Annotated in this window: 47 protein-coding genes (1 of these 47 running past the window's edge); 30 read left to right on the top strand and 17 right to left on the bottom strand. The window is 36.8% G+C overall.

Going from position 1 to position 57,671, the window contains the following annotated elements:
- Positions 1-92 precede the first annotated feature (92 nt).
- The 3 genes from KHA96_RS08795 to KHA96_RS08805 all read left to right on the top strand — a co-directional run bounded on the left by KHA96_RS08795 (position 93) and on the right by KHA96_RS08805 (position 5,035).
- Positions 93-2,714, top strand: coding sequence for a sensor histidine kinase (locus KHA96_RS08795; RefSeq protein ID WP_249315416.1), 2,622 nt, complete (start codon positions 93-95; stop codon positions 2,712-2,714).
- 1 nt (position 2,715) lies between these two features.
- A complete protein-coding gene (locus KHA96_RS08800; RefSeq protein ID WP_213128940.1) occupies positions 2,716-3,435 on the top strand; it encodes a response regulator transcription factor in 720 nt (239 codons plus the stop codon).
- Positions 3,436-3,799: 364 nt separating this feature from the next.
- Entirely contained in the window at positions 3,800-5,035 is a 1,236-nt protein-coding gene (locus KHA96_RS08805; RefSeq protein ID WP_213128941.1) for an MFS transporter, read from the top strand.
- A gap of 155 nt (positions 5,036-5,190) precedes the next feature.
- Here the strand turns inward: KHA96_RS08805 and KHA96_RS08810 are convergent, their stop codons facing one another.
- Together KHA96_RS08810 and KHA96_RS08815 are read right to left on the bottom strand one after the other, a co-directional pair.
- A complete protein-coding gene (locus tag KHA96_RS08810; protein WP_213128942.1) occupies positions 5,191-5,634 on the bottom strand; it encodes a GNAT family N-acetyltransferase in 444 nt (147 codons plus the stop codon).
- A 76-nt stretch (positions 5,635-5,710) separates the two neighbouring features.
- The gene (locus KHA96_RS08815) at positions 5,711-6,328 is read right to left on the bottom strand and encodes a hypothetical protein (protein WP_213128943.1); all 618 of its coding nucleotides are present in this window, start codon (positions 6,326-6,328) and stop codon (positions 5,711-5,713) included.
- Between the two features lie 565 nt (positions 6,329-6,893).
- On the opposite strand from KHA96_RS08815, the gene KHA96_RS08820 reads away from it, so the two are divergent.
- From KHA96_RS08820 to KHA96_RS08860, 9 genes are all read left to right on the top strand, one after another.
- Positions 6,894-7,682, top strand: coding sequence for a hypothetical protein (locus tag KHA96_RS08820; protein WP_213128944.1), 789 nt, complete (start codon positions 6,894-6,896; stop codon positions 7,680-7,682).
- 5 nt (positions 7,683-7,687) lie between these two features.
- A complete protein-coding gene (locus KHA96_RS08825) occupies positions 7,688-8,149 on the top strand; it encodes a hypothetical protein (RefSeq protein ID WP_213128945.1) in 462 nt (153 codons plus the stop codon).
- 120 nt (positions 8,150-8,269) lie between these two features.
- Positions 8,270-8,731, top strand: a complete 462-nt coding sequence (locus KHA96_RS08830; protein WP_213128946.1) for a hypothetical protein — start codon at positions 8,270-8,272, stop codon at positions 8,729-8,731.
- Between the two features lie 168 nt (positions 8,732-8,899).
- Complete coding sequence (locus tag KHA96_RS08835) at positions 8,900-12,088, top strand: DEAD/DEAH box helicase (protein ID WP_213128947.1); 3,189 nt, start codon at positions 8,900-8,902, stop codon at positions 12,086-12,088.
- 463 nt (positions 12,089-12,551) lie between these two features.
- On the top strand, positions 12,552-13,220 hold the full coding sequence (locus KHA96_RS08840) for a DNA-binding response regulator (protein WP_213128948.1): 669 nt from the start codon (positions 12,552-12,554) through the stop codon (positions 13,218-13,220).
- Positions 13,221-13,499: 279 nt separating this feature from the next.
- The gene (locus tag KHA96_RS08845; RefSeq protein ID WP_213128949.1) at positions 13,500-13,997 is read left to right on the top strand and encodes an LURP-one-related/scramblase family protein; all 498 of its coding nucleotides are present in this window, start codon (positions 13,500-13,502) and stop codon (positions 13,995-13,997) included.
- Positions 13,998-14,203: 206 nt separating this feature from the next.
- On the top strand, positions 14,204-15,280 hold the full coding sequence (locus KHA96_RS08850) for a helix-turn-helix transcriptional regulator (RefSeq protein ID WP_213128950.1): 1,077 nt from the start codon (positions 14,204-14,206) through the stop codon (positions 15,278-15,280).
- A gap of 174 nt (positions 15,281-15,454) precedes the next feature.
- The gene (locus tag KHA96_RS08855) at positions 15,455-16,795 is read left to right on the top strand and encodes a cyclic 2,3-diphosphoglycerate synthase (protein WP_213128951.1); all 1,341 of its coding nucleotides are present in this window, start codon (positions 15,455-15,457) and stop codon (positions 16,793-16,795) included.
- 341 nt (positions 16,796-17,136) lie between these two features.
- Entirely contained in the window at positions 17,137-17,430 is a 294-nt protein-coding gene (locus KHA96_RS08860) for an RNA polymerase alpha subunit C-terminal domain-containing protein (protein ID WP_213128952.1), read from the top strand.
- A 660-nt stretch (positions 17,431-18,090) separates the two neighbouring features.
- Here KHA96_RS08860 and KHA96_RS08865 read toward each other — a convergent pair.
- The 4 genes from KHA96_RS08865 to KHA96_RS08880 form a co-directional block, all read right to left on the bottom strand.
- Positions 18,091-19,650: a carboxylesterase/lipase family protein gene (locus KHA96_RS08865; protein WP_213128953.1), complete on the bottom strand. Its 1,560-nt coding sequence runs from the start codon at positions 19,648-19,650 to the stop codon at positions 18,091-18,093.
- A 654-nt stretch (positions 19,651-20,304) separates the two neighbouring features.
- Complete coding sequence (locus tag KHA96_RS08870; RefSeq protein WP_213128954.1) at positions 20,305-20,787, bottom strand: hypothetical protein; 483 nt, start codon at positions 20,785-20,787, stop codon at positions 20,305-20,307.
- Positions 20,754-21,092 (bottom strand): hypothetical protein, encoded by a 339-nt coding sequence (locus tag KHA96_RS08875; RefSeq protein WP_213128955.1) that lies wholly within the window; start codon positions 21,090-21,092, stop codon positions 20,754-20,756. The genes KHA96_RS08870 and KHA96_RS08875 overlap by 34 nt, the downstream gene beginning before the upstream one ends.
- Before the next feature lie 574 nt (positions 21,093-21,666).
- On the bottom strand, positions 21,667-22,182 hold the full coding sequence (locus KHA96_RS08880) for a type 1 glutamine amidotransferase domain-containing protein (protein WP_213128956.1): 516 nt from the start codon (positions 22,180-22,182) through the stop codon (positions 21,667-21,669).
- A gap of 371 nt (positions 22,183-22,553) precedes the next feature.
- Between KHA96_RS08880 and KHA96_RS08885 the strand changes: the two genes are divergently transcribed.
- Positions 22,554-23,231: a cell wall hydrolase gene (locus tag KHA96_RS08885; RefSeq protein WP_213128957.1), complete on the top strand. Its 678-nt coding sequence runs from the start codon at positions 22,554-22,556 to the stop codon at positions 23,229-23,231.
- 383 nt (positions 23,232-23,614) lie between these two features.
- Here the strand turns inward: KHA96_RS08885 and KHA96_RS08890 are convergent, their stop codons facing one another.
- Positions 23,615-24,499, bottom strand: coding sequence for a fructose bisphosphate aldolase (locus KHA96_RS08890; protein WP_213129885.1), 885 nt, complete (start codon positions 24,497-24,499; stop codon positions 23,615-23,617).
- Between the two features lie 487 nt (positions 24,500-24,986).
- Between KHA96_RS08890 and KHA96_RS08895 the strand changes: the two genes are divergently transcribed.
- From KHA96_RS08895 to KHA96_RS08905, 3 genes are all read left to right on the top strand, one after another.
- On the top strand, positions 24,987-26,171 hold the full coding sequence (locus KHA96_RS08895; protein WP_213128958.1) for a DUF4317 domain-containing protein: 1,185 nt from the start codon (positions 24,987-24,989) through the stop codon (positions 26,169-26,171).
- A gap of 128 nt (positions 26,172-26,299) precedes the next feature.
- Positions 26,300-27,955 carry an alkaline phosphatase gene (locus KHA96_RS08900; protein ID WP_213128959.1) on the top strand — a complete coding sequence of 552 codons (1,656 nt, stop codon included), beginning with the start codon at positions 26,300-26,302 and terminating at the stop codon, positions 27,953-27,955.
- A gap of 292 nt (positions 27,956-28,247) precedes the next feature.
- The gene (locus KHA96_RS08905; protein ID WP_213128960.1) at positions 28,248-30,629 is read left to right on the top strand and encodes a polyprenyl synthetase family protein; all 2,382 of its coding nucleotides are present in this window, start codon (positions 28,248-28,250) and stop codon (positions 30,627-30,629) included.
- A gap of 85 nt (positions 30,630-30,714) precedes the next feature.
- Here the strand turns inward: KHA96_RS08905 and KHA96_RS08910 are convergent, their stop codons facing one another.
- Entirely contained in the window at positions 30,715-32,139 is a 1,425-nt protein-coding gene (locus KHA96_RS08910; protein ID WP_213128961.1) for a VWA domain-containing protein, read from the bottom strand.
- 396 nt (positions 32,140-32,535) lie between these two features.
- Between KHA96_RS08910 and KHA96_RS08915 the strand changes: the two genes are divergently transcribed.
- The 4 genes from KHA96_RS08915 to KHA96_RS08930 all read left to right on the top strand — a co-directional run bounded on the left by KHA96_RS08915 (position 32,536) and on the right by KHA96_RS08930 (position 36,908).
- Complete coding sequence (locus tag KHA96_RS08915; RefSeq protein WP_213128962.1) at positions 32,536-33,414, top strand: hypothetical protein; 879 nt, start codon at positions 32,536-32,538, stop codon at positions 33,412-33,414.
- Between the two features lie 394 nt (positions 33,415-33,808).
- Positions 33,809-34,582, top strand: a complete 774-nt coding sequence (locus KHA96_RS08920; protein ID WP_213128963.1) for a YheC/YheD family protein — start codon at positions 33,809-33,811, stop codon at positions 34,580-34,582.
- A gap of 376 nt (positions 34,583-34,958) precedes the next feature.
- On the top strand, positions 34,959-36,221 hold the full coding sequence (locus tag KHA96_RS08925; RefSeq protein ID WP_213128964.1) for a DUF5068 domain-containing protein: 1,263 nt from the start codon (positions 34,959-34,961) through the stop codon (positions 36,219-36,221).
- 198 nt (positions 36,222-36,419) lie between these two features.
- Positions 36,420-36,908 carry a GNAT family N-acetyltransferase gene (locus KHA96_RS08930; protein WP_213128965.1) on the top strand — a complete coding sequence of 163 codons (489 nt, stop codon included), beginning with the start codon at positions 36,420-36,422 and terminating at the stop codon, positions 36,906-36,908.
- 253 nt (positions 36,909-37,161) lie between these two features.
- Here KHA96_RS08930 and KHA96_RS08935 read toward each other — a convergent pair whose 3' ends face one another.
- The gene (locus KHA96_RS08935) at positions 37,162-38,601 is read right to left on the bottom strand and encodes a L,D-transpeptidase family protein (RefSeq protein ID WP_481748226.1); all 1,440 of its coding nucleotides are present in this window, start codon (positions 38,599-38,601) and stop codon (positions 37,162-37,164) included.
- A 299-nt stretch (positions 38,602-38,900) separates the two neighbouring features.
- Between KHA96_RS08935 and KHA96_RS08940 the strand changes: the two genes are divergently transcribed.
- The 4 genes from KHA96_RS08940 to KHA96_RS08955 all read left to right on the top strand — a co-directional run bounded on the left by KHA96_RS08940 (position 38,901) and on the right by KHA96_RS08955 (position 42,583).
- Complete coding sequence (locus KHA96_RS08940; RefSeq protein ID WP_213129886.1) at positions 38,901-39,911, top strand: ATP-binding cassette domain-containing protein; 1,011 nt, start codon at positions 38,901-38,903, stop codon at positions 39,909-39,911.
- Positions 39,908-40,723, top strand: coding sequence for an ABC transporter permease (locus KHA96_RS08945; RefSeq protein WP_213128967.1), 816 nt, complete (start codon positions 39,908-39,910; stop codon positions 40,721-40,723). The genes KHA96_RS08940 and KHA96_RS08945 overlap by 4 nt, the downstream gene beginning before the upstream one ends.
- Positions 40,724-40,832: 109 nt before the next feature.
- Entirely contained in the window at positions 40,833-41,513 is a 681-nt protein-coding gene (locus KHA96_RS08950; RefSeq protein WP_213128968.1) for a response regulator transcription factor, read from the top strand.
- Positions 41,510-42,583 carry a sensor histidine kinase gene (locus KHA96_RS08955; RefSeq protein ID WP_213128969.1) on the top strand — a complete coding sequence of 358 codons (1,074 nt, stop codon included), beginning with the start codon at positions 41,510-41,512 and terminating at the stop codon, positions 42,581-42,583. Before KHA96_RS08950 ends, KHA96_RS08955 begins: the two co-directional genes overlap by 4 nt.
- A 62-nt stretch (positions 42,584-42,645) precedes the next feature.
- Here KHA96_RS08955 and KHA96_RS08960 read toward each other — a convergent pair whose 3' ends face one another.
- The 3 genes from KHA96_RS08960 to KHA96_RS08970 all read right to left on the bottom strand — a co-directional run bounded on the left by KHA96_RS08960 (position 42,646) and on the right by KHA96_RS08970 (position 46,471).
- On the bottom strand, positions 42,646-43,695 hold the full coding sequence (locus tag KHA96_RS08960) for a hypothetical protein (RefSeq protein ID WP_213128970.1): 1,050 nt from the start codon (positions 43,693-43,695) through the stop codon (positions 42,646-42,648).
- 170 nt (positions 43,696-43,865) lie between these two features.
- Complete coding sequence (locus tag KHA96_RS08965; protein ID WP_213128971.1) at positions 43,866-44,420, bottom strand: DJ-1/PfpI family protein; 555 nt, start codon at positions 44,418-44,420, stop codon at positions 43,866-43,868.
- A gap of 1,172 nt (positions 44,421-45,592) precedes the next feature.
- The gene (locus KHA96_RS08970; protein ID WP_213128972.1) at positions 45,593-46,471 is read right to left on the bottom strand and encodes an alpha/beta fold hydrolase; all 879 of its coding nucleotides are present in this window, start codon (positions 46,469-46,471) and stop codon (positions 45,593-45,595) included.
- A 476-nt stretch (positions 46,472-46,947) separates the two neighbouring features.
- Here KHA96_RS08970 and KHA96_RS08975 point away from each other — a divergent pair, with 476 nt between their 5' ends.
- From KHA96_RS08975 to KHA96_RS08985, 3 genes are all read left to right on the top strand, one after another.
- Entirely contained in the window at positions 46,948-47,220 is a 273-nt protein-coding gene (locus KHA96_RS08975) for an alpha/beta fold hydrolase (RefSeq protein ID WP_213128973.1), read from the top strand.
- A gap of 20 nt (positions 47,221-47,240) precedes the next feature.
- Entirely contained in the window at positions 47,241-47,345 is a 105-nt protein-coding gene (locus KHA96_RS23500; RefSeq protein ID WP_481748227.1) for a hypothetical protein, read from the top strand.
- A 72-nt stretch (positions 47,346-47,417) separates the two neighbouring features.
- On the top strand, positions 47,418-47,627 hold the full coding sequence (locus KHA96_RS08985) for a hypothetical protein (RefSeq protein WP_213128974.1): 210 nt from the start codon (positions 47,418-47,420) through the stop codon (positions 47,625-47,627).
- Positions 47,628-47,674: 47 nt separating this feature from the next.
- Here KHA96_RS08985 and nspC read toward each other — a convergent pair whose 3' ends face one another.
- Both nspC and KHA96_RS08995 read right to left on the bottom strand, forming a co-directional pair.
- Positions 47,675-48,802, bottom strand: a complete 1,128-nt coding sequence (gene nspC, locus KHA96_RS08990; protein WP_213128975.1) for a carboxynorspermidine decarboxylase — start codon at positions 48,800-48,802, stop codon at positions 47,675-47,677.
- Between the two features lies 1 nt (position 48,803).
- Complete coding sequence (locus KHA96_RS08995; RefSeq protein ID WP_213128976.1) at positions 48,804-50,042, bottom strand: saccharopine dehydrogenase family protein; 1,239 nt, start codon at positions 50,040-50,042, stop codon at positions 48,804-48,806.
- A 745-nt stretch (positions 50,043-50,787) separates the two neighbouring features.
- On the opposite strand from KHA96_RS08995, the gene KHA96_RS09000 reads away from it, so the two are divergent.
- From KHA96_RS09000 to KHA96_RS09010, 3 genes are all read left to right on the top strand, one after another.
- Complete coding sequence (locus KHA96_RS09000; protein WP_213128977.1) at positions 50,788-53,076, top strand: ABC transporter ATP-binding protein; 2,289 nt, start codon at positions 50,788-50,790, stop codon at positions 53,074-53,076.
- The gene (locus tag KHA96_RS09005; RefSeq protein ID WP_213128978.1) at positions 53,077-53,634 is read left to right on the top strand and encodes a DUF1854 domain-containing protein; all 558 of its coding nucleotides are present in this window, start codon (positions 53,077-53,079) and stop codon (positions 53,632-53,634) included.
- 199 nt (positions 53,635-53,833) lie between these two features.
- Positions 53,834-56,041: an ABC transporter ATP-binding protein gene (locus KHA96_RS09010; RefSeq protein ID WP_213128979.1), complete on the top strand. Its 2,208-nt coding sequence runs from the start codon at positions 53,834-53,836 to the stop codon at positions 56,039-56,041.
- 319 nt (positions 56,042-56,360) lie between these two features.
- Here KHA96_RS09010 and KHA96_RS09015 read toward each other — a convergent pair whose 3' ends face one another.
- From KHA96_RS09015 to KHA96_RS09025, 3 genes are all read right to left on the bottom strand, one after another.
- On the bottom strand, positions 56,361-56,732 hold the full coding sequence (locus tag KHA96_RS09015) for a hypothetical protein (protein ID WP_213128980.1): 372 nt from the start codon (positions 56,730-56,732) through the stop codon (positions 56,361-56,363).
- A 24-nt stretch (positions 56,733-56,756) separates the two neighbouring features.
- Positions 56,757-57,272: an acyl-CoA thioesterase gene (locus KHA96_RS09020; protein WP_213128981.1), complete on the bottom strand. Its 516-nt coding sequence runs from the start codon at positions 57,270-57,272 to the stop codon at positions 56,757-56,759.
- Positions 57,273-57,449: 177 nt separating this feature from the next.
- Positions 57,450-57,671 carry the final stretch of a LysR family transcriptional regulator gene (locus tag KHA96_RS09025; RefSeq protein ID WP_213129888.1) on the bottom strand. Its footprint extends 654 nt past the window's final position, so 222 of the gene's 876 nt are visible here — the last part of the coding sequence; its start codon lies off the right edge, out of view; the stop codon is at positions 57,450-57,452.

Raw genomic sequence — 57,671 nt, forward strand, 5'->3', positions numbered from 1 at the left:
TGGCTAGCACTTGCGTTGTATGTAGATTAATATCTCGTTCAATATGAGTCGGTGAATGCCGAGAGTCTATTATGAAAGAAAGGAGGCGCGAAATGAAAAACCTGAGGAGACCACGGACATTTAAAGGAGAACTTATCTTATCCTTTCTAACGATTACCCTTGTTTCTATTGTTATTTTAGGCGCATTCCAAATCTTCCAATTGTCCTCGCTCGTAAAAGAAAATAAAGAGAAACAATTTCAAACGACGGTCTTTTTAGATGATTATATTGTTAACTATGTTCAAGATTATCGAAAAGCTGTTGAAATGCTAGCCTTCAACATTGAACCTTTTTTTGAAGACCAAGATTTAGCTTCCATTGAAAAAAGATTAGAGCAAATTAAAAAGAAATATCCTGGTTTTGTTAATTTATATGTTGGGAATGAAGCAGGAGAATCGATTGTTTTTTATCCGGAACTTTATACGGATGGGGCCGAACGAGTAAATCATGATTTTAGTGATCGTCCTTATTATCAGGAGCTTAAACGAACAAAACAACCTGTGCTATCCTCCGTATTTCATGGACGAGTCGGTACTAATATCATGCTTGTAACAGCGGTTGTCCCTATTATGAGTGAGGATGATAACATGATCGGATATGTATTAGGGGCTTTTGACTTAAATACATTAGCAGATCATATCACATCTCGAATCAATGATAAAAAAAGTTTTGTCATCGTGCTAGATCAAGAAGATAACGTTGTTGTTCATCCTAATGTTGATACACGCACACAACTTGTAAATCTTAAAGACGCACCTTTTGTCAAAAATCTGCCTCATGAACAGCTACAGGATAGCGGCGATTATATTGCGATCGAAAATGGGGAAGAACAATATTTTACGTTCGTTAAAAATGATAGATTAGGCTGGAAAGTATGGATTGGTACTCCGACAAAGTATATATATGATACGTATAAAGAAGCCATTTCTATGGGAATCCTTTTTGTCCTCATGGCAACTGTTTTTATGATAGTAGTAAGTTTCTTTTTTGCGAACCGTTTTGAAACAGCGCTCCAAAATGTGCTGCGCTATATTAAACAATATAAAGACTACACGCGCGGTTTAAATAATAAACCGCAATTTCAGCGGCCTACAAAGGGAACGAGAGAAATCGTAGAACTATATGATCATTTTGGTAATTTAATTGAAGAGGTAGAACAAAACCGTCACGGGCTCATAAAGCTAAATAAAGACTTAGAAAACCGTGTGAAAGAACGAACAGCGACATTAGAAAATAAAAATTTAGAATTAAAGGCGGTAAATAAGTTAATTACATCCGTTTCGGCAGAAAGGGATTTAACGCAATTTATCCAGCATTGTTTAAATCAAATTACGCCATTTGTAGAATATTCTATTTGTGTTGTTTTTCAAAACATCGTAGTCACACCTGATGAAATTACAGCCATTACAGACGTTCAACAATATTTAAACCGTAAGGCTGCTGGGAAACAGCATATTGAACCAATCCAAATAGGTAAGAACTTACAAGGATTTTTAGTTGTTGATTTAATTAATAATCAAAAAATTAATGCAAGTGAACAAGAGTTTTTAGAAACATTTGCGAGCTCGTTAGCTATTATGTTGGAAAATAAATATCTATTTGAAATGATTCGGAATAAGCATGCCGAACTTGAGGCCATTTTGCAAAGTATGTCAGAAGGATTAATGCTGCTTAATAACAAGGATGAAATTGAATACGTAAATGACTTTTTCCAACAAATAGTATTTTCAGATACGGACTATAAATTATTTGAATTGAAAGATATGTATAAACGATTTATGGAGCTCTTTCAAATAAGTAAAGATGAATTGCAAACTTTTATTCAACAGGACGAAGCGGAAATAAAACTCGAACATGTAGAAGGTAATGATAAAATAAAATCCTATATGCTGCATAGTTTTTCCGTCTTTCTTGATGATCAAATTATCGGTAAAGGATTAATATTACGTGATATTACGAAAGAGGCAGAAATTGATACGCTAAAAAACAACTTAATTTCATTAACCTCACATGAGTTTAAAACGCCAATAACAAATATACGCGGCAGTGTCGAAACATTACTCCGCGATGATGTAGAGTGGGAACCCGACTTTGAAAGGGAGCTTTTAGAAGGTGTTCATGAAGATATTGAGCGTATCCAGCACTTAGTAAGTGATTGGATGGATATATCAAAAATTGAATCAGGCACTATGTTTATAGAAAGAAATATGGTCCGCGGTGATCAAATTATTGAAAAGTCACTCCAGCAAATACCGAAAGAACTGCAAGAACAACTAGAGGTCACATTTCAAAACAAACTGGATGGGCCGTTCTATTTTTACGGTGACAAATTTCGAATTCAGCAAGTATTAGTCAATTTATTTATGAATGCGATTCGCTACAATGACCAAACTATAAAAAAAATTGTGGTAACACTTGATCGGACGTCTACTGATATTATTATATCGGTAAAAGATAATGGCATCGGAATTTCAGAAGATCATCTAGAAAAAATCTTCACTCGCTTTTATCAAGTAGATGTTACGGGCACGAGACGGACGGGTGGGACAGGCTTAGGCTTAGCTATTTGCAAGGGGATTATGGAAGCACATCATGGTAAAATTACCGTGGAAAGTGAACGTAATAAAGGCAGTATATTTACCTTGTACTTCCCAATAGGAGAGGAGGAAGAATAAAATGAAAAGTCAAAGAATCTGTGTTGTAGATGATGAACCTAAAATTTTACGGTTTATTGCTGCGAACTTAAAGTCGATGGGCTATCACGTTTCTACAGTAAGCTCTGGAGATGAATTATTGGAAACGTATGATTTAGTATCACCAGATCTCATTTTATTAGATATTATGATGCCAGGGCATGATGGCTTTTATGTATTAGAAAAACTACGAAAATTTACGAATGTGCCAGTCATTATGTTAACTGCACGCAGCAATTCACAAGATAAAGTACAAGCATTAAATGTCGGGGCTGATGACTATTTAACAAAGCCATTTTCTTTAGATGAACTTTTTGCACGAGTAAAAGCAGTCTTACGAAGAAGTCAGCCGTCTATTGCAGACCAGCAAATGTCTAATACTTCAATTATAACAACCGGAGAATTCTCATTAGATATCGCGAGTAAACGAAGTTGGATTAATAACGAAGAATTTAAATTAACATTTACCGAATTTTCCTTAATGGAAATTTTAGCTATAAATTTGGATAAAGTCGTTCAACATGAAACATTGCTTACAGAGGTTTGGGGACCGGAATATCGTGATGATATAGAATACTTGCGAGTTGGAATTGCTCGGATTCGCCGGAAAATAAAAGAAAAACTAAAGACGAAGCAAGAATATATTGTCACCTATCCGGGACTAGGATATATGTTAAAAAATATTCCGCAAGCTGGTGAATAAGGGCTCGAATGGATGCAGAACTTCCTATGAAAATGTACGAGATATTAACCGTTTTTAGAAAAAACAGCAAGAGGTTGTCTTAAAAATTGTTTTTATTAACAATTTTTTTGACAGCCTCTTCTTTTTTGCTAGGTAAAGAAAGCATAAGTTTTTTAGTCTATATGTATGATCAGAGACTTTTGCTGTCCAGCTCCAGTCGCCAGCCTATTTCCAAATGTAAATCTTCAACTCTCTTCGACAATTTTTATGTTTTTTTAATGTAAACTCTTTCAATTTTATTCGACAGTTATGCTATTTATCGTATATTTCAATTGAAAGCAATTCAAATTTTATTATAAAAATTTTACTCGTAGGAGGCAGTATCATGGGAGAACCAAACGGCAAAAAAGAACTAATTCCTTATTGGATTAAAGCTGTTATTGTATTTTTTCTAGGCTGGGTAGCCATTTACGGTACACGATCTGTGCTTAATCCAGTAATGGATAATATTCAAGGGGAATTCGGGCTTTCAGCAGCTCAGCTAGGAATGATCAGTAGTATCTTCTTCATCGGTTATGCTGGTTTAAACGTTCCATCAGGTATTTTAGGGGATAAAATTGGGAAGAAAAAAGTTCTTGTTCCAGGAATCATCTTATTCGGTGTACTCGCAGCTGTAACAGGAATGATGCCAACATTCTTCTTATTTATGGTTGCATGGTTATTTGTAGGGATATTCCAAGGCTTCTATTATGGTCCACAATATGGATTATCATCTGAAGCAATCCCAGCAAAACATATTACAGTTGGTAGTGCAATCATTAATAGTGGGATGGCATTCGGTTTATCAATTGGTTATTTCATTTCATCGTATTCCGTTGGTACACTGGGCTTAAGCTGGAGAGCTCCGTTTTACATTATCTCCATTCCAGTTGTCTTAATCGGTCTTGCGATGTGGTGGGTAATTAAGGACAAGCCTAAATCTAAAGCAGAAAGAGCGCAAGAAAATGGCGGCCAAAAACTAAAAGTAAAAGATTTATTTAGCAAGAACATGATCTTTGCGTATATTACAATTTTCTGTGCGATTTACGCATTCTTCGTAGTTGTAACATGGATTCCATACTACTTGCAACATGCTCGAGGTATTGAGGGAACAGAAGTTGCGGTTGTATCATCTTTAGTTCCATGGGCAGCCATTCCAGGTTCTATTCTATTCAGTTGGATTGCTGACAAAATGGGCAAACGTCGTCCAGTATTATTAGTGATGATACCACTATCTATCATTGCAACTGTAAGTATCGTTGCTTTTGATAACATGTGGGTTCTATATGTAGCATTAATTGGTTATGGTATTTTTGGTAAAATTAGCACAAACCCTGTTCTCGTAGCAGTTATTGCTGACAATGCTCCAAAACATGCATTAGGTACAGCATTTGGATTGTACAACTTTATCGGAATGCTTGGATCAATCCTTGCACCATTCATTACGGGTCTATTAACAGATATTACTGGAAGCTTGAATGCTGGATTCTACTTTGCAGCAGCATTATTAGCAGTTGCGTTTATCTCAGTACTATTTATTAATGAAAACAATCGCCCAAATATCGAAGGTGCGGCGAAATAATGGCGACAAGAAACATCCTTAGAAGGTTTACTCTCTAAGGATGTTTTTTTACTTGAGCCCCTTAATTGGATGAGGGCGAATGAAGAAAGGGGTCCGGAGATTTCCTTATTCAAAGGATGGAATACTTACATATTTTCTTCGTCAGCTTTTTTAACCTAAAACGTAAAGCGGGACACTTGTTCATCCCCGATGATCAGCCCGTCTATTTCTTGGAAACCTAATTTTTCATAAACGCGTTTTGCGTGTTCATTATTTGGTTCATAAGAAAGCGTGATAGTATGATGGTGATCCTCTTTCATATTTCTAATGTCATCTATCACGAGTTGGATCGCTTTTTTTCCATATCCTTTCCCTTGATGTTTTTGATCAATCATCATTCGGTAAATCCAGTACTCATGGTCATCTTCGTCGATTCCATATAGCGCGAAACCGACCATTTCTTCGCCAAGATAGATTCCTTTTGCGTGGAAATTTTCAAGGAAATTTAACTGGGCGAGTGATACCGTGTTGGATGCTACAAATTTCACTTGATCTTCGCGGACACGCAACGAAATGGCCTTCAGCCAATTATTTTTTGTAATCGTCTCTAAATGCAACATGCTTCATCAATCCCTCTATAAAAAAATGTTTTACTCCTAAATTGTAAAAGAAGGAGAGAGGATAATCTAGAGGTGTCTAACTTACTTTCTTTATGACTATGTGATGGTGACGAATGATCAGATGATAAATAAATAAGGTGAGTGATTGAACAAACAAATAGACAGAAAATGAATACTGCAGCTTCCAATTAATATAGTTAAAGACATGAAAATACACTGCCATTCCTTCAAACAGCGTTCCTGCTAAAGAAAAACCAACAATATAAACTAAAGTCCAATAGCCATGTATGTTGAACTTATCATACAAATAAATAAAAAAATAGGAGAAGGGGGCGTACAAGGCATAGACGATAATATCAAAAAGCTCATATTTACCAGAATTCATAACGTGATATAGATTTAAATATGGCGGTGATAATAAATGATCATAAAGTCTTGCGATTACAGAACCTAATAACATAATTACGATCATCACACTTAAGGGAAGCCTTTTAGGCAACAAAAATACTAATAAATAAAAAATGAGAGTGGTTATAATCACAAACCATTCATTTTCGCCAAAGATGGACGGCAATGGCAAGGGCATTAGGTTCTCACCTCTTCCTTCCTTAAGATCTTCCGAAATCCATGCAGTAAAATAAATAGCAGGAACAAGGATAAGAGAATAAATAGAATGGATTGCCAGAAATGCCACCCCTCTGAATAGGTAATAACTTCACCCTTTACGAGTAGAAACTCAACAGAATACAAAAGAAATACGTATAGGAAAGTAAAGAACCACTTGAACCTTTTCGAATAAATACTTGCCAAAAAATTGAAGTAAATCATATACAGAAAGGGGAAAACAACAATTTCATATATACGTAAAACAAATAAAAGTTTTATGTTATGTGTAACTTTCCAAAGTGCTAAATTATTATCTACAATTGAAACATAGCTTGTCGTTAAAAACTCAATAATTAAAAAAATGAATAGATTTTCAAGAAAATTAAGTTTTTTCTTGACCACAAAAAAACCAACTACTAAAATAATTGCTCCGTTTAAAAATAATAAAAATGTCATACGCATCAACTCACTTTTAAATAATCTCTTATAAAGATTATTCTTTTCCTCATCCTTTTTTATTCGTATTTCTCTTTTTTCTATAATAAATCTAGACTCTTTTCTTCAGTATTGCTGCTATTTATTTTAATAAGGATAATTTTCATTTATTTACAAATGATAACACCACCTAACAATATGGAAGGTCATTTGATTGAATGAACAATTATACGAACGATAATACGGCTAGACGCTATAAAGCTCATTTAAGTATTTTTGGCACATCTATCATTCATTTAAGAAATCCATATATCATTGCCTGGTGGTCAGCTGCGTTCCCGGGTTTTGGCCATCTTCTTTTATCAAAATATCATAGAGGATATATATTATTTATTTGGGAGGTTTACATTAATCTAAAATCTCATCTTAATTTAGGCATGATTCATTCATTTCAAGGAAATATAACAATGGCTAAAGATGTATTAGATACTAGATGGCTCTTGGCATATATTCCCGTATATATTTTTAGTATTTGGGACAGTTACCGATCGACGGTAGATCTGAATGCTGTTTCCATTTTGGCTGAACATGAAGGACACAAATTTAATTCGTTTAGTATAGGTTCATTTGGATTCAACTACTTAGATAAAAGAAACCCAGTTCTTGCCATCATATGGTCACTTTTTATTCCCGGCCTAGGACAGCTTTATATACACAGGACATTTACAGCTTTTTTCTTAATTATTTGGTTTGTCATCTTCTTTTATTTTTCGCATTTCCTTGAGGCGCTCCATCTTTTGATTCTAGGGAATATCAAAGAGTCTACCACCGTTTTAAATGAAGAATGGTTGTTATTCTTTCCTTCAATTTATGGTTTTGCAGCTTTTGACTCCTATATAAATGCCGTAGAAAATAATAAACTTTACGAAATGGAGCAAAGAAAATTCTTAAAAGAAAATTACCAATCACCAAGCTTTCGAATTTTAAAAGGAAAAAAGGTGAAGTGATGTAAATGCAGTTATTTGCGACTTTTGATAGCAATGATTATTTAGAAATCGCTATTACTGAGTTGGAGAAAAAAGGAATAACGAAAGAATCGATATTTGCTATACCGCTTGATAATCGAAGCAGGGATCGTAAGTTATTCGATTCGCTTCATTATTCTGATGGAACTACATTAATAGATATAGGAATGGTACTTGCAACTGCCTTTTCCGTTATTGGAGCAAGTATTGGATTTACATTAGCTTGGGGTCCAATTTATTGGGGATTAATCGGAGCAATCATTGGGTTTATTTTGGGGTTTGCAATTCGACTTTTAATGGAATTGGTTTTTAAGAAGAAAAAGAAAAAGTCATTGAAAGGCAAGCATTCTGAAATTATTCTAATTATTGACTGTGATGAAAAGCGGGCAGAACTATTAGAAAATGTTTTATGGGATCACTTTGCATTAGGAATAGCAAAAATTAAGTGATGGGTGCTGTTACAATAAGAATCAACCAATTCTGTATGAATACCTTAGCTCATTGGTGGAAAAGTTAAGATAAAAGAAGGTTGTTTTTATGTCCAAAGATAGAGGAAAGGTTTTTATATTATGATTGGGCTGATTATGGCAGTAATCGTTTTTAATGTTATTGCATTTAAAACGAATAAGCATCTAACTAAAAATCAAATTGTTCATATATGGGCATTTACAATATGTTTTCAAACGCTTTTTGATGTTTTCATTTCGTTGAAGTATCATGGCTATTGGTATTTTTCGAAAGGTGTAGACGTACGGTCATTACCTATTTATACCGTTTTAATTCCTGCTGTTAATATCATGTTTTTAAATTGGTATCCTTTTAGGAAGGCACTTTATTGGCGCGTGCTCTATATTTTTTTATGGGTCATTCTTATCACATTATATGAAATGATCACACTATTGCCTGAACCTTGGGGATATTTTCATCATGGGTGGTGGAGATTGGGACATTCCATCCTGATTAATCCCGTTCTATTTTACATCTTATTAAAGTATTACAAATGGATATATAATATAGAAACACGTAACTAACGAAATCGTTTATAAAAAGTTTGTTAGGGATGTGTTTTTTGTATTCCTACAGTCGCTTCATTAGCTCATCGATTCTTAAAGAAGATTCAAAAATATTAAGCCGTTTTAATGTACTGAAAGTATGATAAAATTTTTATATTAGAATTTCCAGAGGAAGGAGCGCGTTCTTTGGATATCACAATAAATCGAAAAATGATTGAAGAAATGTGCGGGACGGTCTCCTTTAAACGAGGAGACTCCTTTTATCGTTCAAAGAAAGTCATATTTGAACAATATGGTTATGATAGATGCGAAGCAATCGTAAAAGGGACGGAAGATTCCTATGTAACGATCAAAAAGATTGCGGGAGGGGGCTTTCATACGACTTGCAGCTGCCCAAAACTCGCTTCCTTTAAGCTAGATTGTCAGCATATTGCCGCCGTTTTACTGGCTATTTATGAACATCAACATCAAGGAACGCCGCCTAGTCATGCAGATGCTTCAACTAATCTAGCACTCACAGAAGGGCTGATAACCCTATTTGATGAACGACCAGTACGAACAAGCAGGCAACAGCTTCACTTTGAAAAAAGAAAAGTGCTAGAAGTGGAGTTGATCTGTAAGATCATCCAAATGGCGAATGAACAAAAGATGATTGGAATTGACGCGTCTTTAAAATCAAAAAAAATCATAAATATACGAGAGTTTCTTGAGAATGTGAAGAAAGGGAATGTAAGTGAAGTTTATAATCCAAGCTTGCATTGCTTTCAAAAAGAAACAGATGCTATCATTCAGCTGCTCATACAAGCAATGGAGGATGAAACTGTCTATGTTGAGACGGGGCATGGCAACATAGATGTCATATCCCACCATCAAACCATACTCATATCACCATCTTTTTGGGAAAGAATAATGCCGCTCCTAACAAAAGCCCCAACGGTTACTTTAAAGTGTTGCGGGCATTCATTTGACGGCATTCGCTCATCGAATGAACCGCTGCCGCTACAGTTTGTATTGCTGCATGAGGAAGACGGCTGCCAGCTTAAGGTTCATGGTTTGGAGCGTATACTAGTGTTGGATTCGTATGGGTATGTGTTGTCGGAAGGGAAATTCATAAGGCTGAACCCTGAGGACTTCAATCGTTTAATCGAAATCATCCAGATGCTTGATGCTTCAGGAATGAATGAATTTCCCATTCCTCAGACACAATTGCATATGTTCATTGAAAAAGTATTACCCGGTTTGAAAAAAATAGGAGAGGTTCATCTTCCGAGCTCTATTTCCAAAATGATGGAGGAAACACCTCTCATTGCTAAGCTTTACTTAGATCGTGTGAAAAATCGTCTTCTAGCAGGGCTGGAGTTCCACTATGGAAATATTGTCATCAACCCATTAGAACACCGTGAGATTCAACGAAGTGCCATCCTTATTAGAGATGTGGAAAAGGAGAATGCTATTTTACAAATGATCGAGGAAAGCTCGTTTGCCAAGACGGAAAGCGGCTACTTTCTACATAACGAAGAGTTGGAATTCGATTTTTTGTATCAAGTCGTGCCGAAAATGAATACGCTTGTGCAGCTCTATGCCACGACAGCCGTGAGAAACCGCATCTTCCGCGAAAGCCCTCGACCGCGCATAAGGGTAAAGGTAAATAAGGAACGGATGAATTGGTTAGAATTCAAATTTGAAATGGATGGAGTTTTTGAAAAGCATATACGTGAAATCCTATTGGCGTTGGAGGAAAAACGGAAATATTATCGGCTGCCGAACGGTTCATTACTTTCTCTTACGACAAGGGAGTTTGAAGAAATAAATCGTTTTTTGCATTCAATACCGACACAACCGGAGGATTTGGAAAGCGGCTTGAATGTACCGATCGTTCAAGGCCTTCAGCTGCTTGATTCAGTAAATGATGATCATTTATTTGAGCTGGAAAAGTCTTTCCGTCAGTTTTTAGAAAATGTCTATCATCTTGAAAAAACTGAGTTTATCGTACCAGAAAGTTTGCAGTCCGTGCTGCGAGACTATCAAAAAAATGGCTTCAAATGGATGAAAACAATGGCTAAATATGGATTTGGGGGAATCCTTGCAGATGATATGGGTTTGGGTAAAACACTTCAAAGCATCACATTTATTCAGTCTGAGATTTCCGATATTCGTACAAGAAACCGTCCAATCCTCATTGTTTGTCCATCTTCTTTGATGTACAACTGGTATAGTGAATTCGTAAAGTTTGCCCCTGATGTCCAAGCTGTAATAATAGATGGCGATAAAAAAGAAAGAATGCATTTACAGAAAGAAGCATTAAAAAACGATGTGATCATCACATCGTATACTCTATTGCGCAAAGACATGCTGTGGTTTGTGAAACAAGCGTTTCACACAGTGTTTTTTGATGAAGCTCAAGCCTTTAAAAATCCGACAACTCAGACGGCGAGGGCGGCAAAAAATATTCAAGCGGAGCATCGTTTTGCCTTAACGGGTACGCCTGTTGAGAATGCACTCGAAGAGCTTTGGTCTATTTTTCACATTGTGTTTCCGGGGCTTTTCCAAGGGTTAAAGGAATATAGCAACCTTACAAGGAAGAAAGTAGCGCGGAGGATTCGTCCGTTTCTGCTACGCAGGTTGAAAGAGGATGTGTTATCAGAGCTGCCTGAAAAGGTTGAGTCAAGAGAATCAGTGGAACTGCTTCCTGATCAAAAGAAACTGTACGCTGCTTATTTAGCTAAGCTTAAACACGAGACACTAAAACATTTAGACAAAGACACCCTTCGAAAAAATCGTATTAAAATTTTGGCTGGTTTGACTCGGCTAAGGCAAATTTGCTGTCATCCTGCCTTATTTGTAGATGGCTATAAAGGACGCTCGGCAAAATTAGAACAACTTATGCAGATCATTAAGGAAGCACAGATTTCTGGAAGAAGGGTATTAATCTTCTCCCAGTTTACGAAAATGCTTCAGATTATTGGAAAAGAGTTAGCGTTTCAAGGCTTACCTTTTTTCTATCTTGATGGCCACACTCCATCAGAAGAAAGATTGAAAATCGCTAATCGATTTAATTCGGGTGAACGCCATTTATTTCTCATTTCATTAAAAGCCGGTGGGACCGGCCTTAACTTGACTGGGGCCGATACTGTTATTTTATACGATTCATGGTGGAATCCAGCTGTAGAGGAGCAAGCGGCAGACCGAGCGCATCGCATAGGCCAAAAAAATGTAGTAGAGGTCATAAAGCTTGTCGCAAAAGGAACAATTGAAGAAAAAATGAATGAGCTCCAAGAACAAAAGCGCCATTTAATCGAAGAAGTAATTGATACCGAAGAGAAGGCGCTATCGACCTTGACGGAAGAGGATATTCGAGAGATATTGATGGTTTAGAAAGGGATGAGAATCCTTATTCATTAAGACATTACGATGAACGGCATGATAAGCAAATGAATTTTTTTAGCCAAGTGCCTCTCCTTTAGGTTGGGGAGGCTATATTTCTTAACGGAATAGAAATGATAAGATTGGTATTGCGAATTATTAATATTGACAAATATCGGAAGTCTATTAAGATTAAAATAGTTCTATCCTCAGACTCTTCTCTAAATTTCTTGTTTACATTAGATATTCCGCATGTCTTTATTGCCTTTTACTTTCTCCAATTGAAGCTACATTAAACCTCTTTTTTACTCGCATTAACACCCATTAACTTTTAATAATTTGTCCGAAGTTCAAATGAATAAATAATAGAACAAAGTTTGATAGTAGAAAAAAGGGAGGAAAGAACACTTTCTACCAAATTTTGTTTAAATTAGCTATTAAGAAGATAATGATCATTGAATAGGAGAGGGATGCTATGGGATTTGAAAAAGAATACCAGGCCTTTTTGGGTGCTCACTCGCAGGCAAGAACCGGTGAGCGGTTGCGACGCTTACAAGAAGGTCACAATCAGGCGGAAATGTTGTTTTTGAAGCAAGTGTGGTGGCCCTTATTTTACCATTTCAAGTATCTTCATCCAGAATATGAAGTCGATGATTTCAAGGATGGCAAAAGGTATTTGGATTTTGCTTATATACGTCCCGCCATCCGAATTTGCTTTGAAGTCGACGGGTATGGTCCACATCTAAAGAACATAAGCAGATGGCAGTTTTCTGACAACCTCGAACGACAAAACCAGTTGGTGATTGACGGATGGACTGTGATTCGCTTTTCTTATGACCAAGTAAAAGAGAAGCCTCGTCGATGCCAACAGATTGTTCAGCAAGTGATAGGTCAGTTGCTGGGTGATGAACTGGACCAGACATCTCTGTCCTTTGCCGAAAAAGAAGTTCTTCGACTAGCCATTCGAAAAGGAGAAGCCATATCCCCTAAAGAAGTTGAGAAGTATTTAAAGCTAAGTGACAAAACGGTTAAAAAAATACTTTCACAACTAGTAGATAAAAAGATATTGATTCCCGCATCTGGGATCAAGAGAGTCCGCACTTATCGGTTAGGGGATCAAGTTAAGGTCCCGATCAGTAAATAGTCGGAAACAATCCGCTTAATTAGCAATTTAAATGAAAAACAGCTTAAATAGACGGATAGATTCCGCCTATTGACTCGAAAAACGTGAAAATGCGTATTTCTCTTTGCATAATCGGAAAGTCTCCCCTTATTTCCTCCGAAACGAGCTCCATTCTGCATATAACCGTAAAATTCCCGCTTATTTTACTTTTGCTTAGACAATAATTCTTTTTGTCGAGTGTCTGAACTCAATTAAAATAGTATACTTTTAGTAATTCGCTATATTGTAGGGGGGCTTAGGATGAAAGAGCTGTATATAAAGCAAAAAGTGTTAAGTCTAAGCGGCAAATTTACGATAAAGGATCAGCAGGAGAATGATGTCTATTATGTAGAAGGAACCTTTTTGAAAATTCCTAAGACGTTTTCCGTTATGAATACAAACGGAGATGAAGTTGCTCTCATTTCAAAAAAGATGTTCAGTTTTTTGCCGAAGTTTTTTGTTGAGGTAAATGGGCAAGAAGTGTTAACAATAAAGAAGGAGTTCTCCTTCTTAAAAGCTCGCTACACAATTGATGCAGCGGGCATCGAGGTACATGGAAATTGGTGGGATATGGATTTTGAAGTGTTGCAGCATGGAGAGGTCGTCGGTCGAGTAAACAAAAAGTGGTTTACTTGGGGTGATAGCTACAACGTCCAGATATTAAATGAAGAGATGGAGACCATCATTATTGCGCTTGTGATTGCCATTGATTGTGTAAAATCTGACAACACTGCTGCTTCCTCAGCACCTTCGATGTAACTAGAATTTACGGAGAATCTTACTATAAGTAAAAGAGATATCCATACAAACAAAGCCTATTCTAAGTTTCGGATAGGCTTTTATTAATTAAGAATGACTTATTTATGCTTAAATGGGAAAATATTCGTGTAACAGTATTATCAGCACAACAACTATCAAAAGAAGAAAATCGATGTAATCTATAATTATATTCAGGAGTGAGGCAAATGAATGAATATATACAGTCGATGATTGATTGGATTGAGGAAAATTTAAAAGATGAATTTTCGCTAGACAATTTAGCTAGTTATATGGGATATTCCCCTTATTATTGCTCTTTTAAATTTCATCAAGCAACAGGAATAAGCATGAGACGCTACATTCTTCTTAGGAGGCTATATTTATCTACGAAGGATTTAGCAAACAATCGGAAGATACTTGATATTGCATTTGATTATAGTTATTCATCCCAAGAAGCTTATAGTAGGGCTTTTAAAACCGTTTTTGGTGTTAGTCCAAGAGAATTTCAACTTAATAAAATGCCTGTTCAATCATTTGCTAAGCTCATTGTTTATCAGAGGGAGGATGGTTGTAGAATGAATATCTCTAGAGAAGCTGAAGTGGAACAATTAAAAAAGAAGAATAAAGAATTATTTGACGAAGATGTACTAAACATATTAAACGGTCAAGTGATGTATGAGGAGTTTAAGCATAAAAAGCTTATGGGAGATTCTGATTATGCACCATTCAATGAGGCAATGTGTGTAAATGCAACTACACGATCTATTTTCGATCAGGAGTTTATTCAAACAAGAGCGGCAGGGCATCATGACTCTGAAGAAAATTACAGGAAAATGGTAATAAAGCCCTTAAATAGTTTGTTCGAAAAAAACTATAACTATATTGTTTTATGGTTTGGAGAAGATATGTTTTGCCAGATGAATCTTCTAACGATGTTAGCTTATCTTGAACAATCTCAATATAAAGGGAAAGTGTTTTTTAATAGCTTTAGAGAGGATGAATTTAAAGTAAGTCAAACGGAGCTTACTTTAGGCAGCTATTATTCTGTCTATGAGGAAGTATTGGTCCATCATATGAAACCAACAAATGAAGTACTTCCAGTGATGTTTCAGGCAATAGAGTTGTTTTTAGACATGCAGACAGAAAACAACGCTGTCATAAGATACATTTCAAAAAATAAACATTTACCTGCACCTGAATTGTTAAAGCGATTATTCGAGGTTTTTCCAACAGTAGGGTATGGAGATTCACAATATCTGGAACTGATCAATAAAATAAAGTGAATGAAAATACTAGATAGTCCTTGCAAGGCTGCTAAAGATAGCAATTTTAAAAAATAGTAAATACTCATTTTGATTCGCCGATGTTTATTTCTAGTACTTTTCATTTTACTATTGTATTAATATACATTTACATCTATAATTATAATAATTATTGTAATTATAGGAGAAAGTGAAATGAACAAAAAAAATATTATTATTATTGGTGCTGCCGGAAGAGACTTCCACAATTTCAATACATATTATCGCGATAATGAAGCATATCAAGTTGTTGCTTTTACAGCAGCGCAAATTCCAGATATTGATGACCGGAAATACCCAAGTGAATTAGCAGGCGAACTGTATCCTGAAGGGATTCCAATTTATTCACAAGATCAATTGCCAGAATTGATTAAAGAGCTGCAAGTGGATGAGTGCGTGTTTGCTTATAGTGATGTTAGTTATGAAGATGTGATGGGTGTGGGAGCGATTGTGAATGCAGCAGGAGCGAACTTCACATTGCTTGGACCAAAAAGTACGATGTTAAAAAGCAATAAGCCTGTCATTTCTGTTTGCGCAGTAAGAACGGGAACGGGGAAAAGCCAAACATCAAGAAAAGTTATTGAAACACTGCTAGAGCATGATTTAAAAGTGGTTGCAGTGAGACATCCGATGCCTTACGGCGATTTAACTGCACAGCGTGTTCAGCGCTTCGCAACAGTGGAGGATTTAGAAAAACATCATTGCACGATCGAAGAAATGGAAGAATATGAGCCGCATGTAGCACGCGGAAATATTATCTATGCCGGCGTTGATTATGCAGATATTTTAACAGCGGCTGAAAATGATCCAGACGGCTGTGACGTTATTTTATGGGACGGAGGAAATAATGACTTCTCTTTCTTCGAACCTGATTTAGCCATTACTGTATTAGATTCGCACCGCCCAGGTCACGAGCTAAAATATTATCCTGGTGAAGTATGTTTAAGAACAACGGATGTCGCTATCATAAATAAAATAGATAGTGCGGCTGAGGAAGCTGTTCAAATCGTAGAAAATAATATTAAACTAGCAAGTCCAAATAGCACCATTATTAAAGCCGAATCAAAAATTACCGTCGATCAACCAGAGAGTATCGTTGGAAAACGCGTATTAGTCGTTGAAGATGGTCCGACGCTGACACACGGAGAGATGAAACTTGGTGCAGGCATCGTGGCGGCTGAACGTTTAGGTGCGAAGGAAATCATTGACCCGCGTCCGTTTGCAGTAGGTACGTTAAAAGAAACTTTTAACAAATACACTCATATTGGAAACGTCCTTCCAGCAATGGGATACGGCGAACAGCAATTGAAAGACCTTGAAGAGACGATTAATCAGGCTGACTGTGATGCGGTCATCATTGGCACGCCAATCGACCTATCACGTGTCATTTCAATTAATAAGCCGTGTACAAGAGTGCATTATGATTTAGATGAAGTTAGCAACCCAAATTTAAGCGAAATTTTAAAAGACTTTATTGAAGAACATAAGCTTGTGTGAAAAATTGTTACTCGAACAATTAGATAAGACTAGCGAATCAGTGTAAGCAGTCCTGTTTTTGTAAAAAAACAAAGTAAATATTTTATTAATTAGACTAGACCAAATCACATTAGAGTTGGTCTTTTCTAGTTTCAGGATGTGAAATCTCACAGTAAATAGTATCCAAAACAACACTGTGACAGCAACCATTGTTATCATGCCTAAATGGTATGCTAATGATGGTGTGAATTCTATCCACTATTTAAATGGACAGAGGTTTAATGTAAAATTACATTTAACAAATGATAACGTGCAGGACTGTTAAATAAGGAAATTAATCTCAAAAATAAGGAGATATTTTAATGACGACTGCAAAAAGGAATTTAAAAACCTGCGATAAGGGACACAAATACTTTAAAAGCAGCGATTGTCCTACCTGCCCGACTTGTGAGCAAGAACGTAAACCTGATAATGGTTTTCTTTCATTGCTCTCGGCACCAGCAAGAAGAGCATTGGAAAACAATGGGGTAACCTCTTTAGAGGAGCTATCACAATATAGTGAAAAAGAGATTTTGCATTTTCATGGTATGGGACCAGCTTCTTTGCCAAAACTTAGATCGGTCTTAAATGAAAATGGGCTATCATTCAAAAACTAACTACAAGGATTATTATTATACGAGTCACGGTCTTGGAAACCTCCCCCTTAACAACAACTGATAAGTTTAGGGGGAGGTGAGTTTTTTTAAATTAGTAAAGAAAGCATATAATTTTATACAATCCTTATTTTAAAGAAGTCTTTCATTGTCTAGCTTTAGGCACCCAGAGACTAGCAAACTTTCAGCTTTTTCCTACGATAAGCCAACATCAGGTGAAATTTGAAATGCCAATTTCACTAGGTGAAATTTGAAATGCCAATTTCACTAGGTGAAATTTGAAATGCCAATTTCACTAGGTGAAATTTGAAATGCCAATTTCACTAGGTGAAATTTGAAATGCCAATTTCACTAGGTGAAATTTGAAATGCCAATTTCACTAGGTGAAATTTGAAATGCCAATTTCACTAGGTGAAATTTGAAATGCCAATTTCACTAGGTGAAATTTGAAATGCCAATTTCACTAGGTGAAATTTGAAATGCCAATTTCACTAGGTGAAATTTGAAGTGTCAATTTCACTAGGTGAAATTTGAAGTGTCAATTTCACTAGGTGAAATTTGAAATGTCAATTTCACTAGCTCATTCTTCGCCGTGTTTCCTGTATCTCATCAGAAGCTTAAAAAGTTTGTACGTCGCTGAACGGGCGCCTTGCGCTTTTCTGATTAGTGCTGGATATCTTCATCTTTTACTAATAAATCAAATGATGGTGTTGCAGATGAATGCAGGGCGATTAAATCATGATCATAATTATGTCTCACTTCGCAAGTTCTATCAAAAATCATCGTCGTCTCATTTCCTGGTTGACAAGCTGTCCATTCTGGCAGGTCATTTGAAGATGGCGTGCCATTCCTTGCGAAACTAATCCATGTATCAAACATCTGCTTTTCCAACAGATCGGAAACTCCAGGAATATTACATACTGGCACCTTATCCGTATTATGGAAAATAAACGGAATTTCGCTGCAATGCCATGCGGCTCTTCCGTCATCATATGGAAACTCAAAACTAAACATATACGAATATGTCGGAGCCTCCTGATGTTCGGCTTTCTTAGCGATAAAATCGATAGAAGGAGCCCGGAATAAGGAATCGATCAGTAATAAATCCGTCAAATGTTTCTCTGGATAAGCTTCTTTAAACAGAGTGATTAGTTTTTCACTATGATCACCGTATCTGTTTGCAATTAATTGCTCGATTTCTTCAATAGATAGCTTGTCTTTATCTGCGATCCCCGGCCCAAATGCAGAAAACTCAGCAAAGACCGTGCCTACCATGACAGGTATGGTTTTGGCATGATCCGTGAAGCCGACAACTCGTGGATCTCCTACATAAAAATCATTCTGAATTGGGCTGCAGCCTACATAATGCCCTTCTTTCGCCAATTTTTCCGATACCTTATTATAAGTTTCTGCTAGAAGTGGATATGGAATTGCTTCCAACTTTTCTACTTCTCCTTCTTCATAGGCCAATTCACGTAGTAAGGCATTTACGATTTCTGTTCCATCTACTTCTCCTGCTGCTACAAAGCCATCAATCAATCCACTCTGTATGATTCCTTTATGAAATAAACCATCTGCTTCGGGGGTCTGCATCAAAGTCCAAACCTTCATACCGCCTCCAGACTGTCCAAATAATGTGACGTTTTCTGGATCACCGCCAAAATTCTCAATATTATCTTGAATCCACTTTAATGCAGCAACCATATCCGCATTACCTGCATTGCCAGAATTCTTATATTTCTCCCCAAATGGCGATAAATCTAGATAACCTAAAATATTTAATCGATGATTCAAACTAACTACGACAGCATCACCAAATTTGCTCATATTTTCCCCATCATAAGCTACATGCTCAATAGATGAACCAGCTGAAAAGCCGCCGCCATGTAGCCAAACGAGAACGGGTTTTTTAGCGTTTTTATCTATACTCCGTGTCCATATGTTTAAATATTGACAGTTTTCATCCATCGGCCAATAACGATGGGGAATGAGTATTTCTCCCGAAGGGTTCTCCTGATTCAGCAAAGGGCTTACATACCCGTATGATGTTGCTTCCTTCACACCGTCCCAAGGCTCAATTTCTGTAGGCATTTGGAACCGTTCAGCATCTGCATATTTAATACCGTGGAAAGTATACGTTTCATCAATCTTATAACCTCTTAATTTCCCAGCTTTTGTTTCTACAATCGGCTCTGTTTTACTACAAATAAACGTTCTCGCCATATGACTTCCTCCTTATCTCTACCGCGCAAGATTACCATTGAGAAGATTTTATCTATTAAATCCATCATAAACTAATAGGATCATAAATGTAAGCGATGTATTTACGTTAAACTCCAGTAACTCATCTTTTGAGGGTTCAATGAAATTTTCTACCCGCTTTAAAACTTTAGGCTATGTTGATAACATCCTAGTTGCTTAATCGTGTTAATAACTAGATTGACAAGAGGGCGGGCAAAATGCGAAAATATCGGCAACAATTAGAAAATCTATATAATCAAACAAGCTAAGGAATTCAATCTTTATCATTTATGTTCTATTTTATCCCCAAAGTACTTCCATAGGTAATATGTCGCCCAAAACAAGGAAGTATACGATAGAAAAAATAAAGGAACCATAAAAGTATTTTTGATCAAATAATTAGACGCAAAAACAGAGAAAACTACCAAGAAAATTATGAATGGTAATAATAGAATCCAATAACGCTTATCTTTAAAAGTTTTAAAACTAAACATACAATCCCCCGTTGACATTATGTAATAAATTAGTAAATGAGAATATTTTGTTTACCTGAAAATGGGTCCTATTCTTGAACAAAGTTTCCGCTTTGTAACGCGCCAATGCCCGATTGGTGAACAAAGGCTATGGCTATAATTCTCATTTGAACACATCAAAAACTTTGCTTTCACCGTCTTCATACTGGCAAATAACGATATGTAGGTTTTTCATATTCCAGTCTGGAGAGCGTAGATAGATAAACGAATTATCCATTTCTACAATATTGTTGCCTGTAAGATATTGTAAATCGAAATATTTATCGTATTGCTCATTGTAACCAGGTGCCTCGATAGTTATAGGACTATACAAGCTTGATGGCTGTAGTGTTGTTTCTTTGATTACTTTCGTATTAATATTATATTGATGAGTATATATAAATTCATTAAACATATCATCATTTCCAATAAAGATTGTTGTACCATCTTGCGATACAGATGCCAGCATCATGGGAATGCCATGTGACTTAATTTGCTCATAGGAAATTCGATTCGTAACTATTGAATCTTGCATATTATAAACAACTACTCCAAATGTACCCTGCATAACCGCTATAATGTTATCGGCATATAAAAGTCTGGGCATTTCGGAACCAAATTCATTTGTTCAATGTCAGACATGTCTACCATTAATTCTCCACCCTTGGGTATGGTGAAATTTTCATTACCTATACCCATAATTGTACTTTTTAGAAAAGACAAACTTAATATGAGTAAAATAGTCGCAGCAGAAGCCATAACTGTCCAATATAACGGATTAAACTTTCTTGGTTTGTGATAACCTTGTTGGATTTTCAGATGAATTCTTTCGCTATCTCCAGTCGAAAATTCAACATTTTCATTTAAATAACTTTTCTCTTTATCGGATATCTTCTTATTAAAGTTATTCAAGTTTATTACCCCTTTTAGGATTACTTTGAAAAGCTTCTCTTCCGCGTAACAGTCTTGATTTAACTGTATTTATATTAATATTTATGTATTGATTTCTTATAGTAATAAAGAATAAGAATTTCCTTGGGTTTTCCTGAAAGACTGAGGATTTGACTGGAATGTTGTACTGAATACACTTTTTTCAGATGATTGATCTTGTAGTAAATAGATAAATTTCTAGTTTATAAAACCGCCTTGTTGATTTCTTTTCAAAACAACAAGGCGGTTTAGTAAATCTAGTAATTTTTTTACTTAACGTTTTCCAAAATTCCTGGAATTAAGATCGTAAAATTATTTCCATTAATAGAACATTGGAACGTATAAACGGGTTTATAAAAGCCTGTGGAATCCAAATAGTAGCTTGCTTCTATAGTATGAATATGAAAAAAAAGAATAGATTGCTGTTACTTAGAAGGATTTTATTGCGAAGAAAACACGCAAATATATTGGAGTTTATTTAATTAAATCATTTTTAACTGAATGGTCAATTTCTGTTCAACGAAAAAGGCAGAAGGTCGTTCCTTCTGCCCAATAGTTATCCTAATATTTTTAATGATTCCCGAACAAAGGCAGGTATGTCACCGGGAGTTCTGCTAGTAACGAGCTGATTCTGGCATACAACGACTTCTTTGTCATGGAAATTTCCGCCGGCGTTTTCTAAATCAACCTTTATGGATGTATATCCAGTCACATCGCGTCCTTCAAGTGTTTTTGCCGTAATTAACAGCTGAGGACCGTGACAAATGGCGAAAACAGGTTTTTTGGCATCCATAAATGCTTTGCTGAAATGAACAAAACGCTCATCAGCACGAAGAATGTCCGGAGAAAATCCGCCTGGGATGAACAATGCGTCAAAGTCCTCTGGGGAAACATCATCTATACTTTCATCAATGATGACCTCACTTTCTCCTTGCTTTCCCTTCACTGTCTTCCCTTTTTCCATTTCAATGGTTATTACTGCATGTCCTTTCTCTTTAAAGGACTTTACCGGTTCCGTGTATTCTGAATCCTCAAAGTCATTTGTAACCAAAACAGCAATTTTTTTACTCATCGCAATCAACTCCTTCATGTCTAAATTACCCTTTTTTGCATAAAAAAAACGTGTAGCGTGGTTAATTTAGTCAGGTTGTATAAATACTAAATGGTTTTATCTTTTCGAATAGATTCATAGTTTAGAAGGATAGATTTTACATATATTCATAAGAAAATGGGGCTGGAAATAGGTGGATGCCATTCATTTTTGTGACTTCATCTGCAAGTATTGGATCATATATGACGTTAAGTAAAGCGGTAGTGTCATAATTGCTCCCTCCTTGTAATATTACTCATCAAACGATAAAGAATGTAACTGAATCGTTCAGTCACCACGAACATTTCTATGCTAGAGTAAATGTTATTAAAAATTTCTTGGAGGTAGCATCTTTGAAAAACATTTATATAAAAACATTCGTTGCAGCATGTATAGCTGCATTTATATTCATAGGTTTACAGAGCGGAACTGCAGAGGCACGTACCGAATATCGTGTAGTAAAAGGAGATAGCCTCTGGGGGCTTGGCCAAAAATATAGTGTAACCATTGATAATATTAAACTAGAAAATAATCGCCGCGACGATTTGATTTATATAGGAGAACTTTTGCAAATTCCTAATAAGGTGAAAGGGGTAGCTGTACATTCAGCAAAACCTAAAAAGGAAACGAGAAAAAATAAACTAGCAAAGCCAGAAATGTCGATTTCTCAAAAAGAAAAGGATTTATTTGCCCGATTGGTAGAAGCTGAAGCAAAAGGGGAATCGTATAAAGGAAAAGTAGCTGTTGCAACAGTTGTACTAAATCGGGTTGAATCTCCTAAATTCCCAGATACTATTACAGGTGTTATTAAACAAGTAGTAGGCAGTACTTATGCTTTTTCACCAGTAAAAAATGGTCAAATTAATAAACCTGCTTCAGATGAATCGGAAAGAGCAGTAGATGAAGCGCTTTTGAGAAAAGATCGTTTAAAGGATTCCATTTATTTTTACAATCCAGATATTGCAACAGATAAATGGATTCGTACGCGTGATGTAGTGAAGACTATTGGTAATCATGTGTTTGCAAAATAACACTGGTTTTAATTTTTCGAGTATGAATTGTTCTTTAATCAAAATAGGTTTAAGAGAAGACTCTGTATTTATTGTAGAAAAACAAACAAACAATCAAGAATGGTCTTCCTATTAATAAAAACGTTGCCTATGTTAGACAAAACAAAAAACTAGTACTAAGAAACTTGATGGTGTAGCAGTTTATGAATTAATTACGAACCATCCTGATTTAATCATGAGATGATTTAGCTTCGGACAAGGCGTGTCTTATTGACACGTTGATTGGATTATCATTTACAGGTTTTCAAACTTTTACTTTTACATTTGCCCTAAAATAAGTGCCTGTCAACACCCGTGATTTGCTGAACTGTTTGATGTTTTCAGGGTGTGACAGGTCGATTTTCTTAAATAGAAGCTGCGTAAATAGAATCAACGGCCTTTGAAAGAGCAGCGTTAAATTCTTCATCTGTTTGATTGACATTCAAATCCTGGCTTAAGGCCCTAGAGAAGCTAGCGATTAGACCATCATTAGCTTTTAGCTTTTCATTCGCTTCATCTCTGGAATAGCCGCCGGAAAGTGCAACGACACGAACAACCTTTGGATGGTCGATAAGCTCTTTGTACATGTTCGCTTGTGTAGGAATCGTTAATTTTAACATGACAAGTTCATTTTCACTTAAAGAATTGAGATGATTTTGAAGTTCAACTTTCAATCGTTCTTCACATTTTCCTTTTTCAAGGCTGTTTATATCTACTTCTGGCTCAATAATTGGAATTAGCCCTGCACTGATAATCTTTTTCGCAACGTCGAATTGTTGATCAACCACATCCCTAATTCCTACTGTATTGGCTTCTTTTATAACAGAACGCATTTTTGTGCCAAATATATGATGTTCATTCGCCTGTTTCAAGGTTTCTTCTAAATTGGTGATCGGCTTCATCAATTGTACGCCATCAGCTTCCTGAGCAAGTCCTTTGTCCACTTTTAAAAAAGGAACAATGCCTTTCACTTCAGCTAGATAATCGCCTGTATACATCCCCTCAATTTTGCGATACATGGTTTCTTCAAACAGAATAGCGCCCAAAATCTTACTTGAATCAAAAGCGGGTGATGTGATGATTCTTGTCCGCATTTCATGCACCAATTTGAACATTTCATCCTCGTTGGAATATGCATTCTCTAAAATACCGTAAGCTGCAAGTGCTTTAGGTGTACTTCCACCACTTTGGTCCAGAGCTGCAATAAATCCCTTTCCGTCTTTCATTCTTTCCAATTGCTGTTGTTGCATCATCTTCAACTCCTTTTCATAATCGTGCCTACTTCATTGGTATATAAGACTATACCCAATTGTCCACTATGTAATAACATGCCCTTTTTTAAAAAATATGTAGGATTTTTTTGAAAATAAGGGCAAAAAAACTTGAAACGGATCAATGAGATGCGTTGGATAGAAGGACAAGAATGGTTTCCAATGAATGGGCTGCATTAGAAGTTATTAAGACGCACTCAAGTAGCGGATAACATAACTATTTTTTTCAGTTCTCTGGGTGGGTGAGGTCCTTTAATGATGGTCTTGGTTATTGTAAAGTTTCCAAGATTAAGGATCTAACTGAAAACAATCAAATTAATAAGCTGATTCACTATCAATCTTGTTATAATGATGAGGTGTCCAAAAACGAAAAATGGATTCCCTCTATTATTTTTGCTTAAAATCGGAAAAAGGACCTAGTTTCCTTTTCTCTAAAAGAACACACTATAAAGGAGTTGCACCTTCTATGAACAAGAAAGACATAGCAAATATTCGCAAACAATTCAAACTTGATAATGATTTATTAAAGATCACTGACATCTTTAATGTTTATATAAGAAAGGAAAGCAGCGACATTTATCATCAAGAGAGCAATCCTTTTTCCATGCTGGACAGAGAGCAGCAGGAGCTATTCATGATTAATTTTAAAAAGGTGCTGACGGGTGCTTTAGACATAAAGTTATTTGAAGTGAAGTTTCAAGAAGAGGCAGAAGATCATTCTCGTTTTATTCTTCACGATGGTCTGCAAGCGGATGATGTAGACGAATGGAATGAGCAAATGCTTCTCATTGTCGAAAAAATGTTCAAGGACATTCAATATGAGAAAGATATGGTTGTCACATTTATACGTGGGGAATATTTTAAACCGACAAAAAGGAACAGTGAGGAAGCAGAAGTAAGTGAGCGGGATGAGGTGTATACACATCCTTTTATTCTTTGCAGCATAAACCAGACAGAACAACCGAAAAAAACATTGGTGTTCGATTATGTCGAAAAGGAATTTAAGTCTAGTATAGTTGTTGATTCCGTTATCAATTTAAGATCTCCGGTAGGCGGTTTTTTGTACCCATGCTTCACTGATAGTGCAGCTGATGTAAACCGTGTACTATACTCGTCTGGAAAGGCGAATCAGCCTAATTATCACTTTATCGAAAATGTTTTAAATGGTGAAGAGATCATGACGGCATCAGAAGATAAAGCTGTTTTTGAGGAAATTGTAAAACAAGTAGTTGGAGACCAAGTAGATACTCATACGCTTGCCAATCTATATGATGAAATCAATCGCATGATGGATAAGGATGAAGATGAAGAAGAAGAAGAGGAAGAAACGCCTACATTAGATTACAAAGAGGTAGAACGTGTTTTAAAAGTGAGCGGAGTAGAAAACGTCGATACGGATAAAGTTGAAATGGCATTTAAAACAGTAATCGATGACGAGAAATACGAACTGAAAGCAAGCAGTATTGTACCAAAATATACGTCGAAATCGATCAAAATTAGTACGAAGGTAGCCAATATTTCGATCAGTCCAAAAGATTTAAGATATGTGAAGCAGGTTCACATTAACGGGAAACGTTGTTTATTAATTGAGGTAGATGAAGACACTGAAATAGAAGGATTTATATTGATTGAGGAAGCATTATTGAACTAAAAGTACCTTTTATTCTTAAAAAATATCATTATTTTACAAACCCTTTACTTAAAAACCGCTATAAATTAATATTTCCCCTCTATGATAAATATGAGTTTAAAACTTTCACTCAGAGAGGGGATTGTAAAATGAATCGCATTTTGAGTAAGAAAGTAGCCTTATTCTCAATGGCTGCTGCTGTAACTATTTCTTCTTTAAGTTTTGCGGGGCATAGTAGTTTCACAGAAGCAAAGGGCAAGAAAAATGAACCTACCAATGTCATAATGATGGTAATGGATGGAACTAGTGCAGGTGCCACGTCTTTGGCAAGATGGTACAAGGGTGAGAACCTGGCCATGGATGAAATTGTTATTGGAGGAGTGCGCACGCATTCCGCAGAATCAGCGATTACTGATTCTGCACCAGCTGCCACTGCTTTAGCAACCGGACATAAAAGCAATGATAAGATTGTTGGGCTTCTTCCTGAAGTAGTAAATACACCAGGTGTTGCTGCCGTTAATCCTAAGGATGTCTTTAAACCAGTTGCAAACGTATTAGAGGGTGCAAAACGAATAGGGAAGTCAACAGGCATCATTTCTACTTCTGAAATTCAACATGCAACTCCAGCAGGCTTCTCGTCTCACGCAGTACATCGCAGCAATTACCAAGATATTGCTGAGCAACAAGTGTATCAGGAAATTGATGTTGTTCTTGGTGGAGGAAAAGAATCTCTATTGCCAGGCACAACAAAGAATTCTCGAGTTGATGGTGAAGATTTAACAACTGTGCTCGATGCTAAAGGGTATGACTTTGTAGAAACTCGTGATGAGCTATTAAATACGAAATCAAATAAAATTTGGGGATCATTTGCTCCTTCTGCTATGGCCTATGACCTTGACCGTAAAGCAACGAGCAATCATGAACCATCTCTTGCTGAAATGACGAAGAAAGCTATTCATACTCTCTCAAAAAACGATAAAGGTTTCTTCTTATTTGTGGAGGGAAGCAAGGTAGACTGGGCAGCACATGCAAATGATACAATCGGCATCATTAGTGATGTTTTAGCTTTTGATGATGCGGTAAATGAAGCCTTAAAGTTTGCGAAAAAAGATGGAAATACAATGGTTATTGCAGTTAGTGACCATGGCAACAGTGGGATTACGATGGGGAACGTAAACACAAACTCCAGTTACCCTGACACTCCAGTTTCTACTTATATCGATCCTTTAAAAAAAGCTTCAATGACAATTGAAGGTGCTTTAAATCAATTAAAGACCGATCGCTCAAATATGAAAGAAGTAGCGGAATTGTATGGTTTAGATAACTTAACTGCAACAGAAATTGAAGGTCTAAAAGCATCGAAATCTTTACAAGCGGATATGACTAAAATACTTGCAAATCGAGCAAACATTGGTTTTACTACAGGTGGCCATACTGGGGAGGATGTTTTCCTATACGCTTATGGTCCATCCAAACCATACGGATTGGTAGATAACACTGATATCGCGAAAACGATGGCTAAATACTTAAAAGTCGATCTGAATAAAACAACGGACAAGCTTTTTGTCAATGCAAGAGAGTCCTTTGCGAAAAAAGGGTATAAGACTCGTATCGATGTAACAGATGAGAAAAACCCTGTATTTATTGCAGAAAAACAAAAAATTAAGATTGAACTTCCAGTTAATAAAAATATTGCCTATGTTACAAAAAACAAAAAAACTACCACTAAGGCACTTGATGGTGTAACAGTTTATAACTCGAAAGATTTTTATGTATCAGAAACAGCATTACATCTATCAAAGTAAATTAGTCATATAATGCTTTCCCTAAGTATAGTGATTTTAGGGGAAGTATTTTTTATTGGGATGTTATTTTTAATAACAGGTTTATGTATAGTCTAATTTAATTTAGAATAAGAATTACAGCTTTTTGTAAAAGTAAAGTTTAGCTTTTTGGCTTGTGGTGAAATCAATATTCACAATAAGTGCTTGAAAATCAATGAATTTTGTTTAATTATTGTGCTGATGCTTGAACGATTATGATCGTCTGCACGATATAGTAACTATAAAAGAGAACGTGAAGTAGAGGTAATGTTGTATGGATGAAGAGTTAATTAAAAAAGCTGATGCAACTTATCGATTGGCTGAGAAGAAGGCAGCTGATTATTTCAAATCGCTTTCTACGCAGCATATGAATAAGACCTATACTGAAATAACAACAGATATACAAAGTTGGAAACAGAATCATATTCAGCAACATTCGTTATTATCTTTTTTCTCACGGGGAAAAGGAAAGCCTGACTTAAGGGATTATAACAGCTATATTCAGCGGCTGGATTATACAGGCAAGTTAGATGATTATTTAAATCGAAGTATCTCATATATTTATATGCGAGATCTTGGGAAAATCTTAAATTCATCAGATACTCAGGAAAGAATTAAACGCGTAGTGGTCAGTTTGAAAAAACAGATAACTCATCCCGCCACAACAAATGGGGGAAGAAAAGCTGAGATGTTTAGCATGGCATGGCTGTACCGGATGGCTCAGGAGGAAGGTGTCGAATCAACCATGATCTGGGTGATTGACAAACTTAAGGCTGTTTCATCCAATATCCCAGAGGGGATGGATGCTGAAGAAGCTAAGCGAAAACTTATTAAAATCATAGCTGGAGTAATGGTTCATCAGCTTGAAGAGATGGGCGATGAGTTATCCGCTGAAGAACGTACGCAGAAGTTAGATGAAGCTATAAGGCTAGGCTATTCCTATGGACTGACCTATCCATTTATTGATGACATTCTGGATTCAGAAGTCTTATCCGAGCATGAGAAAAAACAATATTCGGATTTGATTCGAACAACGCTTATTACCGGATCTGTCCCAAAATTAAAAGAATGGACTGGAAACAACAAAGGATTAATCCAATATATTCATTTGGAATTGAGTGCCGCCTACAATTATATTAAGGCACATCTTAGAGGAGAGACAATAAAGGATTTTTTCGAGCAATCTTATGTGTTTTTTCATTCACAGGAAGTGGACCGCGTTAAAAATCTCTCCAATGCTACTTATACTAATGAGGATCTTTATATACCAATTATTTTAAAATCAGCTTCTTCGCGATTAATTGTGCGTTCAGTCATCAGTGCGTCAGAAGATGAAGGCATTGAAAACCGTACATTCTCTTATGGTATTTACAATCAGCTGGCCGATGACTTTGCGGATATGTATGATGACCTGAAGGCTGGCGCAGTTACCCCTTATACGTATTATATAAAATATCATGATAAGCGTCAGGATCTTATAAACCCTTTTGAATTATACTGGACAGTCATTTTCAATTTGATTCATAACGTGTATCACTCAGATACAAAAGCTTCTGAGGTGATTTTGAATCGTGCGATAAATGGCCTGAAACGTTTTAAAGAACGAATGGGAGAAAAAAAATACAACGAAATAATGCGGTTATTTGCAACGGGAAATCCAAAGTTCAATAGGCTCATACAAAATATGGTTCGAAAAGCGACTAATGTAGATTTCTTTGATAAATTGCTTCGAGATCATATGATTGCCAATTTAAACAATGAGCGGAAGGATCGAGAAGATTTTTTAGATATAGTTGAAACGATACGCGTTCAGATCAATAATATCTTACATATTCCCAAAGTTAATCTTCAATCTTTTATGAAAGAGCCAATCACTGACGCTGCAAATTACAGTCTTGAAGGCGATGGAAAGCGAATCCGAGCTATCATGACTTGGCTTATGGGCGTTCACGAATATGGATTAGATAAGGAAGCAATCATCCCACTTATAAAATCATTGGAGTATATGCATACCGCCTCCCTGATTTTTGATGATCTTCCATCCCAGGATAATGCACCTATTCGAAGGGGACGTCCAACTCTTCATCAGGTATATAATATGGCCATAGCAGAATTAACCGGTCTTTATCTCACCCAAAAGGCAATAGAGGAGCAAGCGTCTCTTGAACAGTTTGATGCAAAAACGGTTCTTCACTTGATTCAATATTCTGCCAGGACCACCGCTGATATGTGTAAAGGGCAAGTGATGGATTTGGGTGCCAAGGGAAAACAATTAACACTTGAACAGTTAAATACGATTAGCTTTTATAAAACGGGGATAGCATTTGAAGCTTCCCTCATCATGCCGGCAATTCTAGCAGGTAAACCGGAATTAGAAATGAATGCTTTAAAAAAGTATGCCTATCATGCCGGCATTGCTTTTCAGATTAAGGATGACTTGCTTGATGCTGAAGGGGATGAGGCATTACTCGGAAAACCAATTGGAAAAGATATCGAAAACAACCATTCAACTTTTGTATCCATCCTCGGAGCTAAAGGTGCTCGAAAAGCGATGTGGGAACATTACTGTCTTGCAATGGAAGTGCTGCAAGAGGTGAAATATCGTACGAACTATTTGAAACATATATTGAATTATTTTGTTAACCGGGATAACTAATATTTTTATACAAAAAAGAATGCCAGATCACTTCGAATCGGCATTCTTTAACTATTTTATTGAACATTAAACTGCTAGTTGTCTTCTACTTTTTGTAATAATATTCTTGCCATTTCGCATTGCCTTCATAGTAGATACGTCGCCATTCCTCAATTCCATTGTGGTATGATTCTTGCCACTTTTCAACTTTTGTGTGATAACCATAGCCCCAAACATCTTTTTTTCGATCGTATAGCATTTGCCAAATGGCTGTTCTACTCTCATTGCCTTCAAGCATTTCATTATTGAAAAGTTCATTCAATAAATCTTCCGCTCGTTTAAATTCAATATCTGATTTATCCATAATGGATTTTCCTGTTGAATCGGCTTTGTCCATTAATTCCTTTTGCTTTTCTGAAGCTTCCTTCATCCCCGCATTGCGCCATTCTTCCCATGCTTTTGATAATCGCTTATACTCTTCTTTCCAATACTTATCTAAATCTTGCTTGGAATTAGCAAAAGTAAACTCCCCATTCCCTGCCTTTGCTACCTTCTTTAAAAGCTGCTGTGCTTCATTATCTACTTGAAAGCCTATGATATTAATGATTGGTTCGATTCCTTCTCCAGCTAGCTTTTTTGCTTCAGCTACCGGGTCTCCGCCGCATGTTTCAATTCCATCACTGACCACATAGACGACTGCAGAACTCGCATCTTTTGGAATATCTTCTTTCGTTGCGGCTAGCACCGTACCAATCGGTGTCCAACCAGCTGGTTTTACAGTAGCGAGAGCCTTTTTAAATTGTGCGGCATCTTTGGCACCTGTGTATATATTTTCTGTAGAGGCGCATGAGAGGGCCTTATCGGCATCACTGCCAGTTCCTTTATGTCCATATACGCGAAGTGAAACGGTGCTATCATCCGGTAAATATTCGATAAAACTCATAATAGCACTTTTTGCTTCATCCATTCTTGTTCCGCTGCCATTTTTTGCATTCATACTGCCACTGGCGTCGAGCAAAATAGCAAAATGAGTGCCGGTCACTTCTGGTGCTTCAATTTGTTCATCGGGACGATCTTCCCCGGCGCTAACAGAGGAATCAAATTGTAAAAAAGCTTCAACTTCTTCATGATAATCGAATCTGACTAGCTTCAAGATAGCTTCTTTATATTGATCATTACTTAACCCTTTTGGAAGCTCTAAAATTTTTTCCTTGGCGAGCTGTTCATTATAATTATCCGCGTAAAGACCAGACTCTTTCATCAATTCCTGTTCTAGTTCCGTCATCTCGACATTACTGTTTTCAGGTTCATAAACTGGGGTTTCTTCATCCCACCAGCCGCTTTCCTTTTCTTGTTCCAATTCCTTCTCAGCTGTGGTTTCTTCGACTGCCCCTGCTGGCTCTTCGCTTTTTTCTTTATTTTCCACCTCTATTTTTTCTTTACTCGTCTCTTCACTTTTCACTTTTCCCGCACTACAGCCAGCTGTGGTTAATAAAAAGATTGAGAGAATTAAAAATAACCATTGCTTCAAAATCTTCAACTCCAGTATGTAATTTTCATTTTCTAATTTAGAACGGCTCCCATCTGTATGTAAGCTTATGCTCCAAGGATGGTGCCATTTATCTGTCCTAATTGAAACACTCTAGTTTTAATAATAATCTTGTTGCATAATATTTCCATAGATTTTATAGAAACTATACTTTTTGCCTAATGGGCGATGGTTTTATATATACCAAAAGTCCTGCTAGTCATATGTGATCCGTTGTTAACCATTCCAAATAATACTTGATAAAAATGGGATTATAAGTATATAAATTAATTAATATATTGTTGAGAGTCCAAAAGTATTGTAAAGGATAGAAAAGTAACTCAAAATCGTATAGGAATTTTGTTCTCAGGTTAATGTGGACAAAGGAGAGGAAGCAAGATGAGAAAATTGAAATATTGGGGATGGGCGGTGCTCATCGGATTGCTATTAATTGGCGCCGCTATCTGGGTGGCCACAAGCGGTATCTTAAACAAATCTGATATATTTGTTTACAAGAATCATGGCGAACTTTATTGGTTTGAACTTACCGGTGGAAAAGAGAAAGTGAAAGGTACCTTTCATAAGCGAGTAATTATAGATGAAATTGGGGAGGAACCTTTTATTGAAGAAAAGGAATACCCCATCATTGGAAAAAAGAACGAAAAAGGTTATGAATTAAGAGCGACCAATAGAGAGGAAACCATGAAGATTGACGCCGCGTTTTCCGGTAAAAACCTTATTGTGCAAGAGCAGAGCGGAAGTGACGAAAAATTATACGAATCCATTGAAAAAGAAAAATTTGCAGAGTATGAAGAAGAATTACAAGCAGAGCTGCAAGTAGCCATTGACGGATCTGAAGAAAAGTTTAAAAGCTTCATAAGAGAATTTTTTTCAAAACTTAATAGTGTATATGGATATCTTTATAGCGCCGAGGATGAATCATTCCAACTATTTTTGAAGATCGATGAAGCGTTGCTCCAAGGTGAAGTATCAGGTTCACTTCTTATGATGAATGATTCAGGAAAAGAAAATAACCCATACGAAGAAACAACATATGAGGTGAATGGAATAACAGATGGACAAATGTTGGAATTATTCACTACTGTTGATGGAAAGAAAACGAAGTTAGAAGGGAATTTTATAGAGGATGCGAGCCAATTTAACCTATCCTTTTGGAAAACCGACCAAAAACTAACGTTTAATGAGGTAACAGAAGCAGAGTTTAAAGAGAGTTATGAGGAGTTTAAAGCGAAGGTACAAAATAGTAAGAAGGATTGAAGTCCATTGATCGTTATTTCATCTAGCAGGTCAAGTGATTCTTAGTTACTCCGACGTTTATGCTTTGAGATAGGATAGTCAGTGATGAAATATGTGCATGATAAAGAAGTAGTAATACCGAGTCAGTTAAAACCACAAACCATTTTTTTAAGAATGGTTTGTGGTTCTTTATTTTACTGGCTTTTAAAGTTGTGAAAGTATTGGGCTTAAAGCATTCTAAGCTTGGACTTTTATTTATTCAAAATTACTTGAGTATCCAAGAAGAAATTCATCTGTTGAATAGTATAAAGTATAAACAAAAAAGAAGATGGGGAATTGTTGGGCATTATCGATCCGCTAAGGATAGAATGATTCTTCATTTATTCATAATCGAATAACACATGAGGTGTATATTATGGGCAATAATCTAGAAAAATGGAAGCAAGCATTATGGTTAAAGCAAAATTCCTTAACAGCTAAAAGTCTTCCGGAAACAAACAAATACAGCCCTGAAAACCTAATAGATTTTTTAAATCGTTATGATTATGTTTATATAAAACACAATAATTCCGGACAAGGAAAAGGAATATTTAAAGTATACAAAAGAAAAGATGGACGAATTTGTTTTAACGGTTTTTCCTTACTAAATAAACCTGTAAAGAAATGTATGGCTGCAATTAAAGATTTTCACAAAGTGTTGCATCCATATAAGAAGCTTGGGAGATTAGAAGATTATATTATTCAGGAGGGCATCCAAAGTTTTACTTATTATGGACTACCGTTAGGTTTTCGGGTTCACGTTCAAAACCTAAAAGGAAAATGGATTATTGGTGGAATGTATGCCAAGATTGGCAGCCCGGACATAATTGATAGCGGTATTTTTAATTTCAATATAGGCTCAGAAATTATCTCAATTGATGAACTGTTCTCAGAACACTTGCACTTGAATGATGTTGAGGAGAGGAGACTTAGAAATAATCTAAGGAAAGTGGCAATCACAGCTGCAGAAGTGATCGCTTTACAGTTTCCTTGTAGGGAATATGGTATTGATTTCGGGTTGAAACCAACAGGAAAACCTATGATATATGAAGTAAATACGACCCCAGGAATCGATGGGTTTTCTCAAATTGAATATAATACCTTATGGGAAAGAATTGTTAAGATAAGAAAATTGCAGAGAAAGGATTGAGTAGTAGGATACGTAGAGTTTTTAAAATAGAAAAGGGGCGGTTCTGCCAAAGTAGGAAGGACCGTCTTTTTAAAAATCAGCATATATTGATTGTCCTAGAAGAAAGATTGATAAAAAGCCCGTACCATATTAAGTCCCTTCTTTTAAATAGCAATAATATAAATTTTATTAAATCGACAATGGATTCGCATTAAAACTATTTTACAATAATGTAGGTCTTACGAAGTGATCAAGCGAACATAGCTAAGTAGAATGAACTAGATTCAATAGTTTGGGCAGTTAGGTCTTTCGTTTCGTTTTTTCTAAAAGCGTCCCCAAAGTATTTTGTAAATGCTATGATACTTTTTGTAAATAATTTGTAAAAGGGGACAATCGAATGAATGTAAAAAAGCTTGCCTTACTTGGGCTTGTTTTGACAGCCCTTTTGTTGGGGGCTTGCGGAAGCAAGGCTGAAGATAAAAAAGAAGGAGTAAAGCCTGCTGCCGCTGAAGAGAAAACAGAAAAGACTGAAAAAACAGAAGCTGAAGAAGCTGAAGAAGTTGAAGCAGAACAAAAAGAGTCAGCTGAAGCAGAAGATGATGGTTCAGTATTGAATCCGTACATCGCGGAAGATTTAAACGCAGATGTAGAAGTTGTTTATACAAATAAAAATCCAGGCTTAAAACATGCGTTCAGCGATGATGTGACAATCGAAATAAACGAGTATCAAATTGTACATGTATCGAATATGAACGAATCAAGCAAGACGAACTTCGATGACGAAGATGAAGGTTATGTCCTTACATATAAAATGACATTAGATAATAAATCTGATGAAGATGTGTACTATGCAAACGGAATTTCCTTATTGTCAGATGACGGAGCAGATTACATAATCCCAAGACAGCATCTAGTTGACCGTGATAAATGGCTAAAGGATGATAGTTCCGATAACTTTTCCCAATATTCCAAAGGAAAAAGTTTTACAGGAATGAATGCTCATTCCATGACTAAAGCCCAATTTGAAAAGCTGAAATCTCCTACATTGAAAATTGATGCGTTATTCCTTAATGACGATGTATCGCAAAAGTTGGGAGAGGATGCTATATTCAAACTTCCGTTTAATGATGAAGGTGCCGAGAAGGCTGCTGCTTCAACGCAGCTATATCAAGATAAAATGGTGACAGAAAATATCGCAGATAAAGAAGTATTTTTCGAAAACACGGATATCAATGAAACGAAAGAAATTGATGGCGTTAAAATTACACTTAACGGAGTTCAGTATGCTAATGTGACCCCAACCGCTGCGTACAAAGAAAGTTTTACTGACTTCGGAGACAGCGGAGTAGTGGCATTGACAGTAAAGACAACTTTTGAAAATGGCAGTGAGATTCCATTTGACAAATTTTTAATTAATTGGAAGCTGAAGATTGATGAGAATCGTGGAACGATGTTCAATCAAGGCATGCTTGAGCCCAATTATAGCGGAACGTCCAACCCTGGGGACAAGGATGAATACATCACTGTTTTCCTGTTCAGAAAAGATGAGTTCGATATCTTTAAAAAGTTTGAACTCGAAGTGGGGCCGCTTAAAGATAGTGAGGCGAAAGAGCTATTTAAGGAAAAAACTGTTTCATTCGATTTGCCTGTAAAAAAATAGTTAATAACCTAATCCGGTTCAAAATGGAACATTCATTTTGGACCGGTTTTTGTATAGTTTACATAGCGAAGCCTAGGACCTGAATTGGCACAATTTCATAGCCGATTCAGGTTCTTCAATTTTAAGGGAAAAATGATAATTCTACCTATTTTAAAAAAAGGAAATTCAATATACTTAAAAGAAGGAAGGTGATAAAAGATGGAATTTGAAGTTATTAAAGCAAGTTTAGATCAAAAAGAAATTATAATGAATTTAATGCAATTCTATATTTATGACTTTTCAGAATTTATTGAGGCGCATGTTGAGGAAAACGGAAGATTTAGTGAGTATTCTTATTTAAACGACTATTGGACAGATGATAATCGATTCCCATATTTAGTGAAGGTAGATGGGCATTATGCGGGCTTTGTCTTAGTTAGATCGATAAAAGAAGGGGCAAAAGAATACTTTTCAATTGCAGAGTTTTTTATTATGAGAAAGTATCGTAGAGCGGGGTTAGGTAAATTAGTCGCAAAAGACATTTTTCATGTGTATAAGGGAAATTGGGAAGTTTTCCAAATAGAAAAAAACAAACCAGCACAATTATTTTGGAGAAACGTCATAAATGAATACACAAATGGACAATTCAGCGAGCGAATCGAGGAAGGAAAGAAAATAATACAAGAGTTTGTCAGCACAAAAGAATGAAACTGTCTATAAAAGATTCAATGGGATAATGGCACTATCTTTATATTGCAGCCATTTTCACCCAAAATTTGCTAAGCGAATAGTCACATGCTTGTCGGCTAAAAATTACTTAGCTTTGATAATAGACTATCTGTCATATACATTGAATGCTAATCAAAATGAAGAAAGGACGGCCTCGTACTTCCTTAGCAGCAAGTATAGGAAACGTCCTTTTTATGTCTTATTAAAGTTCATTAAGTCAATTAGGCACTTATTAATAAACAACAACCGGATCGTACGTATTGAGGTTATCATACACAGTTTTCATTAAGCTTGGCGGCGTATTAACGCAGCCCCCTGAACCATTCGAAAGAAAGGCTTTACTTCCCCAGTCTTTCCGCCAGCTGGCATCGTGGAATCCTTGCCCGCTATTTGTAAATGGAGCCCAGTATTTAACCTCAATTTCGTAATCAGGTTTCCCTACTGCACTTCCCTTAAGTGTGTATGGGGTTCGTTTGAAAAGAATATACCAAATTCCAGGAGATGTATCTTCACCCGTGCTATGTTTGCCGGTTACTACATGCGTAGTGACAGCTAACTTGCCATTTCGGTAAATCCATATACGTTGTTCCGCTATGGATACTTCCGCATATGTGTCACCAATGCCGTTATTCCCGGTAGTTTCATAGCCAATGCCTTCATTTGTCCAGCCATGCCCATAAATATTAGAAGCAGAAACGGATTTTTCTCCTATTTCAAAGGCTGCCAGTATACTTGCTGTTTCTTTCTCAACGTCTAATGCCCAGCCATAACCTTGTGCTTTTACTGAAATGACTTTGCCTGAATGAGTTTTAAAATCAATGTTCTTATTTAATGTTGATTGTGATTTATTAATTTCCTCTATTTTACTCTGAATATCACTTTCTGTAATTGTAACCTTCATATCTTTTGAGATAGAAGCACCTTTAATTAATTCACTAGCTTTTAACGTATGCACTTTGTCCTGCACCTTATACTCAACCGTTCCAGCTAGGAAATCTTGATACTTTTTCTCTTCTTCTTTAATAATCGGATTGTCCGCTGCGATTGGCTTTACAAATACAGGCTGCAGATGAATATCACTCGTATATCTCTGTGTCTCATAATCTTTTAATATAGCGGCAACATCATATTGTCCTCCTTCAACACTATTGGAGATAACAATTTTGCCCCCTTCCAATTTCACCTGAGCATCTTGAGGCGCTTGCAAGCTCTTATTGACGGAGTCCAGTTTTTCTTCTAATTGCTTTGCTAACGTTACACTTCGAAATTCATCTTTCTTTTTCGGTATGAGCCAATAATTTTTTTTCTCTAAAGAAGGGAAAAATGTCCACTGACTTTTTAATAACTTCTTAATATCAGTCCGATCCTGATCTGAAAAAGCCATTTCCGATTCATTTTCATCCAAAATGAGTTCTTCACCAATATAAACTCTGTTTGTTAAAGTAGTTGAACCTAATTTATTTATTGCCTTATTGACAGTTAGTCCGCCGACTTGTATATCGTTAATTGTAATCTTCGGATTGAATCTAGTCGCCTGATAATAGCTAAGCCCTGCAAATATTAGAGCAGTAACTAGAATGATTATTCCAATTACAATAAAATTACGGTTTGTACGCGGTTTGAATCGATTACTTCGCTTCATTTCTACTACTGATTCATGTAACGCACTCATACACATTCCCCCTGCCACAGGTAACTCAATAATAATATCCTTTAATTTGGATATTCACCAAACTCTTACATTTATCTTACAGCGTTATTAAAATTATTACAATAGTATTACAAAAATAAAGTTCAAATCCAAATTGTAGATAATCATGGCAAAGCTTGTTGTTTTTAAAAATGATTATCGCTTGTTTCTTCCTTTCGTTCATATTCAGTTCATAAATAAGGTTTATTATCCGTATATGATTCGAAGCAACAAAAAAGGGAGGACTTACAGTGAGTAATAAGCAAAGGGTGAATACGGAAATAGCGGTTGAAGCGCATGGATTAGTTAAAGCTTTCGGTGACAATCGTGCGGTTGAAGCGCATGGATTAGTTAAAGCTTTCGGTGACAATCGTGCGGTTGATGGGATTGATTTGCAAGTTCCTTCCGGTTCTATCTATGGAGTGCTTGGCCCGAATGGTGCTGGCAAGACCACAACAATTAGAATGCTGGCAACTTTGCTACAAGCAGATTCAGGTTCGGTCCGTATCTTTGGCTATGATGTGGTGAAGGAGGCGCAAATTGTACGACAGCTTATTGGCGTGACCGGCCAGTATGCCTCAGTGGATGAATCGCTTAGCGCTACTGAGAATTTAGTCATTTTCTCTAGATTACTTGGATTGGGACGCGTAGAAGCGAAAAGGAAAGCTGTGGAATTATTGGAGGAATTTGGTTTAACAGAAGCGGCTAATCGCCCATTAAAGAACTTCTCTGGCGGTATGCGTCGTCGACTCGATCTGGCAGCTAGCCTTATTGCACAGCCGCCATTAATTTTCCTAGATGAACCGACTACCGGATTAGATCCGCGAACAAGAAATCAAATGTGGGATACGATTCGCAGATTGGTAAAGGAAGGTTCGACCGTCTTACTAACGACACAATATCTACAAGAAGCAGATGAACTGGCTGACCGGATTGCGGTTATCGATCATGGTAGAGTTGTCGCAGAAGGTACTGTCAATGACTTAAAAGCATCAATTGGAACTTCCTCTTTGTATTTGAGCATAAAAAATCCACAAGATACACATGCTGCTTGTCGGATTGTTGAGCAGGTATTAAAAGTAAATGCATCACTTACAACCGAGGCTGGAAAGATTATAGCTCCAATGGCGGATGCTGACCAGGTCGCGGATCTGCTTATCATTCTCCGTGATAAGGGAATTCAACTGGCAGAGTTAAGTGTACAGAAACCGAGTTTAGATGAGGTGTTTCTTACGATTACTGGTCAAGAAAAAGTGTCCAATCAATTAAAAGCAGGAGGTGCAACAGCATGAAAAACATGTCAATTTCACCGGTTGCCAACCGCCGGCTTAGTAACAAAACAAGCATTAGTCAATCATTACGCCATTCTTTAACTATGGCTTATCGAGGTCTTCTAAAGATTCGCCGCACACCTGAGCAATTGTTCGATGTTACTCTCCAACCTATCATCTTCACCTTAATGTTTACTTATATTTTTGGAGGTGCCAAATCAGGAAACGTTCAAAACTACCTGCCTGTGATCATTCCGGGAATCCTTGTGCAAACAGTAATTACAACTTCCATTGTGACAGGAGTTCAATTGCGTGAGGATATGGATAAAGGGGTATTCGATAGGTTTAAGTCCTTGCCCATTGCAAGAATCGCACCGCTGGCTGGTGCTTTGTTAGCAGACTCAGTCCGGTATACCATTGCGTCTGTTCTTACTTTTTCCATGGGATATATAATGGGGTATCGACCAGAAGGAGGCATAGGTTATGTTGCGATTGCCGCACTTCTTGTAATTATCTGTTCATGGGCTATCAGTTGGATCTTTGCTTTTTTTGGGGTAATTGCACGTACAGCATCAAGTGTTCAGGGAATTTCGATGATTGTCCTATTCCCGCTGACATTTGTCTCCAATGCTTTTGTACCAGCAGAAACAATGCCGAATTGGCTGCAATGGTTTGTGAAGATCAATCCTATTTCGCATCTCGTCACTGCTGTGAGAGAGCTTACTAACTCTGGAACAATTGGGTGGGATTTAACGATTTCTCTTGTGGGTGCCTTTAGTATTGTGGCTATTTTTGCGCCTATTACTGTACGTGCATATATGCGAAAGGCATAATTAAAAGAAATTTAATTAGTGTAATATAAAGGAAAGCAGACGAAATAAGATTTATTTGTATGATGAATAAGTGACCTTTCAATTTTAAAATTCTAAAGGAATGATATTGTTGGCAAAAATACTAATCGTAGATGATGACGAACATATCCGTGAATTACTTCATGTTCTTCTTTCTAAAGAAGGTTTTTCGATCATAGGTGCAGCAAACGGCAAAGAAGCCTTAAGCTTACTGGAGACTAATAAAGTTGATCTGATCATCCTAGATATTATGATGCCTCATATGGATGGCTGGACATTTTGTCATGAAATTCGCACCTATTATTCCGATACACTTCCGATCTTAATGCTAACAGCAAAAGGAGAGACCGCCCAAAAGGTAAAAGGATTTGAATTGGGGACAGATGATTATATGGTAAAGCCTTTTGCTGCAGCTGAGCTAATTGCACGAGTCAAAGCATTACTGAAACGATATCAAATTGTGGTCGCCAATCAAATTGAAATTGGGAATGTCGTGATTGATCGGGCTTCTTATAAAGTCTCATTTGGAAATCATGAGCTGACTTTACCCCTTAAAGAATTTGAGTTATTGTTCAAATTGGCTACACATCATCAGAAGACTTTCTCACGTGAACAATTAATAGAAGATATATGGGGATACGATTATGAAGGTGACGAAAGGACTGTTGACGTTCACATTAAACGCTTGCGCCAACGGTTTTCCCATCAAGATTGTCCATTTAAAATTACAACAATCCGCGGACTTGGTTATCGTTTGGAGGTGTTGGATTGAAGCTGCCTGAAATCATGAAACGAATATTGGGTATATGCGCTGTTACATTATCATTACTTTTATGCTGGTCTTCAGCCTATTGGCTTACAGATTGGTTTTATAACATCATTCATTACTTGCCTCATGAATTCACAAGACAGTTAATCAACTCTATCTTAGGATTTTTTCTGTTTGGATGCTTTGTTTTTTTCATAACAAATATAAAATGGGTGAAGGAACGCCAAGAGAAGAGCTTGCATCCCCTTATTCATGCGATGAAAATGATGGCAGAAGGAAATTTTAATATTGATCTGTCTTTTTATAATACGCAATTAAAAGATCGTAATCATCCTTATTATAAAATTGTTGAAAGCATCAATCATATGGCAAACAAGCTTGGAGAAATGGAAGAAATGCGACAAGAATTTATTTCAAATGTCTCCCATGAAATCCAGTCTCCTCTAACGTCGATTAGTGGATTCGCCCATGCGTTGAAAAATGATGACTTAAGCTCAGCTGATCGCGGTCATTACTTGGAAATTATTGAGATGGAGAGCAATCGGCTTTCAAAATTGAGCGAAAATTTATTAAAGCTCACTTCATTAGAATCTGAACATATTCCTTTTGAAATAAAAGAATATCGATTAGACTATCAGCTGCGTCGAATCATCCTTGCTAATGAACCGCAATGGGCAGAAAAAAACATTCATATGGACATCTCTCTAGATAAATTAGTCATCGCCGCGGACGAGGCCTTAATGGATCAAGTGTGGATTAATCTACTTCATAACAGTATAAAATTCACTCCGAAAGCAGGGACTATCACAGTTAAAGCAATCGAAAAGGATGATGACCATTTATTCGTAAAGATTAGCGATACAGGAATTGGCATGAACAAAGATGCCGTTATGCGCATGTTCGAACGTTTCTATAAATCCGACTTATCTAGAAATCGGGATTCAGGAGGCAATGGGCTTGGTTTGTCCATTGTCAAAAAAATAATCGATTTGCACAAAGGTATTATCCGCGTTGAAAGTGAGATTGGGAGAGGAACCGATATATCTATTACATTAAATAAGACATTTAGCTGAAATAGATTAACTTCTATATTTGAAACAGAGCCTCAAAATAAGACTCTGTTTCATCATCTCTATTATTGCAGATAATCCAATATCTCTTTTATAACAATCAATGCTTTTTTCTCTAAACTCATTAATTCTGTAACAAGAAAAACGCATCGTTCTTTCTCTATCAATTCAAAGACGGGCGGCTCCTCATACGGATACATGTTATTTAACGTTATAAATCTTAATGATATTTCGTTATATAGTGTTATCCCTTCATCTATCAGCTTCGGATTGATAAAGGTAAATTTCTCCTTGATCTCTGACAAGAATTGAACCACGTGTTGCCTTCCTTCATTTAAGATCTCTACGAAAAGACTAAAATAATATCGATTAAGTTCATTCGAATCTATTGCGGTTAGCCAACGTTCATAAGCTTTTTGCCCAACGAAGTACAATTGGCCTTCCCTATTGTAAATCCCCTTCTCATTCAATCTAATTACAAATTCAAGTGCATCTTTCAATGCCAGTTGCTCATCAGCCGCTTCAATCGGATTAGCTGTATGTAGAGAGAGAAGACCGCTAGTCAGTTCTGCATATTCAGAATCCTTGCGAGAATTTACGCAGTGAGTGCAAGGACAAAGTCCGAGACCGAGTGCGTCCCAAGGGATCACATCCTCGCTATGTTCATATCCGGTATGCCATGATTTTGTATAATATCCTATGTCATCATAAGCATAAATAACGGATGTTTGGTTTCTTATATCAATATTTTTGGCAAATACAGGCTGTTTAGAACGAATTGCCGTTTTTGCTTTCTCCCATGCTTTTCTTTGTAAGTTTTTAAAATTCTCTCCTTCAGCATAAACATGAAATCCAGTAATCTCTATTCCAAGATTACGTGCCAGCTTAAAAACCTCAGGCTCAGACGGCTCAATATTAGGCTTAGCCATCTTTTCATCAAGTATATGTAAAAAAGCATAGCCGGTCATCCCGTAAATCCAAGCTGCCGTTAAGGGGAGCTGGTAATAATCAGCAACAGACTTAATGGCGCCAATTAATGAGGCATCTAACCCACTAAATGTATAATTTTCTAAGCTTACCAACTTACTTGATTCCACGACTGAATCATCTCGCATAAGCTCACCTCCATGCTTCTTTAAATTTTGCAAAAATAAGAGAACCGTTTTTCAACGCTCAGTTTAGATGAAATGCATAAAAAGCTAGGCAAGATTCGTATTTTGCCTAGCCTCTCTTCATATCACTTCTTTCCAGTCGACTTTCCTCAGAAAAACATGCATCATTTCTATCATTTATCTAATAAACGTATAAACTCACGCATAAATCCAGGCAGATCGGGCCAAGCATGACCGGATACAAGATTTTCGTGAACGTGCAAATGTTCGTCAATATATTGTGCACCACAAGCTTTTACATCTGGCTTGCAGGCGATGTATGCCGTATATTCTCTCCCTTTCATCAAATCTGGTACAACGGAGAGCACCTGCGCTGCATGGCAGATTGCTCCAACAGGCTTATTTTCCTCAAAAAAATGCCGGACAATAGCTGGAACCGATTCATCCAATCTTATATATTCTGGTGCTCGTCCCCCAGGTATGATGAGACCATCATACTCAGATGGATCCACATCTGCGAATGCGACATGGGAATCTAGACCATAAGCAGGCTTTTCGACATATGTTTCCGTTCCTTCTACAAAATCATGGCTCACTGTATAAAGCTTTTTGACAGAGGGCGAAGCGATGATGGTTTCGAACCCTTCCTCCAAACAACGATAATAAGGATAGAACACTTCCAGAGCCTCTACAGCATCCCCGGTTATGATCAACACTTTTTTACTCATGAACATACCTCCATAATCAAATTTAGTCGTTCAAGAATTATGTTATCGCTCGATGGTGTCACATAATATGTATTCCACAATAATAAGGAATAACCTTCAAGGTTTCACTCACTTTTTAATTATTCTGGCGATCGTGATGAATAAACCTAATATTATTTTTATATGTAGAACCATTATTTCTAATTAGAAGTTTGGTATTTTAAGGATGTCTGGCTTTTTCTATTTGTACAACTTGCTAGGCTGGTTGTATTTACAATTATTTCTGGCCGCTCCTGCTGAGATGCTGGATGCGATCATCGTTTTTAATGGAAGTCTTTTCATCCTTTTCCGATTTGTGCGCAGGTTATGGTGAGGATTGCTATCGTAATTCAATGTACTGAATAATTCCCAATTATCCGGTTAAAATAAAAGCAGAATTTTGCATAATGATTTACCAAAAGCAGCAAATATTCATAAGGCAGTAATAACTATTTATAAGTGATAACGGAGGGAATAATATGGTTAAAGACTCGAACGCACACAAGGAAAAAATAAAAGGGGAAGATAAGAGGCCAGATGAACAAAAAGAGAAAAAAGGAAGATCTAATGCTCGAGGTGGAAGGAATTAAAGTTTATCTGTTTTTATGATATAGCCGAGAACACTTGTGATTTCAATCATGAGATGAATCGGCTTCGAATCGGGCGTGATTTCATATCACGTTAACGATTCGACATATGCCAAAATGCAGATTGCATATAGACCCTGGATAATCGTAACTCAATCACAAAAAGGTGCTAACATATGGTACATTGATATTTAAAGAGTTCCATGAGTTAAATTGAAAAGGTTCACTGTATTCATAGCCCCTCTATGCTATGTGCAGTGAACCTTAAAATGATTGGAAATAATCCCACTTACTTGTTTTCACTTATTATGAGCCGTTAATTGTGTTCCACTTATGCGGCCAATAATACAACCCCATCCTCGTTCTTTGCACAGTGGCACCACTTGTCCAGTATTGATTGAAAAAATGCCCCGACCACTTTTCAATAGCTCTTTCGCAATAAATGCGTTCCTTCTTAATTCATCGAGTATATTATTAAATTTTATTTCCCATTTTAGTACAGCAAGGATTCATGCTGGAACTGTCATTATTCTAAAATAGATAGATAAAGATAAGTTTTCTATCTAACTAGTAATGGACAGTTAAAAAGTCAATAATATCCTTGTTGATTTTTACCAAATGTTCTTCTGATGGGAAGTGTCCCATATTATAATCTTTAAACTCCAATAAATTCGGGATGATTTCTTTGGCGGCTTTTTTCACTTTCCTTTTGGGGAAAAATACATCTTTTTCTCCTGCAATAATTAAAGTAGGTGAATTGTAATTTGCCAATTCTTTCGCCACTGTTAACTTAGGCATATCCTGTTCAAGTTTGATGTATTTGAATATATCGCCAATAATCTTTTTATCTATTTCTTTCATACTATTATCGGACATAATGCTAGTAATTTTCTGTAGATATTTTTCTGAGGAAGTCATATTAAATAGGATTAAAGGAAGAAGTATATCTTTTATCATTCTAATTTTTGAACCTAGGCTTATTCCTGATGGTGACACTAAGATGGAACAATCAATTTTGTCTGGTAAAAATGCAGCCAACCTTAAAATAATTCCGGCACCGTAGGAAGGACCGATAAATGCACAATGATCAATATGAAAATGTTCCATTAGCTCCTTTATCCATAAAGCAAAACTATGATCTTTAGCTGAAATTCTATTTTCATCACTGTATCCAGGATGACCGATTGTATCTGGTGCGTAAATTCGATACTTGTTCATTAGTGGTAAAAACCATGAAAATGTCATTGGATTTATACAATTTCCACCTTGAAATATAAAAATGGGCTTTCCTTCTTTAGGACCTGCTGTAAGAACATGAGTTTTGCCATAATACGTCTCAACATATGTGCGTTCGACATCAACATTAAATGATTTTACATAGTCTTCGTAATGTTTAATAATCATTGTTTTCCCATCTGTTCTTTTATAAATGGTTCCCTTTTTCATTGTGGCACCCCAATCAAATTTGCTGTTATCCCTTTTAGTCTAATATGGAAACTACAAAAATAAAAGGGCAGAAAAATATCATCCTCTTTACTATTAAAAGTTATATTTATACGGTCTTGGAAACGATCCGTTCATTTCTGCCATTTTAGCAAAAGAAGTGGGGGAAGAGAGAAGTAGAAGCACTTATAAAATAACATACATGAAAAGTTCAAATGGTGTGATGTATGTTCACCATGGTTGTTATGCATTGCACTTATTATTCCAACTAATTCTAAAAAAGGTTCCACAAAAACATAGACGGAGAATGGATATCTGAAAAAACATAAAAGCCTTAATCATCTTTATTCAGGGTCGATGATATCTTATTCATATATGGAAGTATATTAAAAGAATTGTGGTGTAAATATGTCCTATTTAGTATTTGATGATAGAGAAAAACATTCCTATTATGATAGCTATGACCGATCACTCATACAATGGAATGCGGAAACGGAAAGTTTGTATATGATACAACATATGGAAAAACACATGTGATTACATGGGGATCAGAAGCCGCCCCTCCTTATGTTTTAATTCATGGTATGACGGTAAGCCCTACTATGTGGTTTGCCAATATACCTGAATGGAGTCAGCACTTTAGCTTATTTGCGATTGTTGTGATGGGGGACTTTGGAAAAAGTGAATATACGAGCCAATCACTTCTCCTGAACATATTGATAGGTGGGTATATGGAATACTTGATGGATTAAATCTAAATGATATTTATCTAGTGGGTCACTCAATGGGAGGCTGGATTTCTTTGCAATTCAGTTTAAATTCCAGCCGTGTAAAGAAATTGGTTTTGCTTGCCCCCATTATGAGTTTATTTAATTGAATGTTTGCCTAATAAGCAAAATGTTCCTGATGAAATCCTGTATCAACAATTTTACAAAGGATATAACCAAAAGTGTTTGAAAGGGAAGTATTAGAACGATTGCCCCCTGATATGCTTGTGCTAATTGGCGAGCAAGAAGTCGTCTATTCATCTACTAAAAAAGCCATTGAAGATGCAAGCAGTTTTTCAAAAATAAAAGCAAAGTTGATTTCAAATTGTCCTCATTGTCTTCTTGCTGAACAAAAAGAGGTTTTAGATCGTTTAATTAAAGAATTTTTATAAAAGAACCAGCTTCCTGTTTCGGAAACTGGTTCTTTAAAAGTATTGTCCTACGCCAATCTCATCTTAAAATCCTGATAGCCAAACTCGTGGACAACCTCGTAATCTCCACTTTTATCTTTTACAACAATCGCGGGCAATGCCATGCCGTTAAAAGTAGTATTTTTTACCATCGAATAAATGGCCATGTCCTCGAAAACGAGTCGATCTCCGCTTTTTAATGGCTCGTCGAATGAATAGTCGCCGATTACGTCGCCCGCAAGGCATGTTTGCCCGCCAAGTCGATATGTGAATGGTTTTTCTCCAGCTTCTCCTGACTTTTGAAGTGGAGGACGATAAGGCATCTCTAATACATCCGGCATATGGCATGTGGCTGAAGTATCCAGTATAGCGATCTTTATTCCGTTTTCAAGTGTATCTAAGACCGTCGTGACTAGGAAACCAGCATTAAGCGCGACAGCTTCCCCTGGTTCGACATATACTTCTAACCCATACTTGTCTTGCATTCTCTTAATGCATTTTTCGAGTAATGGAATATCATAATCTTCTCTCGTAATATGGTGCCCGCCGCCGAAGTTGATCCATTCCATTTGTGAAAGCCATGGACCAAACTTTTCCTCCACGGCATTCAACGTTGTTTCCAAGTCGTCAGAGTTTTGCTGGCACAGTGTGTGGAAATGCAGACCAGAAATGCCTTCAAGCAAGTCGGGACGGAAATGTTCCTTTTTTACGCCGAATCTTGAACCAGGTGAACAAGGGTCATAGATGGCGTGCCCAACTTGTGTAGAGCATTCAGGATTAATGCGCAGACCCACTTTTTTTCCGGCTTTTAGAACTTTCTCTTTAAACTTTTCAACCTGTGAAAAGGAGTTGAAGATGATATGGTCACAGATTTCTACGATTTCATCCATTTCATCCTCACGATAGGCAGGGGAAAAGACGTGATTTTCTTTCCCCATTTCTTCGTAGCCTAATCGTGCCTCGTACAATCCGCTAGCTGTTGCACCGTTTAAATATTGTCCAATCAATGGGTATAGTTTAAACATTGAAAACGCCTTTTGAGCTAGAATAATCTTGCATCCTGTACGTTCCATGACTCCGTGCAAGATTTTTAGATTTTTTTCAAGTAAATCTTCATCGACTATATAGCTAGGTGTTGGGAGTTCTTCAAAGCGCATCTTATCGAACTAGCTCCAACTCTTTTTCTTTAATAGACTCATTGTCTACAAGCTCTGGATTAAAGTCTTCTTGCCATGGAAGTCCCCATTTGTTCAATGCATCCATGAATGGATCTGGATCGAATTCTTCAATATTGTATACGCCTGGTTTGTTCCACTTTCCAGTCATGACCATCATGGCTCCGATCATGGCAGGGACACCTGTTGTGTAGGACACTGCTTGAGATCCTACTTCTTTGTAGCATTCTTCATGGTCACACACATTGTATACATAGTATGTTTTTTCTTTACCGTCTTTTTTGCCTCTAAAAATACAGCCGATGTTCGTTTTACCTTTTGTGCGTGGTCCAAGAGAAGCTGGATCAGGCAATACTGCTTTCAAAAACTGAAGTGGAATAATTTGTTTTCCTTCAAATTCAATGGGCTCGATCGAAGTCATTCCCACATTTTCAAGACACTTTAAGTGTGTAAGATAGCTTTGACCGAATGTCATGAAGAAGCGGATGCGCTTAATCCCAGGGATGTTGACTGCTAGGGATTCAAGCTCTTCGTGGTATAACAAATACATGTCTTTCTCACCAATTTCAGGAAAGTTATACACGCGTTTGATTTCCATCGGCTGCGTTTCAATCCATTCGCCATTTTCCCAGTACCTTCCGTTTGCAGAAACTTCACGAATATTGATTTCAGGGTTAAAATTCGTTGCAAATGGATAGCCATGGTCTCCAGCGTTGCAGTCAAGAATATCGATATAATTAATTTCATCAAAATGATGTTTTAAGGCATAAGCCGAGAATACACCTGTTACACCTGGATCGAAGCCACTTCCTAAAAGGGCTGTAATTCCAGCTTTTTCAAAGCGCTCGCGGTATTCCCATTGCCATTTATATTCAAATTTTGCCGTATCCTCCGGCTCATAGTTCGCCGTATCCATATAGTGTGTTTTCGTTGCAAGGCAAGCATCCATAATCGTTAAATCTTGATATGGCAAAGCCAAATTCATAACGATATCTGGTTTTACTTCTTCGATTAATGCAATTAACTCCTCTACATTATCTGCGTCAACTTGTGCTGTTGTAATTTTCGTTTTGCCGCCATCAAGTTTCGCTTTTAAAGCATCACATTTTGACTTTGTACGACTTGCGATGCAAATTTCTTCAAATACCTCACTGTTTTGAACACATTTGTGAATAGCAACGGATGCCACTCCTCCACAACCGATAATAAGTGCTTTTCCCATTTTTTCTTCCCCCTACTAAATAGATTTGGTGGTACTTAGAGAAATTCATCCCTACAGGTTGCGAAACGACAAAAAAGCAAGTGAAATGACGCATAAACGCGCACAACACTTGCTTTAGATACAATATCAAATATAAAAAAGGCACACGCATACATATGAACAAAAGCCATACGTATACATCTTCCATAAAATTCCATTATGGCAGATAGCTTTTTCCTATTCAATATTCCATCATGAGATCAGAGTCTATATAGCAAATAATTACTTTTGACACTCTTATTGACCGTTTCACAAGTTGTGTGCATATGCACTGGTTGTAAAGTAACCAACTTATAAAAGTTGAGCTTTTAACTCAATCAATAAGGCAACGAAAGTCGCCAATCGGCATTTGACCCGGCTGTCCGTATGGCCTTAACTTCCTAAAGAAGTGGTCAAAACATTATCTGCTTGGAAAGACCCTAGAATATTGAATAGCAGCTTTCCAAAATAATTCTTTTTTAGATTAACAACATGTTGTGAAAATATCAATAGAAATTATTAAAAAAATCTTCCTAACGCAATATTTTTATTAGCAAAATTTCTAAAAGGTCACGTTCAATTAGTAAGGTCAAAAAAATTTAGACAATTCGATTATCAGTCTTACTTTCACAGCTGTTATGTGATATTTTAAATAGACTGATAAAATATTATGAACGTGAATGGTTCCTGACATCTCGTTCGATGTGAGGTGCATGATTGAAAGGGTATGAAAAAACTACCAGAAGAATTGAAGGCTTTATTGTCGGAAAAAGGCTTAGTAAATGAAAATATTATTGATTGGATGTTCTGTGACCGGGGCATTGATGGTGGTTTTGTCGATACATATTTAGCTCTTACGAAGGATTCGCTTTTTCGATTATCTAACGATAATGAAAAAAAAGAGGAAAGGGTTTTTAAAGGATATCAGGTAGTTAATAAGAAAAAAAAGATTTCAAGTTTTATAGAACCTGACAAATTCAAAGTAGAAAAATTTAGCCTTGAAGAAATTGAGAGTGCTTACACGGTGAATCTTATTGCTTCCGGACTTCTTGTTATAAAGAATCCCGAGGAAAAGGCAATTGCGGCGATGACAAATGGATATATGAGTGATGCAACAAAATTTATATCTACTTTCACGAAACTAAAAAATAATGAAACGATTGACATGCACGGAACGGATGAAACAAACAAAAATGCCTGCCCAAAATGTGGGATGATTTATCCAGAAGAAGGACGTCAAGTTTGTCCGAAATGTTTAAAAAAAGGTGCTATTTTTGGCAGGCTGCTAGGATTTACTACAAATCATAAGTGGTCTATATTCTTCATCATTTTTTTCATGCTGCTAAATTCAGCGACTGGACTCGTCATCCCTTACTTCCAAGGGACAGTATTATTTGACCAAGCATTAGGAGGAACGGGACCTTTTGCAGGTAAAATTGCCCTCGTCATTATAATTATCATCGTTTTCCGAACATTGTCCCTCTTTTTCGGAATCCTATTCGGTGTCATTAATGCTAAGATGGCTGCGAATATTGTATTTGATCTAAAATCGAATATTTTTACATCTATGCAGAGGTTGTCCTTATCGTTTTTTCAAAAAAGACAAACCGGGCAATTGATGACGAGAGTGAATGATGATGCGAATGAGCTGCAATTTTTCTTTGTTGATGGTATTCCGTATTTTGTTGTAAATGCCATAAATATTTTAGGGGTAACAGCCATTCTACTTATCATGGATTGGAAGCTTACACTTATTTGTTTAATTCCACTTCCTTTTGTCGTCCTCTTAATTCGTTGGGTTTTTCCAAAATTATGGCGGATGTCGTGGAAAAGGCATAGAAGAGCGAGTGCTATGAACTCCATCATTAGTGACACGGTGCGTAGTGCAAGAATTGTGAAGGCATTTGGAAAAGAAAAGATGGAGGTTAATCGATTCCAAGGAGCAAATGTTTCTTTTTCTAATGCGGAACAAAGATTTAACAAGATGAGCAGCACGATTTTTCCTATTATTAACATGTTAACGCAAATTGGCGGAGTATTGATTTGGGCATTTGGCGGTTGGCGAGTAATGGGTGGAGAAATGACGTTCGGGGAAATCATGACATTCATTACGTATATTTACATGCTATTTGGTCCCATTCAATTTATGAATAATATAGCAGGCTGGTGGTCTTACTGTATGGCAGCGGCACAGCGAATCTTTGAAATTCAGGATGCTGTTCCGGAAGTGACCGAAAAAGAAGATGCTCTACAATTAGAAAGGCTTAGAGGGGACATCTCAATATCCAACATCCACTTTAATTATGAGCCGAATAAACCAATACTGCAGGACGTTTCTTTAGTTGCAAAACAAGGTCAGATGATTGGTATTGTTGGACCTTCAGGAGCGGGTAAATCGACACTCGTAAACTTAATTTCACGGCTTTACGATGTGAATGAAGGTGAAATAAAGATAGATGGCATCAATGTAAAAGATTTAGCAGCCGATACGCTGCGAAGTAATATTGGAATTGTGTCGCAGGAAGTGTATGTATTCATCGGAACGATCGCGGAAAACATTGCGTATGCGAATCCAGATTGCTCACTTGAAGAAATTATTTATGCAGCTAAAATTGCGAATGCCCATGATTTTATTGAGAATCTTCCAGAAGGCTATGATACGGTCGTAGGCACTGGGGGCTACAATTTATCAGGTGGCGAGAAGCAGCGGATTTCGATTGCTAGAGCGATTTTGCATGATCCGAAAATATTAATACTTGATGAGGCTACTGCCTCATTAGACACGAAAACGGAATTGCAAATTCAGGAAGCATTGGAATCATTGGCTGAGGGCAGGACAACAATCGCAATTGCTCATCGATTATCCACATTGCGAAATGCAGATTACTTATATGTAATGGAAGATGGGAAGGTTGTTGAAGAAGGAACTCATGATGAGCTTATGAATAAAGACGCGAAATACGCTGGCATGGTGAAAAAGCATGAAGAAGCTTTAAAGATGAAAGAGGCGATTTAGATGACTAAGCTGGACTTAGACCACAGTAGTCATGGATTGGGAGAAGCGAAATCAGATCTAGCAGAAGCGGCTAAAATGAATTACTTAACAACGGATAATGCCATGTTTTTGGAGACGGAAGGACATATGCTCACGATTCGCGTGGATGGGAAAGTATTCCCCGCTGTTTATTTACATTGTTCCTTTCCTCATATGAATAATAGAATATTTATTTCTGTAAGAACAGGAGAGAAAGAAGAAATCGGCATCATTAAGTCGTTAGATGAGTTTCCAAGTGAAATTGTTAGTTTGCTAGAAGAACACATAAACCTGCGCTATTTTGCTCCTGAAATTACTAAAATCAATAAAATAAACGAAGAATTCGGCTATTCTTATTGGGACACTGAAACAAGCTCAGGAAATTGCTATTTTACCGTTCGTTCCGGCAGAGGAAACGTTACTGTCGTTACGACTAATAGGGTATTAATCACTGATGTTGACGGAAACCGATTTATTATTAAAGACGTAGCTGCATTAACAGATAAAGAATATCGAATGGTAGAAATGTTAATGTCGTAAAGAAAAACGGGACTCTAGTTTAACAATTACCGATTTTTTAAGACCGTTGAGTGGAGCGGATGACCAGCACCTGGAGCTGAAATCAGTACTAAGGTTTTATTTAAAAAAGGTTTTTCCATATATCGTGAGGGGTTGCTAGTTGCCTGGAGTGGAAATCAGCCACACATTACATAGATCCATTTTTTAAAAGGGAGTTATTATGAACTTAAACTATGAACTTTCAAATCAAGATCGGTTGGCTGTTCAACAAGAGATTGGGGAAAGCATTCATTATTGTGTACCTGCTGATTTATCTCTTACTGGACGAAGAACGTTAGGATACTTTGTGATTGGTGATGAAAAGTGGGCCTATGTTCAAGCTGGAAAGGTGAAAGAAAATGGTCTTATAGCGGAGGCACATGACTACAAAGTTATTCCGCTAGTTGGGAATGCCATTCTTGAAGCGACTGATGAGCTTGGTAAAAGAATCATTGTACGAGTTTCGATGGAACATGTGGCTCGACTTTCCTATATTGCCCAAATATTAAACTATATGGCTGCGAAAAGTGAAATTCGAATCTACAATGAAGAGGAAGAACGTGTATGCTCTAATTGTGGTAGCAGGCTCCATCAAAGTACAAGAGTTTGTCCAAAGTGTATGAATAAAGCAGCAGTAATAAAAAGATTACTAGGTGTGTCTAAATCACATTGGCGAATGCTTGTGTTAGGATTAGTCATTTTATTTATTACTTCAGCCGTCACTTTATTAGGACCATATTTTCAAAAGCTGCTTGTCAATTCCTCGCTTCAGCCACCAGAAGGGCAGAGCCCAAACCTGACTATGTTTTTTATTGCGATTGGAGGAATTTTATTTTCACTAGTCGGAGGCGAACTTTTAAATGTAGCAAAAGGCCGGGTGATGGCTACAGTAGGTTCAACCATTGCGGCAGATTTACGAAAGCTAGTGTATGAAAAAATTCAAAATCTTTCACTTGGCTTTTTAACATCGCAAAGAGCGGGCGACCTTATGAACCGCGTAACATCAGACACGAATCGAATTAGAAGGCTGATTGAAGAGGTCTTTACAACGGCTATTTATCAGATGATCATGCTCATTGCCGTGACGATCCTTTTATTAATGACTGATTGGCGTTTAGCATTAATTGTGCTATTGCCTGCTCCGTTTGTCGCCTACTTGCAATTTATGACTTGGCGCGTGATCGTCAGGCGACTTTTTACAAAACAATGGAAAATATTTGATAGGGCAAACTCTTATCTTCACGATGTATTAAGCGGGATTAGAGTGGTCAAAACATTTGGTAAGGAAAAGCGCGAAATAAAGCGGTTTAGACAATATAATACGGATTATGCGGGTGCAGCATTTAAAGCGGAAAAAGTATATGCTATTTTAACCCCTATCTCAACGTATTTACTCCAGATTAGTACGTATTTTGTATTATTAGTAGGGTGTAATATGATTTTAAAAGGCAATCTCAACCTCGGCGAACTTGTTCAATTCACAGGTTATGCAAGCATGATTTTTGGACCGCTCGCCTGGATGATGAATATGCCAAGATGGATCGCAAATGCAGTCATTGCCATTGACCGTATTTTTTCTGTCATTGATGAAGATCCGGAGATTTTCGATAAGGATACATCTGTTCAGCATTCCATCCGAGGTACGATTCGATTTAATGATGTTACATTTGGTTATAAGTCGTATGAACCGGTTTTAAAGCATATTAATTTTGAGATACAACCTGGGGAAATGATTGGGCTTGTCGGGCATTCCGGCTCAGGTAAATCAACGCTCATTAATTTAGTTTCTCGTTTCTATGATATAAATGAAGGGGAAATCCTAATTGATGGGATCGATATAAGGACGATCAAGCAGGAAGAGCTGCGTTCACAAATAGGTGTAGTCCTCCAAGAAACGATGCTGTTTAGAGGTTCCATTATGGAAAACATTCGTTATTCCAAGCCAGAAGCAACGATGGAAGAAGTGATTCAGGCGGCTAGGATTGCAAATGCACATGATTTTATCATTAAATTACCGGATGGATATGATACGAGATTAGAAGAGAACGGCAATAATATTTCGGGAGGAGAGCGGCAACGAATTACGATAGCTCGTGCAGTACTCCATAATCCACGCATCCTCATTTTGGACGAAGCAACCGCCTCTCTTGATATCGACACTGAAACAGCGATTCAAGAAGCGCTGCAAAGGATCACGAAGAATCGAACGACGATCGCCATTGCACACAGGCTTTCTACCTTAAAGAATGCTGATCGCCTGTTTGTCCTTCATAAAGGTGAAATTGCTGAGATTGGAACTCATCAAGAACTGATGGAAAGACAAGGAATCTATTATGGCTTAATTATGGCTCAGCGAAATATGACGAAAACGAAGGCGAAAACAGGTTAAATAGGGGTTTATGAAATATAATAAAAAGGCTGACGCTTTCGTCGGCCTTTTTTAACGACAGCCCTCATAATGCGTAATTTTAGCGGAATAATAGTACCGGATCTAAAGTAGTGATGGTTGGAAACAATTCACGGCCTTGTACAATATATTGAACGAATCATTTTACTATTTATTATTAATAGAGCGATAGGATAAATGTGCTATTTTCATGCGACAGATGAAAATAAACGTTCGACAATATAAAAAGATCCTAAAGAAAAGTTCTCTAGGATCTTTTTGATCTATATAATAATATTCCCTACTCTTAGGCAATACTTAATTAGCGAATCAAAGTGGGACCTACTAATACTCTTGGGTTTGTACCTAGTGCCAATTTACTAATATTTACGTAGCTTATTTCCCGATACTTAGTTAGGATTTGTTTTAGTTCTTGGAATCTGCTGTCGGTTTTTAATTTCTCAATTTCCTGTCTATAGACAGACAGTACATAATCGTCTTGGGATGTTGGATAGAAATTACTTGGATCTTCATCCATAAGCAAGGCGCCCATGAATTGATAACCATATTGAAGTTGTCGAGTAAGCTGGATGACGTTAATGAACTTTTGAAATAAAGTGGGTTTTGTTTGATTTAATTTCTCAATTTCTTGTTTAGTGTCTAATAATTCGTTTAAGCATGGTGCTACAAGCATGTTTGTTCTCCTTTCAAAAAGTGGTTAATCCCAAGGCTTATCCAATACAAGATGGGATACAAGCTCCTTATTTTGATGCCTTTTTAACTTCCTTATCTTTTCACGTTCTTTTCCAGTTTCAAAAAGATATTTTTCCTCTTCGGTTTCTGGAATAATATCTGGTACTTCAATCGGTCGTTTATTATCATCTAGTGGAACAAAGGTGAGGAAGGCTGTAGTGGCGATTCTACGTTCACCCGTCTCCAGATCCTCCGCAATAACCTTGCAGAAAATTTCCATCGATGTTTTTCCTGTATAACTTACAAATGATTCGATACAGACGGAATCACTTTGTCTGATTGGCTCTATAAAATTGACAGAATCGGTTGAAGCGGTGACGCATTCTTTCACCCTTGAATGTCTACGGGCAGAAAGGGTGGCACATGCATCCATCTTTTTCATTAAGACTCCGCCGAATAATGTATGATAATTGTTCAAATCATTAATTAGAACTTGATCGGTTTGAACTACGCGTGTTTCTTTCATTTTTTTGTTTTCCATGATGATATCACCCTTTTGTAAAGATGTATTCGTGAATGTGGTGATGTAACTTTTCACAACGGTAATTATAGTTCTGTTGATTAAGGATGTACAATGCCAATCCTACATAGGTTTCATAACGATTTAACATGAAAGCGGTTATAGAAAAATAAAATAAAACTCCTGCGCAAAGGAGCTTTACTTTGAATTGGATGAATGGAGATTTGTAAGTTTTGATTTAGCAAAGTGGATAAATTCCTTAGCAATCTGCGATAAATACGTATCTTTTTTCCAAATTAGGGCTAAGTTCCACTCGATTGTTGGATTAGTAATGGTGATAGTATGTAAATGGCTTGCCAGTTCAGCGCATGTACTTTCCGGTAATAATGTAATCCCAAGATTAGAAGCAACCATCTCTTC

Origin of the sequence: Bacillus sp. FJAT-49711 (assembly GCF_018343715.1) — a bacterium.
In the GTDB taxonomy this organism is placed as follows: Bacteria; Bacillota; Bacilli; order Bacillales; family Bacillaceae_C; genus Lederbergia.

Coding starts and splice junctions, on each gene's coding strand:
- KHA96_RS08970 (WP_213128972.1), bottom strand. CDS start 46,471: ATGAAAAAGGGAACCATTTATAAAAGAACAGATGGGAAAACAATGATT.
- KHA96_RS08965 (WP_213128971.1), bottom strand. CDS start 44,420: ATGAGTAAAAAAGTGTTGATCATAACCGGGGATGCTGTAGAGGCTCTG.
- KHA96_RS08820 (WP_213128944.1), top strand. CDS start 6,894: ATGAACAATTATACGAACGATAATACGGCTAGACGCTATAAAGCTCAT.
- KHA96_RS08920 (WP_213128963.1), top strand. CDS start 33,809: ATGGGCAATAATCTAGAAAAATGGAAGCAAGCATTATGGTTAAAGCAA.
- KHA96_RS08900 (WP_213128959.1), top strand. CDS start 26,300: ATGAATCGCATTTTGAGTAAGAAAGTAGCCTTATTCTCAATGGCTGCT.
- KHA96_RS08800 (WP_213128940.1), top strand. CDS start 2,716: ATGAAAAGTCAAAGAATCTGTGTTGTAGATGATGAACCTAAAATTTTA.
- KHA96_RS08995 (WP_213128976.1), bottom strand. CDS start 50,042: ATGGGAAAAGCACTTATTATCGGTTGTGGAGGAGTGGCATCCGTTGCT.
- KHA96_RS08830 (WP_213128946.1), top strand. CDS start 8,270: ATGATTGGGCTGATTATGGCAGTAATCGTTTTTAATGTTATTGCATTT.
- KHA96_RS08945 (WP_213128967.1), top strand. CDS start 39,908: ATGAAAAACATGTCAATTTCACCGGTTGCCAACCGCCGGCTTAGTAAC.
- KHA96_RS08895 (WP_213128958.1), top strand. CDS start 24,987: ATGAACAAGAAAGACATAGCAAATATTCGCAAACAATTCAAACTTGAT.
- KHA96_RS08825 (WP_213128945.1), top strand. CDS start 7,688: ATGCAGTTATTTGCGACTTTTGATAGCAATGATTATTTAGAAATCGCT.
- KHA96_RS08880 (WP_213128956.1), bottom strand. CDS start 22,182: ATGAGTAAAAAAATTGCTGTTTTGGTTACAAATGACTTTGAGGATTCA.
- KHA96_RS08915 (WP_213128962.1), top strand. CDS start 32,536: ATGAGAAAATTGAAATATTGGGGATGGGCGGTGCTCATCGGATTGCTA.
- KHA96_RS08850 (WP_213128950.1), top strand. CDS start 14,204: ATGAATGAATATATACAGTCGATGATTGATTGGATTGAGGAAAATTTA.
- KHA96_RS09010 (WP_213128979.1), top strand. CDS start 53,834: ATGAACTTAAACTATGAACTTTCAAATCAAGATCGGTTGGCTGTTCAA.
- KHA96_RS08810 (WP_213128942.1), bottom strand. CDS start 5,634: ATGTTGCATTTAGAGACGATTACAAAAAATAATTGGCTGAAGGCCATT.
- nspC (WP_213128975.1), bottom strand. CDS start 48,802: ATGCGCTTTGAAGAACTCCCAACACCTAGCTATATAGTCGATGAAGAT.
- KHA96_RS08890 (WP_213129885.1), bottom strand. CDS start 24,499: ATGCAACAACAGCAATTGGAAAGAATGAAAGACGGAAAGGGATTTATT.
- KHA96_RS08845 (WP_213128949.1), top strand. CDS start 13,500: ATGAAAGAGCTGTATATAAAGCAAAAAGTGTTAAGTCTAAGCGGCAAA.
- KHA96_RS08795 (WP_249315416.1), top strand. CDS start 93: ATGAAAAACCTGAGGAGACCACGGACATTTAAAGGAGAACTTATCTTA.
- KHA96_RS08860 (WP_213128952.1), top strand. CDS start 17,137: ATGACGACTGCAAAAAGGAATTTAAAAACCTGCGATAAGGGACACAAA.
- KHA96_RS08840 (WP_213128948.1), top strand. CDS start 12,552: ATGGGATTTGAAAAAGAATACCAGGCCTTTTTGGGTGCTCACTCGCAG.
- KHA96_RS09015 (WP_213128980.1), bottom strand. CDS start 56,732: ATGCTTGTAGCACCATGCTTAAACGAATTATTAGACACTAAACAAGAA.
- KHA96_RS08870 (WP_213128954.1), bottom strand. CDS start 20,787: ATGCCCAGACTTTTATATGCCGATAACATTATAGCGGTTATGCAGGGT.
- KHA96_RS08925 (WP_213128964.1), top strand. CDS start 34,959: ATGAATGTAAAAAAGCTTGCCTTACTTGGGCTTGTTTTGACAGCCCTT.
- KHA96_RS08805 (WP_213128941.1), top strand. CDS start 3,800: ATGGGAGAACCAAACGGCAAAAAAGAACTAATTCCTTATTGGATTAAA.
- KHA96_RS08975 (WP_213128973.1), top strand. CDS start 46,948: ATGGAATGCGGAAACGGAAAGTTTGTATATGATACAACATATGGAAAA.
- KHA96_RS08855 (WP_213128951.1), top strand. CDS start 15,455: ATGAACAAAAAAAATATTATTATTATTGGTGCTGCCGGAAGAGACTTC.
- KHA96_RS08865 (WP_213128953.1), bottom strand. CDS start 19,650: ATGGCGAGAACGTTTATTTGTAGTAAAACAGAGCCGATTGTAGAAACA.
- KHA96_RS08960 (WP_213128970.1), bottom strand. CDS start 43,695: ATGCGAGATGATTCAGTCGTGGAATCAAGTAAGTTGGTAAGCTTAGAA.
- KHA96_RS08930 (WP_213128965.1), top strand. CDS start 36,420: ATGGAATTTGAAGTTATTAAAGCAAGTTTAGATCAAAAAGAAATTATA.
- KHA96_RS08905 (WP_213128960.1), top strand. CDS start 28,248: ATGGATGAAGAGTTAATTAAAAAAGCTGATGCAACTTATCGATTGGCT.
- KHA96_RS09020 (WP_213128981.1), bottom strand. CDS start 57,272: ATGGAAAACAAAAAAATGAAAGAAACACGCGTAGTTCAAACCGATCAA.
- KHA96_RS09005 (WP_213128978.1), top strand. CDS start 53,077: ATGACTAAGCTGGACTTAGACCACAGTAGTCATGGATTGGGAGAAGCG.
- KHA96_RS09000 (WP_213128977.1), top strand. CDS start 50,788: ATGAAAAAACTACCAGAAGAATTGAAGGCTTTATTGTCGGAAAAAGGC.
- KHA96_RS08935 (WP_481748226.1), bottom strand. CDS start 38,601: ATGAGTGCGTTACATGAATCAGTAGTAGAAATGAAGCGAAGTAATCGA.